Below are 47,471 nucleotides of genomic sequence, written 5' to 3'. Positions count from 1 at the left end.
GGCCGGAATCCAGGTGCCACCGAACTGGATACCGGCCTTCGCCGGTATGACGAGACAATAAAAGCTTGTTTTGCAACAGAGTATCTACAGGATGTCAGTACAATCAGGAAGAGGTTGCCGCCAGTTGCGGCGCGCCGCCGGCATCGACGAAGCCGTTCAGCAACTGCTGCCAGCGCCCCTGCAGCTGCGCGAACTTCTGCTCGCGCACGTGGCCATATCCGCGCAGCTGCAGCGGCAGCTGCAGCAGTTCCTGCGCGGCGGCATAGTTGTCGCCGTTCAACTGTGTGGCAACGGCGTTGACCGCCCTGTCCACCTGCCGCGCCCAGTCGCGCTCGGCGCGGCGTTCGCGGGTATAGCCGAACAGATCGAGAAGGGTACCGCGCAGCAACTTGCCTTTGGCCAGCAACGGCATCAGCCTGCCCATCCAGGGGCCGAACTGCATTTTCTTCACGCGGCCACTCGCATCCGGGCGCGCTATGACCGGCGGCGCCATATGGAATTTCAGCTTGTAGTCACCGGTGAAGGTTTCCTTCAGCTGGCGCTGGAAATCCTCGCCGCTGTAGAGGCGCGCCACCTCGTACTCGTCCTTGTAGGCCATGGCTTTGTAGAGGCTGTTGGCAGCGGCGCGGGTCAGGCTGCCGTCGCTATTCGGCAGGGCCTTTTCCGCGGCCTGCAGCCCCTCGATACTGCGGGTGAAGTGACGCGCATAGGCGGAGCTCTGATACTCGGTCAGCTCGGCGCCGAGACGCGCGACCAGCTGCTCGACGCTCTCCTGCGGCTCGACCAGTTTCACCGGCTGCGCCGGCACTGCCAGCTGTTCCACCGCTTTCGGGTTGACTGCCAGCAGGCGGCCGGCGCGAAACGCACGCAGGTTGTTTTCCACGGCGACGCCGTTCAGCTCAATGGCGCGCTCCAGCGCCGCCTCGCCGATCGGCAGCAGGCCCTTCTGGCAGGCGTAACCCATGATCATCAGGTTGCTGGCGACGGTGTCGCCGAACAGTGCCTGGGCGTATTTGTTCGCGTCGAAAGCGAAATACTCCGCGCACAGGGACTCGATGCTCTGCTGGGTCGCATCGGCAGGGAAGGCCAGTTCGTTGTCGCGGATAAATGCGGCCACCGGCACCTCGGCGGTGTTGACCAGCGCGCGCATCTTGCCCTCGGCGAATTTGGGTCTCTGGCTCGCCGCAGTCACCATGTCGCAGCCCAGCAGCAGCTCCGCGGCGCCGTCGCGTATACGTGCAGTGGTGATGCTTTCGGGACGCGCGCCGACTTTCACATGCGCCACTACGGCACCGTTCTTCTGCGACAGGCCGGTAAAGTACAAGGTGGTACTGCCCTTCTCTTCCAGATGCGCGGCCATACCCAGCAGCGCGGCCACGGTCAGTACACCGCTGCCACCGATACCGCCGACGAGAATGCTGAGCGGCTTGTCCAGCTTCGCCACGGGCGCGACCGGCAAGCCGGCGATGGCGACATCGAGTGAATCCGCCAGCGACTGTACCGGTGGCTTTTTCAGTTCGCCGCCCTCGACGCTGACGAAACTGGGGCAGAAGCCGTCGGCGCAACGCATGTCCTTGTTGCAGCTGGACTGGTTGACCTGGCGCTTGCGTCCAAACTGTGTTTCCAGCGGCTCCACGGCGATACAACTGGACTGCACGCTGCAGTCGCCACAGCCCTCACAGACGCGGTGATTGATCAGCAGCCGTTTGGGTGGATCCACCATCTGCTTTTTCTTGCGCCGGCGGCGCTTCTCCGCCGCACACACCTGCTCGTAGATAATTGCGGTCACGCCTTCGGTTTCGCGCAGGCGGCACTGCACCGAATCCATTTCCGAGCGCGGCAGTATCTCCACCGCGGCCGGCAATTGGCTGCGGTTTTTCAGCCAGTGATCCGGGTTTTCGCTCAGCAGGAAAACTTCGCGCACGCCCTCGGCCAGCAGCTGTGCGGCCAGGCTGGGCGCAGTGACCTCGCCGTCGGCGGGCTGGCCGCCAGTCATGGCCACGGCGTCGTTGAGCAGTATTTTGTAGGTGATGTTGACCTTGCTCGCCACCGCCTGGCGAATCGCCAGCAGGCCCGAGTGATTGTAGGTGCCGTCGCCCATATTCTGGAAAATATGGCCGGCACTGGAAAAACGGTGCAGGCCCACCCAGTGGGCACCCTCGCCGCCCATTTGGGAATAGGTGTCGGTGCGCAGCCCCTTGCCCAGCGCCATGATATGGCAGCCGATGCCGGCGCTGCCGAGGCTGCCCTCCGGCAGTTTGGTCGATGTATTGTGCGGGCAGCCCGCGCAGAAAATCGGCTCGCGCGCCAGCAAGCCCTTCGCCTTCACCGGTACATTGCCACCGAGCACTTCCGCCAGCGGCAGCAGTTTCTTGGCCAGCTCTGTATCCGCCAGCCAGCGCGCAATCGCCTTGGCCACCTGGTCCGGGCCGAAGCCCCAGATGGCCGGCAGCAGGTCGTCTCCGTTCAGATCTTTCTTGCCCACGACTTTCGGGCGAGCGCCGTCGCTCCAGCCGTAGAGCAGCCTTTTCAGCTGGTCTTCCACCAGCGGGCGCTTTTCCTCGACGACGAGCAGTCGCTCCATGCCGTCGGCGAATTCGCTCATGCCGCGCGGTTCCAGCGGCCAACTCATGGCCACCTTGTAGATGGAGATGCCGGCATCCTGCAGGTCGCGCTCGGAGAGATCCAGCAGCTCCAGTGCCTCGAGCAGATCGCCGTGGGCCTTGCCCACGGTGACTATGCCAAAGCGCTTCTTCGGCGCCTCGACGATGGTTCTGTCCAGCTTGTTGGCATAGGCAAACGCCTGCGCCGCCGGCAGCCGCTCCTCCAGCATGCGGCGCTCGTACTCCAGGCGCTCGGCGGGCCAGTTCAGGTGCGGGTCGTAGTTGAGGCCGTGGGCCGGAATCGGGAAGTCGGCCGGCACGACAAACTGCGGCAGCTGCGGTACAACAATGGAGGCCCCTGCCTCGACGGTCTCGGTAATCGTCTTGAAGCCGACCCAGAGACCGGAGAAGCGCGACAGGGCGATACCGGCCAGGCCCAGGGTCAGGTATTCGTCGATAGTGGCCGGGAACAGCAGCGGCATCATCACCGACTCGAAGATCTGGTCGGTGTTATGGGAGAACATCGAGGATTCGGCGGTGTGGTCATCGCCACACAGGGCCAGCACGCCACCCAGTTTTGAGGTGCCCTGCACGTTGGCCTGGCGGAAGACATCGGCGCTGCGGTCGACACCGTGGCCCTTGCCGTACCAGATGGAGAAAACGCCCTCCCTAGTAGCCTGGGCCCGGTAGTGGTCCAGCAGCTGGGTGCCCCAGATATTGGTCGCGCCCAGGTCCTCGTTGACGCCCGGCTCGAAGTGAATATCCCGCTCGGCCAGCAGCTTCTTGTGCCGCCACAGGGCCTGGTCGTAGCCGCCCAGGGGTGAACCACGATAGCCGGAGATAAAGCCGGCGGTATTGTGGCCATCCCGCTCGTCCGTGCGTTTCTGCATAATGGGCAGGCGCACCAGCGCATCAATGCCCGTCAGGAACACCTGGCCGGCATCGCGCGTAAATGCGGCCTTGAGGGAGTAGGAGCCATCAAAGCCCAACTCCTGATCGTTCTCGACCATCGCCATCGGTACCACCTCACCAGCTGAATCGTTTATTTGGTTTCTTATTGGCCGCTAAAATTAACACCGGGCAGTGAAGCAGGTCATACCAAAATAAGCGCTGATCAGGCATAATACCGGCACAAGTCACCAAAGACTGGCTGGTACTGGCAACGAATCACTCAATTGAGACCGTTTTGGGGAATGCAAGTCAAACTGCGACTGGCGGCAGTTTCCCCGTTCGGGCCAGTCGCCAGCAGCCCAGACTGCCGGAACCATAGTTAGCCGCAAGTGCGGTGCAATCACCTAAAGACGAGATACGGAATAGAACAATGGCCTACATACTAGACGCCATCGATAAAAAGATCCTGGAGATACTGCAGCAGGACGCCACCATTCCCAATATCGAACTAGCGGAGAAGGTCTGCCTCTCCCCCTCCCCCTGCTCCCGCCGGGTGAAGAACCTGCACGAACAGGGCTTTATCAAGCGCGCGGTGACACTGCTGGAGCCGGAAATGGTGGGCCTGCCGGTGAGCGTGTTTATCCAGGTGACCCTCAACCACCAGGTAAAGAAGGAGCTGCAGGATTTCGAGTCGGTGATCGGCCAGTGGCCCGAGGTGATGGAGTGCTACCTGATGACCGGCGACTTCGACTACCTGCTGCGGGTCGTGGTGCCAAACCTGCAGGCTTACCAGGAGTTCCTGGACAAGAAACTCACCGAGCTGCCGGGCATCGACCATATCAAGAGCAGCTTCTCGCTGAAGCAGGTGCGCTATCGCACCGAGCTGCCGCTGGATCAGCTGCTGGAAAAATAATCCCTGTAAGAGCGGCCCATGGCCGCGATCGATCTCAAGGCTTCCCCGGACATTGATCGCGGCCACGGGCGGACGGCCGCCCCACCGCTCCTACATTATCGGCCTATTCGGTTAGACCAGCAGATCCTGGGTATAAAACTGCTCGGCGGAGAAGATCGCATTGAGGACACGCTCTTCCGTCTGCGCTACGAGGTCATAAACCAGAGCATGGATCTTCCTGGGTTCATCGCTGCGCATAATTTCCAGCAAATTGCTGTGCTGTTCGTTCGAATAGGGGAATGCGTTCTTGGTCTTTATATACAGCCAGTAGACCCGCATTGCCGTGTATTCCAGTTGCGTGACCCATTCATTCATCAGCGGATAGCCGGCCGGCGAACAGAGGGCCAGGTTGATTTCCATATTGGTTTTCAGTAGCTCCAGCGCCGCTTCGTCGCCCTCGAACGACAGTAGTGACTGCACTTTTTTATTGAGCTCACCCACGCGCTCAAAGTCGACTTTCACCCCGGCCAGCGAGATCACTTCCGGCAACAGGATTTTACGCAGGGTAAAGTTCTGCCGAATCTCCAGCAGCGTGAGCGGCGCCACCTGGGTTACGCGCGGGGACAGGGATACCAGGAACTGCTGCGCGATCAGTCTCTCGATCAGGTTGCGCGCGATGGTGCGGCTGATTCCGAACATATCACTGAGGATATTCTCAGACACCTTCTGACCAGGCGGCAGACGCTGGGTCACAATAGCATCCATCAGAATCCCGTATGCCTCCGACATGTCGGCAATCTTGGCTCCGCTCATCGACTTGTTTCCCCCCTTCCCGTTCAGACTGACTAGCGGCAAACAATACAGCATTAACCTCCCCACTCAACCGAATTCTCAGCATTTTCAGTAGGTTACTGATCCTTGCCTACTTTAATACAGCCTTATTTTATATTAGAACTGTACAAATGGATCAATCTGCGGTTAATGTATGACAATTGTCGGGCGATCCGGGACCAGTGCGATCGACTGGTCCGGGTGGATTCCGATCTCCCAGCTGATGGTCACCTCAGGAGCAATCCATGGATTCAAACAATAAGACAGACAAGAACATAAGCCGGCGTTCCTTTCTGCGCTCGGGCCTGACCGCCGCGATCGCGGCACCGATGCTGAACTTCGGGGCCTTTAAGGTCTTTGCCGCCAGTGAAAAGCGCTATAGCGGCAAGGTGATCGAGCTGGTCAACGGCACCCAGGTCTTCGACATGCTCTCCCTGATCAACCCCCTGGGGAACATGATCGCGGCCGGCGTCAGCGATAAACCCAAGCTGATGGATGGCCACAAAATCAGTGAGGAGTACCTGTCATTTCTGCTCGCCTCCGGCACCGACGTATTCCATCCAGCCATCGATGTCCGGGCCGAACAGGGCCTGGCTTTCGTTGCGCGCCTGAATGCGCTTGTCGCCGAGCACCCGAACAGTCTGCAACGCATCGATGCCATCGAGGACCTTTCCAGGTTGAAGAAAGGCGAGCGCGTGGGCTTTATCGTCGGCACCCAGAACTCCGATCACTTCACCGAGCTGGACGACATCAATCACTTCTACACTTTGGGCCAGCGCATCAGCCAGCTGACCTACAACAGTCGCAACCTGATCGGCACCGGTTCAACCGACCGCAGCGACGGCGGCCTGAGCGACTACGGCGTGCAGGTGGTGGAGCGCATGAATCGGGTCGGGATGGCGGTGGACGTCTCCCACTGCGGCGACACAACCACACTCGACGCATTCGAGGTTTCCCAAAAGCCGGTGCTGATCACCCACTCCAATGTCCGCGCGCTGGCCGGCGGCCACGTGCGCTGCAAACCGGACGAAGCCATCCAGGCCATGGCCAGGTCCGGCAGCGTGATGGGAATTACCGGCGTACGCCAGTTTGTCAGCGACAAGGAGCCCACCAACGTAGAGCATATAGTGGACCATATCGACTATGTGGCGAAGCTGGTGGGCGTTGAGCATGCCGGCATAGGCTCCGACATGGATATGGATGGCTACGATGATATTCCCGAGCCCTACCTGTCGGCGATCAGGGCCAACTACAAGGACAGCTACGCCTTCCGCGAAAAGCTGGACACCGATGGCTTCGATCACCCCAAACGCATCTTCGACCTGACCGATGCAATGGTGCGCCGCGGCTACAGCGATGGCGATATCCGCCTGATCCTGGGCGGCAATTTCAAACGCGTGCTGGGTGAAATCTGGCACAGCGAAAGCGATCGATAGAAATCAGCGGAAAGTGAAAATGTGCAGTACCAATAATAATAAATCCATCGGTAAATTACTGGTTCTGGTTTCCGCCGCCCTGTTCGCAACAATTGCGAATTCAAGCCAGGCGGAAATTCCGGATGTGACCAACCCACAGGTGGTAGAGGCCTTTGTCGATGGCGTTGTCAAACCAACGATGACAAAAGCTCACAGCCCCTCCGGCGTCGTACTGGTGATGAAGGGCGACGATATCATCCTCGCCAAAGGATACGGCTATCGGGATTTGGCAAAGCGCATTCCGGTGGACCCCGAAACCACCCTCTTCCGCCCCGGCTCCATTTCCAAGCTGTTCACCTGGGTATCGGTAATGCAACTGGTGGAACAGGGCAAGCTGGACCTGGACGCCGATGTCAATCGATACCTGAAGACTTTCCAGGTCGAAGACACCTGGCCCGGACAACCGGTGACCCTGCGCCACATCATGACGCACACCGCCGGCTTCGAGGACGGGGGCTACGGTTACCTGATCGCCGATGACCCGGCGCGCGTGGTGCCACTGGCGGAATCCCTGGCCAGATATCAGCCGCAAAGAGTCAATCCGCCGGGTCGACACACCGCCTACTCCAACTGGGCCACGGCGCTGGCGGGGCTCGTGGTCGCCAATGTGTCGGGGACAGATTTCAATACCTATGTACAACAGAACATTTTCGATGTACTGGGAATGGAGCACTCCACTTTCGCAGAGCCGCTGCCGCCGGCGCTCCAAGCCAATATGGCCGTGGGCTACCACTATGTTCCGGATCGCTACGAGGCCATGGGCTATGAGTACATCTCCAACTTCGGTCCCGCCGGCGCCCTCGCCAGCACCGCACACGACATGGCCAGGTTCGGTCGCGCCCTGCTGAACGGCGGCAGCTATCGCGACAGAAGTATCCTGAAGGGGGAAACCCTGCAACAGATGCTGGACGAAGGTTTTACCCACGACGAGCGGGTGCGCGCCGTTGGCCTCGGCCTGCTCAAGCGCCACTTCGGCCCCGACGGCTTCGACAATTTCGGCCACGACGGGGCCACCACCCTCTTCCTGTCCCATCTCGGCCTGTCGAAGGCGCAAGACCTGGTGCTCTTTTCTTCCTTTAGCGGCGTCAACGGCGCGCGACAGGTACACGAGGCCTTCGTAAAGTCCTTCTATGATGAATTCTTTCCGCGCGACTTGCCGGCCGTGACGCCCCCTGCGGATTTCTCCGAGCGGGCGCAGCGCTACGCCGGCAATTACCTGGCCTGGCGCGGCAATTTCACCAAGGCCGAATCACTCGCACGCCTGCTCTCGGTCACCCAGGTGGAACCGCAAATCGACGGCACCCTGCTGGTGGGAAAGAAACGCTATGTGGAAGTGGGTGAGAATCTGTTCCGTGAAGTCAATGACTACGGCCGCATCGCCTTCCAGGAGAATGAACAGGGTGAGATCAGCGGTTTTGTCATCGACGGTAAGGGGGTCAACCAGATGTACCGGGCACCCTTGTACGAATCGCCGGGTTTTACCTTCGCGCTGACTGGACTGTCGCTGCTATTGTTTGCCGGTGTTTTCTTGCGGCTGGGCTATCAGTGGTCTGCATTCCGGGCACTGCACGGAATCGAGAGAAACGCCTTCAGCGCCTCCATTGCATTGGCGACTTTCAACTTCCTGTTCGTAATACTTTTCACCGTGGCAATCGCCAGCAGCACGACGGTACTCGCCTACGAATTGCCGACACTGATGAAAGTATCCCTGCTGTTTCCCCTGCTGGCAGCGGCGGCGGCACTGTATCACCTTTACTGCGCCGTGCAGCTGTGGCGACAGAAATGCCTCTCCGGCACCTGGGCGAGAGTCCGCTACAGCCTGGTGACCCTGTGTGGATTATTCATGCTCTGGTTTTACTGGTACTGGAACCTGCTGGGTTTCCAGTACCACTGACAGAACCCCACCTGCGATTGGGCATTAGCCAGGGGGCGCCCAATGGGCCCCCCTTTTTTTAATCAACCCGGGAAACTGTTTTGCAAATTACCAGCATTGAAATCGCCAACCTCAATGTTGCCCTAAAGCACCCTATCTCTACGCCACTGGGGGCACTCGATGCGGCCCGCAATGTCGTTGTAAAAATCATCACCGACAGCGGGATTTTCGGCTGGGGGGAAGCCAGCCCCTTTGCCCCCATCACCGGCGACAGCCAGGAGAGCAACCATATCGCCGCCCAGCAGCTGGCCAGGCTGCTGCTGGGCCGGGACCCACTGGCGATCGAGGTGAGAATGGCCGAGATCAACGCCTTTACCACCGGTGAGCCCTCTGTCCGCTCGGCATTCGATATGGCCCTGTACGATATCGCCGCCAAGGCGGCCGGTCTGCCGCTATACCGTTTCCTGGGCGGTGAGCGCCGGGAAATTCGCACCGACCTGACCATTGGCATACAGTCGCGGGTCGAGGACACCCTGGCATTGGCCGATAAAACCCTGGCAGCGGGCTTCAATGCCATCAAGCTCAAGGTAGGTCGCCCCGGACTCGTCGATGTCGATCATGTGGCCGCAGTGCGCGAGCTCGCCGGACCCGATGTTGCCATCAAGATCGACAGCAACCAGGGCTGGGATTTCCCCACCGCTGTGGCCAACCTCAGGGCCATGCAGGACCTGGGCGTCGAGTACTCGGAACAGCCGCTGGCGGCCTGGGATATTGGGGGGCTGGCGCGTCTCAGGGACAGGGTGAATCTGCCCATTTGCGCCGACGAGAGCCTGTTCACCCACTGCGATGCGTTGAAGTTGCTCGTAGCGGGTGCCGCGGACTACCTGAATATCAAGCTCGGCAAGGCCGGCGGTATTCACATGGGGCTCAGGATTAATGCCATCGCCGAGGCCGCCGGCGCCAGCTGTATGATCGGCTGCTTCGCCGAGAGCCGCCTCGGCATGTCCGCCGCTGCACACCTGGCCATGGCCAGGCCCAATATCCGTTTCCTGGACCTGGATACCGCCTATCAGTTTGCCGTGGATCCCGTCGGCGGCGGAGTCCGCTATGACGACACGATCGGCGGCCTGATGCACCTGCCAGATACGCCGGGTCATGGCGCCGAGATCGACGAGCGGCATTTACAACGTCTGTGCCGCATTGCGGTTTAACCCGCTCCTTCCCTCAAGTAAGCGCCGCTGGCCGCGGCGCGCATCCATTCTGTTGAATACTCCCATCCTGATCTCAAGAGCTGCAGGCACTTTTCCGGCGGCCCGATCAAATTTTCCCTCCCGGCACCGATGAACCCACCCCAGGCGTCCCTCCCATCTCAAAAACCGCCAAACATAAAATTAATTCAGCCTTATTTTCATAAACAGCTGTACAAATGAAATTTTGTGCGGGTAAACTGGATTCGAGCGGGCGGCACTGCCGGCTGTAGAGGTGCCCCTCAAGGGCAGCGCACCGACCAATAAAAATAATCTGACGGAGAAGACCATGACGAAGGACAAGCGTGATTTGCGCGGCTATCTGCTGCTGGCAGCCGTTTCGGCATCCAGCTGTTCACTCGCCGCTATGGCCCAGGCCAGCGAAGAGGCAGACAGCGGCATAATCGAGGAATATCCGGCCATGGAAGAGATCACCGTAACTGCATCGCGGCGATCCCAGAATATCCAGGACGTACCGGCCGCGGTCGCCGCGGTGGATCCGGAAACTTTCACCAAAAGCGGCCTGACCTCGATCAACGACCTACTCAGTTATACCCCGGGCTACTTTGCCACCAGCGGCAGTACCGGCGGCGCCGGTGCCGGCCAGCGCGGGCGTGGTTCCATTGGCGCCCGCGGCGTGGCCCAGCAGGGCAGTACCGCCGTGACCGCCGTCTATGTGGACGACGTGCCCATGACCAGTAACAGCGGCTTTTCCGACGGCGGCGCACTCTTCTTCGACGGGCTGCTGGGTGATATCGAAAGGGTCGAGATGATCAAGGGCCCGCAGGGCACCCTGTTCGGCGCCACCGCCATCAGCGGCGCGGTGCGCTATATCAGCCGCGAGCCGACCCTGCACAGCCAGCGCGCCAGCCTCACGGCGGACCTGTCCACGACCGCCGATGGTGAGCTCAACGAAATGTACCGGGGCTTCTATAGTGTGCCGCTGGTGGAGGACAAGCTCGGGCTCACGGTTTCCGGCTTCTCCGCCAAGGACGGCGGCTACGTGGATCAGGTAGACGCCGCCAGTGGCGAGGTCATACAGGAAAACGCCAACGACGGCGATGACTACGGCTATTCGGCGGATCTGTATTTCGAGCCCTCCGACCGGTTGAACCTGCGTCTCAAAGGCCTGAAGCAGGAAACTTCCTTCGGCATGGGTTCGGCCGTCAATATCGCTTCGCTGAAGGGTCGTGAAACCTACGGCGAGCTGACCTCCAACGCTGCCTTCGGCGAAAACGAAGCCGGCCACCAGGTGCTTTCCGGCAGCCTCAACTACGAATTCGACGGCGCCACCTTGAACATCACCAGCAGCCGTGTGGAGTACGATCTCTCGCTGGTGCAGGACTACCTGCAGTATGCATCCGCCATGGAACTGGTGTACGGACTGGCGCCCGGCACACTGACCGAGGCCACCTTTACCACGGCCAAGTCCTCCGAGAAGAATGTGCACGAAATGCGCCTGACCTCGACCGGAGAGGGGAAAATCGAGTGGATTACCGGGCTCTATCACGCGGATGAATCCACGGACAATTTCCAGCACCTGGTCGGCCGACCGGGCGAATACCTGGGTCTCTACGCGGATTTTCCGAGTGAATATAAAGAGCTGGCGGCCTTCGGCAACCTGACCTACTACATCACACCGGATTTCGACCTGACCGCCGGTATGCGCTACGCCCAGACCGAACTGGGGCTGACCACTTCCATTGACGGTGTCCTGGCCCTGCCCGGTTTCACGGAATACGAGCCGGCCGAGGCCAATATCCAGACCTACCTGTTTACCGCCCGCTACCGCCCCGGCGAAAACACCTCCCTGTACACCCGTGTCGCCAGCGGCTACCGACCGGCCACGGCTTCCATTCCGCTGATGCACCCACTGACGGGCGAACAACTGACGGAGACGAAGATCGACCAGGATGACCTGTGGAGCTACGAATTTGGTGCCAAGGGTGAATCGGCGGACGGCCTGTTCAGTTACGACACGGCACTCTGGTACCTGGACTGGAAAAATTTCCAGACCACCGTCACCTACTTCGGTGCCAACTCACAGGACAATGCCAACGACGGCGTCGAGGCCTACGGCTTCGAAGGCTCGTTCACGGTGCAACCGACGGCGGATTTCAATGTCGTCACCGCGATTGCCTACACCAACAGCACCCTGTCCGGAGACGAACCGGGTATCTTCGGCAGCGCCGGCGACCCGATTCCGCGCGTGCCCGAGTGGACCTTTTCCTCAATGGCCCGCTACGACTACGACCTCTCTTCGGAGATGTACGGCTGGCTGACTGGCGGTTTCCGCTATGTCGACAGCGCTCCGTCAGCATTTGAAAACGGCGACCCGCTCAATCCCGCAACCAATATGGAGAGCGACGCCCACTTTCTGGTTGACGTCAGCGCCGGCATCGAGTGGCGGGATACAGTATTCAACCTCTATGTAAACAACCTGTTCAACGAGAGGGCCTACTCCGCCTATTTTGCCCAGGACATTCCGGGTACCGATATCCTGAACATCACCGGCGTCCCGGTGAAGCCCAGAACCATCGGCCTTTCCGCCACCTATTCATTCGAATAGCCAGTTGCCGGAGCCCTGGGGCTCCGGCAATACAACTTCAAACTTGAAAATAAAACTTATCAGGCCAGGGATGAGGCCACCCTTTGCCGTGTAGAGAAGTCAGTCATGAATCAAACCATAAGCTTCCAGTTGAAATCGCCCTACTTGATTTTTCTGGGCGATGTTACCGAAATGATCTATGCCAAGACCGGCGCCGGTATCGCGGAGTGGTGTCCGGAGACGGTGGTGGGACAATTGCGTATGGAGGGGTGCAAACTCGATCTGGGACTGCCCGATATGGACATCGCCCAGGCAATAGAAGCCGGTGCGCGAAGTCTCGTAATCGGTGTGGCTCCCGCCGGCGGCTCCAGTGGGGATACCTGGGTTCCGCTTCTGAATCAGGCGGCGGCCATGGGGCTGGATATCGTCAGCGGACTGCACTCGGACCTGGCTGATATACCGGGCCTCACCGAGAACGCGAGGAAATCCGGTGCCGCCCTGATCAATGTGCGCCGGGCACCTGCCAATATTCCCGTTGCGACCGGCAGCAAACGTCGCGGGCGCCGCCTGCTTACCGTGGGCACCGACTGCGCTGTCGGCAAGAAGTACTCGGCGCTGGCGCTGACGGCGGCGATGAACGCAAGAGGCGTGAATGCGACCTTCCGGGCCACGGGCCAGACCGGCATCATGATCGCGGGCGGCGGTATTCCGGTGGATTCCGTCGTATCCGACTTTGTCTCCGGCGCGGCGGAAATGATTTCCCCTGAGAATCACCCGCAACACTGGGACATCATCGAAGGCCAGGGCTCCCTGTTCAACCCCTCCTTCTCCGGTGTCAGCCTCGGACTCCTGCACGGCTCGCAGCCGGATGCACTTGTCATCTGTCACGATCCTTTGAGAAGCCGCGTCAGCACCTGCCCCGATTACAGGCCGCCCTCTATTGGGGTATGTATGGAACTGAATCTGCGCTGTGCCCGCATCACCAATCCGGACGCCGTCTGTGTCGGTGTCTGTGTCAATACTTCGGGTTTACCCGTATCTGAACGACAGGAATACCTGCAGACGCTGTCCGCAGAAGTGAACCTGCCCTGTGTCGATCCTGTCCTGGACGGCTGTGACCCGATCGTGGACGAAATTCTCAAGCGCCTGGGCAACTGACCGGTGCAATGCCGAAGAAGCGCAGACTCAGTGAATGCTGTCACCGGCGGGTATACTCACCCGCAACGGACTGCAATTGAACGGTAAGGAGTCGTATTTTGTTCAAGATGGGAAATAATAATTCCAGGTTCGCGGGAATTTTTCGCAGTTACCTGCTGCCCGGCCTGGTATTTCAGTCCGTCATTATTGGCGGTGGTTATGGCACCGGACGGGAAATCGCCGAGTTCTTCCTGGTACACGGCCCGCTAGGTGGTCTGCTCGGTATGTTGCTGGCGTGCGCGGGCTGGTCGATTGTCCTGGCGATGGCTTTCGAATTTGCGAGATTGACACGCAGCTACGACTATCGGACTTTTTTCCGGAATCTGCTCGGGCCCGCCTGGCCCCTGTTTGAGATTCTCTACCTGCTGATCGCACTGCTGGTGCTTGCGGTACTGGGATCGGCGGCCGCGGAGATGGTTTCCAGCGCACTCGAGGTACCCGGTATACTTGGGACCCTGGCCCTGCTCGCAGCGGTGGGCGCACTGGCCTATTTCGGCAGCAGGGTCATAGAACGAGCGCTGGCTTTCTGGTCCCTACTGCTCTACGGGGTCTACGCAATGTTCCTGGTGTGGGTGCTGTCAAAGTTTGGCGAGCAGATCACCGGCGCGCTGCAGAGTCGGGAAGTCATCGGGAACTGGCACCTGGACGGCCTGCGCTACGCCGCCTACAACCTCAACGTACTGGCGGCGGTACTCTTCGTTATCCCCCATTTGCAGACTCGCCGCGAGGCGGTGGGCGCCGGCGCGCTGGCCGGTGTTATTGGCATAGTACCCGGGATCTTTGTGTTTATTGCCATGCTGGCCCAGTACCCGCAGATTATCGATATGCCGGTACCCATTACCTCCCTGTTGCAGGGACTGAACGCCGTCTGGTTCCTGCTGATTTTTCAGGTGGTGCTGTTCGGTTCCTTCATCGAGACGGGCGCCGGCATCATTCACGCTATCAACGAGCGGGTGGCCGGTGTGTTTGCCGAGCGGAAACTGCCCTTCCCGAATCGGCTCAGGCTGGGTATCGCGATCGTCTCCCTGGGTGGGGCCGTGTACCTGGCCGAGCAGTTCGGCATCGTCGAGCTGATCGCCAAAGGATACGGGTACCTGTCCTACGGCTATATCGCCGTAGTGATACTGCCGCTGCTTACCCTGGGGCTGTTCCATATTGTTCGCGACCGCCGGGGCAATTATCGATTGAGCGGCACCTGAAAATATTCTGCATGAACGACCAGCGTTTCAGGTTCTGGAAACGGGAGAAACCCGATGCTATTGAACGACTTTATCCTGATTGCGGCACTGCTCCTGTTTGTGATGGCCTGGTGGCTGCCGGCCCTGCCCCGCCGCGCCGCGATTCTGCTGGGTATGGCCGCAACCGCACTGGCCGCCGGTCTATACGGTGTCTGGACAGATCGCTGGCAGGCAGCTGTCGGTGCGGCCATTGCCGTGATTTTTCTTATTGCGCAAATCGCATCCCGCAAGAGCATCGACGGCGGTCGGCCAATACCCTTTATTTCCGGTAGCCTGTTTGCGCTGCTGGCCGCAATTGCCATCACCGCTCTATTCCTGTTTCCGGTTGGGAATCTGCCCGCACCCAGCGGCGACTATGCGGTGGGTGTACGGGAGTTTGAATTGCGGGATCACGATCGCCCGGGACTACTGTCGGCCGGCGACGGCGAACCGCGGCGCCTGCTGGTTCGCATATGGTATCCGGCCTCACCGTCCGAGGAGGCGGTGCCAGTTTCCTATTTCAGTGCCGGGGAAGCGGCCACAACGGCGACCGGCGTCGGCAGCCTGGCGGGCTTCCCGCCCTTTCTCACCTACCTGCGCCACGTGGGCACCAACGCCTACAAGGACGCCCCGTTGCATCGGGATTTTTCCGAACCCGGCAGCGGCAGATTACCGCCCATTTTCTACAGTCACGGCTATACCACCTTTGCCGGGCAGAACTCGGCACTGATGGAGGAACTCGCCAGCCACGGCTATGCGGTCTACGCCATCCAGCACAGCTATGATTCCTCCCCGACAGTTTTCCCGAACGGCGATATACTGCCGATGGATCCGGAGCTGGTCACTTTTATGGCCGGGATGTCGCTCTCCGAAGCCGCGGTGGCGGCACTGGCGGGAGCGACCCTCGACGAACAGCTCCAGGGGCAGATAGAAAATCGCAGGCAAATGCTGGCAAGCGGCGACCGGCTTGCCAGCGTCAGTGCCGGCATCTGGCTGCAGGACCGCCGCTTCGTGCTCGACCGGTTGCAGGCGGGCCAAACCCCGGAATCAGTCGCCGAAATTGCGGCCGCCAGCAATTTCACTCGCACCGGGCAGATGGGAATGTCCTTTGGCGGTTCGACTACCGGCGCCCTCTGTACCATAGACAGCCGCTGTGCCGCCGGTATCAATCTGGACGGTGCCGACTATCACCAGTCCGCCTTCAATACCACAGTGCCTGTGCCCTTCATAATGTTCCACTCAGACCTGGAAAACTTCTACCGCCAGGTGGGCGTCGCCGATCCACGGCAGCTGCGCAGTTACAACGCGCTGTCCTATGAAAGCTTTGACGATGCCGGTAGCCGTGACGATATTTACCGCCTGCAGCTGCGGGGGTCGACCCATATGGGCATTACGGATTTCAGCCTGTTTATGGGCTCGCCGATTCGCGAGCTGCTAACGGGCACGGCACCAGCGGAAATTCTTATCGGCAGCCAGAACGATTTTGTACGCGGCTTCTTCGACCGGCATCTGCGTGGCCTGGATAACGGATTTCCGCAGAAGCAATTAGAAGAGTACCGGGGCTGGGTAATGCCGGTGGACAACACGGAGGTGCGCAACTGGTGGTTGGCAAAACCTGCAGAGGAGCGCGAGGCTATCGAGCGTCGGATTGAGGCGTTGAAAGGCGCTGGGCCAACGAGTATCGCAGCCCAGTAGACCATTGTAGGAGCGGTCCGGCCGGGAGCGGCCCATGGCCGCGATCAATATTGGGGGCATCCCGGACATTGATCCCGGCCACGGGCGGACGGCCGCCCCACCGCTCCTATAGCGAAATCACGCAGCAACCGGCCGCCGCTCGGCCCAGTTGCTGGCAAAGCCGGCCAGTACTATCCCCAGCAACAGCAGCCACAGATAAATCTGCGAGTTGTCATCGCGGGGTGGCTTTTCCACCTGCTCCAGTTTCTGGCCGCTGACCTGCTGCGTCGGCGCCGCTGCTGCAGAAACATTGTCCGGCACCTGGCCACTGACCAGGGGGGCAAGACCGAAGCCCAGCGCCTGCTCGCTGACGAAATCCTTGAACTTCTCGTTGTCGGTGGCCACGTCGAATTCCTGCGCCAGTTCTGCGTAAGTCTCCACCATCTTCTTCAGGGTTTCTGCGTCCGCTTCCCAGTAGCCCTTGCGCACCGCCTCGAGCATGCGCTCCAGCATCTGCGCCAGCGCCTCGGCATTGTGCTCCTCGAAGAACTCGCGCATGGCCATCTGGTATTTATCGTCCACGTAGACTTCGAACATTTCCTGCCACTGGTCGTCGCGAATCGCCTCCGGGGTCATCACTTCCCAGCCCCACATATTGTTGACCCGGTCGAGAATCGCGGTGGCACCGGCATAGCCGGATTCCTGCATCGCCTGGATCCAGCGCGGGTGGAAGTAGCGGCTGCGCATCTCCTGATTGACGAACTCGTCCAGGGTTTGGGCCTTGATATTGTCCTTGCGGCGCAGGTTGGATACGTACATCTCCGGCGTCGCGCCGTCCAGGTTGCGCACTGCCAGGCCGATTCCGCCGAAATACTGGAAGGGATCGTCGTTGGTCATCAGCGCATAGAGGTTGGTGGAGCGCGAGAAGATAACGCCGTCGGTACCGGACAGGACTTTGCCATAGAGTCCGGACTCTCGCTGGTCTTCGCTCCAGCGCGACTCGTCCTTGCCGTAGGCGAAGCCCATGCGGCGCATATACAGGTCTGCCAGCTTGTCGTCGGTCTCCCAGCTGTCGGAGGCCAGGCTGGCGCCGTTCAGGCCGGTGCCGTAGTTGCCGGTTTCGTTGGAGAAGATGCGCACCGAGGACAGATACTGGGCCTCCTCCTCGCTCTTGCCTTCCTGCAACAACCCCTGCTTCAGGGCCTGCGCGTGGCGGTAGACGAAGTTGTTGTCCTCCTTCATCTGCGCCACCTTGTCGATGGCCTCGGCCAGCCACAGCATGACGTTGGGGAAGGCATCCCGGTAGAGACCGGTTGCGGAAATCACCACATCGACGCGCGGGCGCTTCAACTCCGAGTAGGGAATCACTTCGGTGCCGATCACATTGCCCTGCTGATTCCACTTCGGCTTCAGGCCCAGGGCGTGCAGTATCTGTGCCTCCAGCGCACCCTGGTGACGCATGGTTTCCAGGGACCAGAGGGAGAAGGCCAGCTTGTCCGGGAAGCGGCCGTGCTTGGCGTGGTAGTCGGCGATGGTTTGGTCCATCAGCTGCACACCGGCCTCATAGGCCTCTTTGGACGGCACCTTGGCCGGGTTGAAACCGATCAGGTTGCGGCCGGTGGGCACCGCCTGCGGATTGCGGATCGGATCGCCGCCGTGGCTGACCGGGATATAGCCGCCGTCCAGGGCCAGCATCAGGTTCTGCAGTTCGGCGATATTGGCAAAGTTGTCCGAGTATTCGCGCCCGGTCTGCAGCTGCCGTTGCAGACCTTGCGGCAGCTTGTCGGCGGCCAGCTTTCCGGACAGGTAGCCGTCCAGCAGCTGGTAACCCGGTTGGGCTTCCAGAGCCACCACATTGCGTTCATCGCGGATCTGTTCCTCGGGCAGGCTGAGACCGTTTTCCCGCTCGTAATCGCCGGCGGCCGTCATATAGCCCTCGCCCAGCATCTGCAGCATGGTGCTGGTCAGGTGCTCGGATTTGGGCAACTCGCCGAAACGGTGAATGCCGAGCGGCTGGCTCATATCCGCCAGCTGGGTCAGGTAATCCTGCAGCTTACTCAGCTGATTGTCGAAGTCCGCAATCAGAAATTCCTTCGTCAACTCCAGGTCCTTGAGCATATTCAGCTCTTCTGACATGGCGGCGATACGATCGCGGGTATTCTGCTTCGTCTGCCCCTCTTCCAGCAGCAGATAGTTGCCCATCAGTTCTGACAGCTCTGCAACACCCGCGTAGAGGCCGGCCTTGGCAAAGCCCGGGGTCAGGTGGCTGATCATGGTGGCGCGGCCGCGGCGCTTGGCCTGCATGGCCTCGCCGACATTGTCGATGATATAGGGGTAGAAAACCGGAATATTGCCAATGGCGAGGTTGGGCGCATCGTATACCGACAGGCCGCGCTCCTTGCCGGTCAGCCATTCCTGGGAGCCGTGGGTGCCCAGGTGGATATAAGCATCTGCGCCGAAGGTTTCACGGGCGTAGAGATAAACCGCCAGGTAAGCGTGATTCACCGGGGTTTTCATATCGTGGTACAGGGACGCGTGCTCCTTGGCGTTGTCCGCACGCACGCCCTGAGGCAGCACTATCAGGTTGCCGAGCGCCATGCGCGGAATCACGAAGGCCGGCTCGCCGTCGTGGTCCGCCAGCATGGCGTTGTCTTCGGGTGCACCCCAGCGCTCGACGATGGGATCGCGCACCGAAGCCGGCAGCGATTCGAACCACTGCTGGTAGGTGGACAGCGGCATCCAGTCCGCGAGGCCCTTGTCGATCAGCCTGGAGGCATCCTCGCGGCGGTAATAGGGGCGCAGCAGCTGGCCGGCCCAGTCGATCAGGGTTTCCGAGTCCTGCAGCGCAATCTGGTAACCGCGCGCCTTCATCTCCCTGGCGATGGATTCGATCGAGGACGGCACATCGAGGAATGCCGCACCGATATTTTTCTCCCCCGGCGGATAATTCCAGATAAAGGTGGCGACCTTTTTCTCCGTTTTCGGCTGGTAGGCCAGGCGGGCGTGGTTCCAGGCGCGCTCCACCAGCGCATTCATCTGTGCCGGCATCACCCGCTTGACGCCCTTGTCGCTGGCGGCGATCAGCACCGGATCGATGCTGCCGGTGTCCTCGGGCATGACCAGGAAGAAGGGGGTCAGGGACGGCGACACGCCGCTGTTGTCAACCATATAGGCGTCTTCGTCGCCCTCGGTATAGTTGAGTGCGTGAATCACCGGCACGCCCAGCTGTTCAAACTCGGCGCGGCGCTTGCTCACATAGTGCAGCGAGCGGTAATTGACGATCAGGTCTACGCGGGTCTGCCCGGCGCTGTCCTGCAGCAGTTCCGGATAGCTGAGCGGCAGATCCTCACCCTCGAAGAAAAAGCCGAAGGCCTTGGCCCCCTTGCCTTCCAGCCCCTCGATCAGGGTATCCACCACCTGCTGCTGCTCGTAATCGACCACAGAACGGTGAATAGCCACGGCAATGACCGGCTGTTCTTCCGCGGCCTTTAGCCAATCGAAAAACTCGTCTTCCCGGTCGGTGACCAGCTCAGCGTAATTCGGGTGGTAGAGGCCCACTTCCGGCACCCGGATTGGTGCATCGACGGATGCTTCTGCCAGACCGAACACCTGCGAAGTCAGGTAGCGCATCAAGTTGCGGTAGTTTTTGCGCCCGGCGTTATTGAAGTAGCTGCCGACGGCCTGGTGCTGCGCCTCGCCCAGGCCCTGATTCATGGATGCGTTGTCCAGGTCACCCAGTGCAATCACCGGCACCTGCGGGTACTTCGCCAGCAGCGGCTGGTACTTGGCGAACATAAACTGGGACAGGGCCGGGTTGATACCGTCCAGCATGATCAGCCCGGCGGAGGCCCAGGCCTGTTCTATCTGCTCTTCGCTCTTGCCCTTGCTGTTGAATACTTCCAGCGCAAACGGCTGGTCGGCAGCCAGTTCGGTCAGCAGGTCACCCTTGGCCGCGGCCGTGTGGCTGGACATCATCAGCAGTACTTTGGGCGCTTCTGCGGCCTGCGCAAAGGCGGACAACAACAGGCCGCACATCAGCCCCACAGAGCGGAGTAAGTTTCTTTTCATCGTTATTTGCCCCCGGCGCCCTGAGTCGCGCTTCCCTCGGCCACTGTAGTTTTGTCTTTGCCCTCTGCACCCTTGTTTTCCGGCACATACACCATGCTGCCGTCGGCCATCTGGTAGGCGACGCCGGCCCGGGTGCCCTCACCGGAACCTATTTCGCCGGTGGATTTGTACTGCTTGATTTCCTTGCCCTCTTTCACGATGACTTCCATATTCGGCTCGCCGGCATTCTTGATCACCGTGACCTTCTCACTGGCAAAGACGTTGAGCGGGTTCTGAGCAATGGCGATCAGCAGCGCGGCAATGATCACCAGGAAGACGTCGATCAGGTTGACCGCGCTCAGTATCGGGTTGAGCTCTTCATCCTCGTCGAGAAAGCGCATCAGGCCGCTCCCTTCAGCTTGCGGATATTGATCAACTCAGCCGCAAACCAGCGCTTTTTCACTGACGCCGGCCAGAAAGTCAGGGTGGAGATGGCCAGGCCCCAGATCACCGCGGCGAAGGCGATGATCAGGTTTTCGCTGATACCCTGGATATTGCCGTCCGCCAGGGCGCGCAGGGCCGGCCCCATGGGAATCATGGTGGCGATCAGGCCCAGCATCGGCGCTATGCGGGTGGTCATGCGCAGCAGTTCCAGCTTCTTCAGCGCGAAAACTTCCAGCTCGTCGTCACAGGCCTCGGGATTGCGCACATAGTAGTTGTGCACCTGGTAGCCGGGCAGCCACTGGGCCTCCTTCTGGCTCAGGGCGCGCTGGTAGGCAGTGGCATTCCTGCGCCGCAGCAGCCACAGGGACAGGAAGCGACCGCAGGCGTAGAGGGCGTAGGTAAACAGCACCAGGATGGCCAGCAGTACCGGGGCCATAAACAGGTCGGCCACACTGGCCATCAGGTTTTCAATCGTGGAGATAGTCAAGGCGCACCCCTTCTGCCGGCTTATTCGTATTCGTTGGTGTTTGTTGTACGGATGCGCAAATTAACCAAAAGCTCGGGCCTGGTCAATTTAAATCTTTTTGATAATTGTTCTCATTTCGCTTTACTTTCGGATAAGCACCCCTATAATTCGCCGCTATCGGGGCCACAGTTCGCCTCCGCTGCCAATCGATTCTGACGCCAAAACAAGCCGATAAGACTCAAAGGACATGACCATGAAACGTCACCCCCTTGCCGCGGCCCTGCTGGGCCTGTTGTCCGCTCCCAATCTCTACGCCGAAGACGGCACCACCAAAGCCGCCGATGACCTGGAGTTGATCGTCGTCAGCGGCCGCGCCGAGAAGCCACTGAAGGACGTGGCCGGCAGCGTATCGGTAGTCACCGGCGATGAGATCGAGAAGCTGCAGATCAACGATATGAACCAGCTGTTCCGGTACCAGCCGGGCGTAGAGGTTACCGGCCGGGCCGGTGGCGCCCAGAACATCCTGGTACGCGGCATGGGCGGCGACCGGGTGCTGATCGTCAAAGACGGCATGCGCATGAACGAGGGTTATGGCGCCAACGGCCTCAACGATGTGGTCGGCCGCGGCATGATCGAGACCGACACCCTGAAACAGGTGGAAGTGGCTAAGGGCGCCGCCTCCTCCCTCTACGGTTCCGACGCCCTCGCCGGTATCATCGTATTTACCACCAAGGATGCCAGCGACTTCCTGGCCGACGGAGAGCAGTTCGGCGGCGCCATCAAGTCCGGCTATGACGGCATTACCAGCCAGGCGCACCTATCCCCCACCCTGGCCTTCCGCGCCGGCAGTTTCGAGCAGCTGCTGCACCTGAGCTATCGCGACGGCGAGGAGGAGCAGAATTTTGAGGAGAGCCAGGATCCCTTCGATATTGAATCCGACAGCCTGCTGTACAAGGCCAAGTACAACCTGGGTGGCGAGGACTTTATCAGCTTCAGCGCCGACCACTGGAACCAGGATAGCCTCGGCAACGCGGCCGACGGCCTGCTGTATTACTTCCGCGGCCTGGCGGACTTCGGCTACAACATCGTCGACGAAAACTCCACGTCGGAAAAACAGACCCGCGCCTATCAGCTGCGCTACCACAGCGAAACAGCGACTCCCCTCTACGACCAGCTGAATGTCAGCCTGTACCAGAACAAGACGGAACAGACCGACGAGCAGTACGGCCAGCTGGATATCAACGCGCCCATGTTCGGTGTAATGGAACTGCGCGACATGTGGGAGACCGGCGTCTACAGCCAGAAGACCCAGGGCCTGCTGTCCAATGCCTTCAAGACACTGAACGACACCCACACCCTCGGCTACGGATTCGATCTGGAAACCACCGAGAGCAGCCGCTCAGTGCGCCAGTACCGCGAAAGGGTCCAGACCGGCTCAGCGAACACCGATGTGATCCTGGATGAGTCCACGGAAAAGTTCCCGCAAAATGATGTAACGCGCACCGGCGTTTTCGTCAATGACGAGATGACCTTTGCCGGCGGCGACCTGACCGTAACCCCGGGCCTGCGCTACGACTGGTATGAGATGGACCCGAATGGAGCACTCAAGTCCGACGGCACCGCCTTCGCCAGCATTGAGGAGAGCAATGTCTCTTTCAACCTGGGCACCCTCTACCGGATCAACCAGCGCCTGACCGCCTTTGCCCAGTACGGCCAGGGTTTCAAGGTGCCGGCCTACGACCTGGCCTACCTGGAGCACTACCTGCAGCCGACTTCCGCCTACGCCTACGAGGTGGTGCCGGCCGATGACCTGTCGCCGGAAACCAGCGACACCTTCGAGCTGGGCCTGCGCGGCCATGTAGGCGACTTCGCCTTCAGCACTGCGATCTTCCACACCAGTTACGACGACTTTCTCGAGACCCAGCTGATCGACAGCGAAGTCTTCTTCAACACCGACGGCAGCTTCTCCCACGTGTACGAGAAGTACCAGTACCAGAACATCGAATCGGTCACCATCAAGGGCATGGAGATCAGTGCCAACTGGTACCTGAACCCGAGCTTCGAGCTCTTCACCAACGCCAGCTACCAGCGCGGTGAAAACGATACCAGCGGCGAATACCTGCGCTCGGTCAGCCCCCTGTCCGGCGTAGTCGGCGCAGCCTACAGCGGTGAGCAGCTGTCCACCCAGCTGATGCTGCGCTGGGCCGACCGCATGGATAGAGTCAACGAAGGCGAGACAGAAGTGGCCGGATTCGGTGCCGTGGACTGGGTACTCGGCTACCAGGCACTGGAGCAACTGTCCTTCAACCTGGCGGTCAACAACCTGCTGGACAAGGAATATGTGCCCTATGTGAATGTGGCCGGACGCGATGCGGGCAGCGACCTGTCGGTGAGCTCGGCGGCGGGACGCACCTTCTCCGCCTCGGTAAAATACGAGTTCTGACGGAGTCCGACTAACGAATGTAGGAGCCTGCCTGCAGGCTCCTATAGAATACTTTCGTCATTCCGGCGCAGACCGGAGTCCAGGTGCCACCGAGCTGGATACCGGTACCGGATCAAGTCCGGCACAGGCTCTGCGCCGGTATGACGAGCCAGTGACAGATTGATTTGAAACAGAGTGCCTACAGGCAGTATTTGTAAAAAGGGCGCGCGGCCTTCTATCGCCGGAACAGATGGATAATCACGCTGAGTACAATGCTCAGTATCACCATAGAAGCAATCGGGAAATAGAAGCGACTGCGCTCGGACTCGATGCGGATATCTCCCGGCAGTCTCCCGAACCAGCTCAATGCCCCGGGGAAAAAGTGCAATAGCAACCCCACCGCGACCAGCACACAGCCGGCGACCATCAACCATTTCGACATCGTCTATGCCACCCCTTCTCCAGAAGTCTCCACCGATTGTAGGTTGAGGCGGATGGCCCTGCCCTGTTTGCCAGCCAATTCCACCCGCTGATACCATCGATATCAGCTGGTCAAAATAAGGTCAACAATCATGCAGCCGATTCGAACTCTCGCCTTGCTACTCTTTTCACTCGCCACCCTGTGCGCCCAGGCAGCGACACTGGTTCACAACTTCGACGGTTACCAGGCCACCGAGGAAAGCCTGGAGAAATTCAACGCCCTGGTATTCGAGCGCGGCAAAGTGCTCGCCAGCGGCGACTATGCCGACCTGCTGCAACGCTATCCGCAGGCGGAGAAGATCGACGCCGGCGGCAGGACATTGCTGCCGGGGCTCATCGATGCCCACGGCCATGTACTCGGGCTCGGCAGACTGCAACAGCAACTGGAGCTACGCGACCTGGATCTTACCCAGACACTGCAGGCCATAGAGCGCTTTTCAGAGAACCTGGATCCGGACCAGTGGCTGCTGGGGCGCGGCTGGAACCAGGTGCTCTGGCCCGGCAAGCAGTTCCCGACCCGCATCCAGCTGGATGCGCTGCAAATCGACGCTCCCATCTGGCTGCGCCGCATCGACGGCCACGCCGGCTGGGCCAACTCCGCTGCACTGAAGCGCGCCGGTATCGACAGGAATACAAAGTCCCCTGACGGCGGCGAGATACTGCGCGGGAAAAACGGCGAGCCCACCGGCGTACTGATCGACAACGCCATGGCACTACTGGAACAGGCCATTCCCGCGCCGAACCTGCAACAGGACAAGGAATCCCTGCGTACGGCGTTCAACCTGGCGCTATCCCTCGGGCTCACCGGCGTCCACGACGCCGGCATAGACGCGCAGACACTGCGCGCCTACCGGCAGCTGGCCGATGAGAAGGCCATACCACTGCGCGCCTACCCGATGGTCTCGGTCGACAACGACAATCTCGCGGAAACACTCGGGGCCGGCCATATCGGTTCCCCCGCGGAGCGCCTCTATGTGCGCAGTATCAAGCTGTCCGCCGACGGTGCCCTCGGCAGCCGCGGCGCCGCACTGCTGGAACCCTATCACGACGCCCCCGGTGAAAAAGGCCTGCTGCTCTACCCGGAAAGCAAAATCCTGTCGCTGCTGAAGCTCGCCATTGAGAATGACTTCCAGGTGAATGTGCACGCGATCGGAGACAGGGCCAACCATATAGTGCTGGATCACCTGCAAAGCCTGCAGGAGAAAAACGACCAGAAACCCTTGCGCCACCGGGTGGAGCACGCACAGGTACTGACGCCGAAAGATATTCCGCGCTTCGTCGAGCTGGACCTGATCGCATCGATGCAACCCACCCACGCCACCAGCGACAAGAATATGGCCGGCGATCGACTGGGTGAAAAGCGCCTGGCCGGCGCCTACGCCTGGCGGACTTTCCTGCAACAGGGCACGCGCATCGCCGGCGGCTCGGATTTCCCGGTGGAACCCGCCAATCCGCTGTTCGGGATTCACGCGGCGGTGACCCGCCGCGACCGCGCGGGAGTACCTAGCAAGGGCTGGCGCGTCGACGAGGCCATGACGCTGGAGCAGGCGCTGCGCGCCTTCACCCTCGACGCAGCCTATGCCAGTCACCAGGAAAAAGTGATCGGCAGCCTGGAGCCGGGGAAATTTGCCGATTTCATTCTGCTGGATAGGGATATTTTTGCGATGGATTCGCAGGAGATCTGGAAGGTCCAGGTGATGGAGACCTGGGTGGAGGGCGAAAAAGTTTACGTCCGATAAGAAACGATTGTAGGAGCGGCCCATGGCCGCGATCGATGTTGAGAGTATTCCCTAGACTGATCGCGGCAACCGGCCGCTCCTACAGGGGAGAAAAAAAACAGCACCACCTGCGTGGTGCGGCTTTTTTACTGCGCCGGAAGAAATTTAGTCCTTCACGGCAACCTTAGTGACCTTCTTCTCCGGCACCGGGAAACCGCGATCGCGCATCAGCGCATCGATCTTGGCATCGCGGCCGCGGAAGGCACGGTAGGCATCGGCCGGATCCACGGCGTTGCGCGGCGCAAAGAGGTGTTTCACCAGCTTACCGGCCACTTCCTCGTCGTAGAAACCGCCCTCAGATTCGGCAAAGGCCTCTGCCGCATCGGAGGTCAGCACATCCGCCCACAGGTAGCCGTAATAGGCGGTGGCGTAACCCTCACCGGAGAAGACATGGCCGAAGTGCGGGGTGCGGTGGCGCATCACAAGTTCTTTCGGCATGCCAAGACCGTTCAGGGTGTCGCGCTCGAAGGCATCCGGGTCGATACCTTCCGGGTCGGTGGTATGCAGCTTCATGTCGATCAGTGCGGAGGCCAGGTACTCGGTGGTGGCGAAACCCTGGTTGAAGGAAGCGGCCTTCTTGATCTTGGCCACCAGCGCCGCCGGAATCGGCTCGCCAGTCTTGTAGTGCACCAGGTAGTTGTCAATCACCGCATCGGTGGACAGCCAGTGCTCCAGCAGCTGGGACTGGAACTCGGTGTAGTCGCGCACGCCGTCGTTCAGGGTCGGATAGGACACATTGGAGGCCAGGAAGTGCAGCGCGTGGCCGAACTCATGGAAGAAGGTCTCCGCATCATCCCAGCTCACCAGTACCGGTTCACCCGGGGCACCCTTGATAAAGTTGGAATTGTTGGAGGACAGTACTGTCTTCTTGCCGTCGAAGGTGGTGTGGTCCCGGTACATGGTGGCCCAGGCACCGGAGCGCTTGCCGGCACGGGCGAAGGGATCCAGGTACCAGAGACCGATATGCGCGCCGCTGGTCTTGTCCTTCACTTCCCAGACCTTCACGTCTTCGTGGAAGACCGGCACACTGCCCGCCTTGACCGGTGTGAAAGTGAAATTGAACAGTTCACCGGCGACGAAGAACATGGCCTCGCGCAGCTTGTCCAGCTGCAGGTACTGCTTCACCTCGTCGGAGTTCAGGTCGTACTTGGCCTTGCGAACCTTTTCCGCGTAGTAGCGGTAGTCCCAGGGCTCAATGGTAATGTCGGCACCCTCGGCATCGGCCACCGCCTGCATATCCGCAACTTCTTCCTTCACGCGCGCGATAGCCGCGGGCCATACGGCCTCCATCAGTGCGGTGGCATTTTCCGGGGTCTTGGCCATGCGGTCCTGCAGGCGCCACTCGGCGTAGTTGTCGAAGCCGAGCAGGCCGACGCGCTCGTCGCGCAGCTTGAGGATTTCGGCAATCAGCGCGTTGTTGTCGTGCTCGTCGCCGTTGTCGCCGCGACTGTAGTAATTGGTCCAGACTTTTTCCCGTAGTACGCGGTTGTCGGAATAGGTCAGGAAGGGATCCATCGAAGAGCGGGTATTGGTAATCGCGTATTTACCCTTGTGGCCCTTCTCTTCCGCCAACGCCGCCGCCGCTGCGACGAAGGACTCCGGCAGACCGGCCAGCTGGTCCTTGCTCAGGAACAGATCGTAGCCCTCTTCGTCAGCCAGCACATTGTTGGAGAACTGGGTGTAGAGTTCCGCCAGGCGCTGGTTGATGGCCGCGTAACGCGCCTTGGCCTCACCCTGCAGAGTTGCGCCGTTGATCGCGAACTGGTCGTAGGTCAGCTCAACCAAACGCACCTGCTCGGCATTCAGGTCGGCATCGTTGCGCTGTTCATAGACCGCCTTGACGCGCTGGAACAGCTTGTCGTTCTGGATAATCTTGGACTCGAAGTCAGCGTATTTGGGCGCTATTTCCTGCTGGATGGCGCGGAACTCCGGCGAGGACATATTCGCACTCCAGATGCCGTAGTAGGCCAGGAGACGATCCAGCTCGGCGCCACTGCGCTCCAGTTCTTCAATAGTGTTGGCAAAAGTCGGGGCTGCCGGGTTGCTGGCGATTGCGTCAATCTCAGCCAGGTTCATGCCCATCGCAGCCACCATGGCAGGCTTTACATCTTCGACGCGCATCTTGTCGAATGCCGGTACACCGCCGTAGGGACCTGTCCACTCCGCCAGCAGGCTATTGCTGGCGAGCGTCTCGCTCGCTGCCTCGGCCACCGGATGAGCTTCGGTGACTCTCTTCGCGGCCTGGGCCTGCTCCGTCTCTTTGCTGCATCCGGCCGCGGCCGCCAGGACTGCGGCGACGGACAGCGCGATCAGTGTCTGACGCATTGACTCTCTCCTGTGTAATTACTTTCTTATGAAACCTTTAAACGCCAGAGTGTACCCCCAGTCACCCCGCCGCCGCCAATCCCCACCTTCGCAGCCCGCCTTCAACGGCGACGGATAGAGGGATTTTCGCGACAAACGCCCTGCCCTGATCAACCCTTGGATTGGCAGTGAATCTGGTTATCGGCTGTGATTGATTCATTTGATAACGACTTTTTAAGTGCATTCTTTTAATGATGTGCCTCTATGCCAGAACCGGAGCTGCCACGCGCTCAGATTGGGGATTGGGGCTATCGCGACAGGGATTCAGGCAGGAGACGACGACTGGCAGGCGAGTTGCAGGCGAGTTGCAGGCGAGTTGCAGGCGAGTTGCAGTAGCTAAGCATTGCCGGGGCCGGTGTGTCTGCAGCAGCCCCGGTATCCGGTGATATGAGTTACTGGCGCAGGTCTTCGACGATGGCGCCGGCGCTCTTCAGCTCTTCTTCGTGCCCGGGTTCGCGCCAGGGCTCCCTCAGGGCATCGGCAATCCATTCCTGCATCGGCGACAGCTCGAGCAGCTGCTCGACGTAGGCGCGCGCGGATTCGCTCAGCGGCAAGCCGTAGTTTTTGGCCCGAATGGCCACCGGCGCAAAGAAGGCGTCCACGGCCGTGAATTCGCCGCCGGCCAGGAAGGGGCCGCCGAAGCGCTGCAGACCGAGGCACCAGAGTTCGTCGATGCGGTCGATCTCTCTCTGCAGGTTGCGCGGTATCTTGGCCAACTCCACCTTTACGCCGCAGTTCATGGTGCAGATATTGCGCAGCGCGGAAAAGCCGGAATGCATCTCTGCCGCGGCACAACGGGCCCAGGCGCGGGCCTCCCTGTTCTCCGGCCACACTTGCGGAAAGCGCTCCGCCAGATACTCGGCGATGGCCAGGGAATCCCACACGGTGGTATCGCCATCGATCAGGCAGGGTACCTGTCCGTTGGGAGAAAAGCTGCGGAATTTCTCCCAGCTGCCGCCTTCCTCGAAGGTCACCAGCTGCTCCTCGAAAGAGATCTCCAACTGGCGCATCAGCACCCAGGGGCGCAGGGACCAGGAGGAGTAGTTTTTGTTGGCGATAAACAGCTCGTACATGATCACCATCCTTGATTAGGGGTTAGTCGAAAGGGAATATTTCCAGGGCTCAATAATCGCGACAGTCAGGAGGATTTCTGCCAGCTGGCCACGAATGCCATGGGTGGAACACACTCGGTTCTCTCGAGATCCGCACAGTAGTTGCCGACGTTTTTACCCAACTCCCTGAAACTGCACAGCGCCAGATCGGTGGAGATGGCCGCCGTCAGAATATCGGAGAGGGTGTGCTGGAAGTAATAATTTTCCCGGGCCTGATATTTCCTGCCGGTAAAGTAATCAAGCCCGCCGTCATCGCGATAGGGGCGCCGGTCAAAATAGGATTGGGCAATATGGGAGGGTTCCCCCTCCTCGTACATGTTCAGTACCGGGTGAATCTCTTCCATCAGCAGCCGGCCGCCAGGCTTCAGCAGCGAGGCACAGATCTGTATAAATCGGCACAGATCCGGCATCCAGTTCAGCACCCCCACGGTAATCACCGCGAAGTCGAAGGAACCCCGATACCGCTCCGGCAGCTGGTAGATATCGCAGCAGGCGAATTCCATTTGTGGATGCCCGGCAGCACTGGCCAGCTCCCTCGCCTGCTCGATAAACAGGCGAGACCCGTCGATGCCGAGGCAGCGCCCCGCGCCCTTTTTCCCGATTGAAAGAAGATCCTTGCCGTTGTTGCAGCAGACCTGCACGACGGACTTGCCCTGCAGATCAAATTCGCTGACCAGGGTATCGAAATCCGGTTCCAGCGCGTTGAATGCCGGCGAGGCGACCTTCGCAACCAGGTCGCTATTGATCTGGCGGTGGATCGGCGCCGCCTCGTCCCAGGACGCGATTGTACGCTCGGTATAGAAGCTCGGGTCACGATCCATACGACCTCCCAAATCTGCAGTTAGACGGCTTTGCTCAACCCGAACGCCCGTCGCGCAGCCATTCGGCCAGGTTGAAGGCCAGCTCCAGCACCTGGTCCGCATTCAGGCGCGGGTCGCACTGGGTGCGGTAGCAGCTGGCCAGGTCGGCCTCGGATATTTTCCAGGCACCGCCGGTGCACTCGGTGACATGCTGGCCGGTCATTTCCAGGTGGATACCGCCGGGATGGCTGCCCTCGGCGCGGTGCACGGCGAAGAAATCGCGGATCTCGCGCAGTATCTTGTCGAAGTCGCGGGTCTTGTAGCCGCTGCTGGCCTTGACGGTGTTACCGTGCATCGGGTCGGTACTCCAGACCACCGAGCGTCCTTCACTCTGCACCGCCTGTACCAGCGCCGGCAGCTTCTCGCCCAGGGTGTCGGCGCCCATGCGCGTGATCAGTGTCAGGCGGCCTGCCTCGTTGTTGGGGTTCAGCTTGTCGATCAAGCGCAGCAGCTCGTCCGGCTGCATATTGGGTCCGACTTTGACACCGATCGGGTTCCAGACACCGGACAGGAATTCCACATGGGCGCCGTCCAGCTGGCGGGTGCGCTCGCCAATCCACAGCATATGCGCCGAACAGTCATACCACTTGCCGGTCAGGCTGTCGGTGCGGGTCAGGGCCTGCTCGTAGCCGAGCAGCAGTGCTTCGTGGGATGTGTAGAGTACCGTCTCGCGAATCGCCGGCGTGTTGTCCGAAGTCACACCGCACACGGCCATAAACTCGAGCGCCTCCTGCAAGCGCTCCGCCAGTTGCGCGTACTTCTCACGCTGCGGATTGTTTTCCAGGTAGCTGAGGTTCCAGCCGTGCACCTGGTGCAGGTCGGCGAGGCCGCCCTGGGCAAAGGCGCGCAGCAGATTCAGGGTGGCCGCCGACTGGTTGTAGGCGGTCAGCATGCGCCGGGGATCCGGCACCCGCGCCTCCGCGGTGAAATCGATACCGTTGATGATATCGCCGCGATAGCTGGGCAGCTCGACACCGCCGATGGTCTCGGTATCCGCCGAGCGCGGCTTGGCGTACTGGCCGGCCATGCGCGCCACTTTTACCACCGGCAGGTTTCCGGCAAAGGTCAGCACCACCGCCATCTGCAGCAGTACCTTGAAAGTGTCGCGGATACGGTTGGCATTGAAGTCGGCAAAGGACTCGGCGCAGTCGCCCCCCTGCAGCAGGAATGCCCTGCCCTCGGCCACCTGCGCCAGCTGGCGGCGCAACTCGCGGGCCTCGGCGGCAAATACCAGCGGCGGATAGCCGGACAACTCCTTGGTTATATCCGCTACGCGTTCGGGCACCTGATAGGAGGGTTGCTGTTTCGCCTCGAAGTTGCGCCAGCTCTGTGGGGTCCAGGATTGAGAGGTGGTACCGGGCGCGGGAGATTCTGACACGGGGCTATCTACCTCAACTTCCATTTTCGGTTCTTACTTCGGGAATAATTCTGTGGGGGCGAACCTTGTGTTCGCCCCCACCGGAACGGGCTTTGGGAATTCTACAGGATGCTGGCCACGGCTTTGCAGAAGTATTCCATATTGTTCTGGCTCAGGCCGGCAATACTGATGCGGCTGGAATCGACCATATAGATGGAATACTCGCTCTGCAGGCGCTGTACCTGCTCGGGGGTAATGCCGAGGAAGGAGAACATACCCTTCTGGCGCTGGATAAAGCTGAAGTCGCCAGCGGCACCGGCGACGGCAAGACTCTCCACCACACCGGAACGCAGGCCGTTGATACGCTCGCGCATCTCGGTCAGCTCCGCCTCCCAATTGGCCCGCAGGCCGGCGTCGGTGAGGATGGACTCAACGATGGCAGCGCCGTGGGATGGCGGCATCGAATAGTTGCCGCGAATCGCGCTGAGCATCTGGGTCTGGCCCTTGTCCGCTTCATCACCGCCGTTGTAAATCACCATTGCCAGGCCGACGCGCTCGCGATAGAGGCCGAAGTTCTTCGAGCAGGAGGCCGCTACCAGCATCTCCGGAACCGACGCCGCCATCAGGCGCAGGCCCCAGGCATCGTCGTCCAGGCTGTCGCCGAAGCCCTGGTAGGCCATATCGATAAACGGTGTGAAGCCCTGCTTCTGCGCCATTTCCGCCAGCACTTTCCACTGTTCGCGGCTCAGGTCGGCGCCGCAGGGGTTGTGGCAACAGGCGTGGAAGAGCACCAGGTCGCCCTCTCCCACATTCTTCAGGGTTTCCACCATCTGCTCGAACTGCAGGCTGCTGGTCGCGCGATCGTAGTAGGGATAGCTTCTGATCTGCAGGCCGGCATTGCCCAGCAGCGGCACGTGGTTGGCCCAGGTCGGATCGCTGACCCAGATGGTGGCGCCGGCCTTGGCGCGGTTGGCGAATTCCGCCAGTACGCGCAGCGCGCCGCAGCCGCCCGGCGTCTGTGCCGAGCGAACGCGACCAGCCTTCAGTGCCGGGTGATCCGCCCCCAGGATCAGCTCCTGCATGGCGGTGTTGAAACCGGGGGTGCCGGCCGGGCCGATATAGGCCTTGGTTTCCTCGCTCTGCAACAGGCGGGTCTCCGCCTCCTTGACCGCCTGCAGCACTGCGGTGTGACCGGCCTCATCTTTATAGACACCGACACCCAGGTCGATCTTGTTGGGATTCTCATCGGCGCGGTAGCTGGCCAGCAGGCCCAGGATGGGGTCCGGCGGCAGGCTGCTCAGATGCTCAAACATCGGCTAACTCCTTCTGCAAAATTCAGTTGCTCGTTCAGGAACTTCGGAAAGTCGTTCTCCAGAAGCTCTTTAATCGATCAGGCCGCGCTCAGCCCAGGCCTGGGCGCGATCCATCAGCTTTTCGATGATGCTGTCCAGTTGCTGACGCTCCTCGCTGGAGAGGGATGCCATCAGGTCGTTCTCATACTGCTGCGCCAGCGGCACAATGCGCTCGTAGACGTCGCGCCCCAGCTCCGACAGGTTCAGCACCTGGCGGCGGCGGTCTGCCGGATCCTCGCTGCGGGTAATGTAGTCATTCTTCAGCAGTGACGACACGGCGCGACTGATGGCCACCTTGTCCATCGCCGTCTGTTCCACCAGCTCCGCGGCGGACAGGTCGGGAAAGCGGCCCAGGATCGCCATTACCCGCCAGGCGGGAATGGTCAGGTGAAAGCGCGCACCATAAGCTTGGGCGATGGCATTGCTCACCCGGTTGGACAATACCGACAGGCGGTAGGGCAAAAATTTTTCCAGGCGCAAGTCGTCGTGCGCCAAGGCCGCTCTATCCGCGTCGCCTCTCTCCCCGCTGAAAGGGGACGCGTTGTTATCGTTTGTCATGGCTGTTTACACACCTGTTGTACTCCGGTTGCTGTTTTCCGGAAATGGGACTCTGGGTTGTACCGGATTACAAATGTAACTAACATTGGTTTCAATTGTAACCACTTATGCCGCAAATTTTCCCAGAAGGGGCGCAGGTCGTCGGACAAAATCGGTCGCGCATTATACGGCTTTGCGCGCCATTTTTGGTATCAAAAACCCGTGGCCGCGCAAAATATTTGCGCGCGTAATCGGCAACTGCGGGTGACAAACTGCCCGACGAATATCGCCGCCTCCTCCAGATGCGAGATAGCCCGATGAAAAACTGGATCAACTTCCCCCGGGTTGAAGGGGAGACCAGCCGCCAGGCCCACGCGAATTTCCCCGCGAACACTTTCGAGCGGGAGATGGGCAAGGAAGGCTTCTTCGGCCCCGCCACCCACTTCTACCACCGCCACCCGCCCACCGGCTGGACCGATTTCGAGGGCCCGTTGCGGCCCCACGCCTTCGACAGCACCAGGATGGTCCACAGCGGCAACAGCCCCTGGGAATGCAAACCGATACTGCAGAACAGCGACAGCCTGGTGGCCCTGTGGACCTGCAATGTGGCCATGGACCACCTGGTGCGCAATGCGGACGGTGACCAGCTGCTGTTCGTACACAACGGCAGTGGCGACCTCTACTGCGATTTCGGCCACCTGCACATCCGCGACGGCGACTATATAGTGCTGCCCCGCGGCACCATGTGGCGGCTCGAGCCCTTCGACAGTGAACCGCTGGAACTGCTGATGGTGGAGGCCACCGGCGGCCACTTCCAGCTACCCGACAAGGGCATAGTCGGCCCCCACGCCATCTTCGACCAGGCCATGCTGGACGTGCCCACTATCGACGACCAATTCCGCACCCAGCAGAGCGAGGACGAGTGGCAGGTGAAGGTCAAGGTGCGCCAGCAGGTCTCCACCATCACCTTCCCGTTCAATCCGCTGGATGCGGTCGGCTGGAAGGGCGACAACCTGGCGGTGCGTATCAACTGGCGGGACATACGCCCGTTGATGAGCCATCGCTACCACCTGCCGCCATCGGCGCACACCACTTTCGTGGCAAGGGGCTTCGTGGTCTGTACTTTTACCCCTCGCCCGATCGAGAGCGACCCCGGCGCCCTCAAGGTGCCCTTCTTCCACAACAACGACGATTTCGACGAGCTGATCTTCTACCACCGCGGCGACTTCTTCAGCCGCGACAATATCCATCCCGGCATGCTGACCCTGCACCCGATGGGCTTCACCCACGGCCCCCATCCCAAGGCCTTTGCCGCTGGCGCCCAACACGCCAAGAAGGAAACCGACGAGGTGGCGGTGATGCTCGACAGCCGCACCCCCTGGGACATACTGCCGGATGCCATCGCGGTGGAGTTGCCGGAGTATGTGGACAGCTGGAAAGCGAAATAGATACCTCCTGTAGGAGCGGCGGGGCGGCCATCCGCCCATGGCCGCGATCGGACTCAGAGGTAACCTGATTAATCGATCGCGGCCATGGGCCGCTCCTACAAGAAAAGATTCGACAGAAGGAACGCAGAAAAATGAAACTAGCCTCACTGAACAGCGGCCGTGACGGTGAGCTGATCGTCGTCTCCCGCGACTTGAGCCGCTACTGCGGCGCTGCGGATATAGCGCCGACCCTGCAGGCGGCACTGGACGACTGGGAGACCATTGCCCCAATACTGCAGGCCCGATTCGATGCCCTGCAGGGCAGCGAAGTGACCAGCTTCCCCTTCGACGCCGGCGCCTGTCACAGTCCCCTGCCCCGCGCCTATCACTGGGCCGACGGCAGCGCCTATGTAAATCATGTGGAACTGGTGCGCAAGGCCCGCGGTGCCGAGATGCCGGACTCCTTCTGGACGGACCCGCTGATGTACCAGGGCGGCTCCGACACCTTCCTGCCCCCCAGCCAGGATATCGCCATGGCCAGCACCGATTGGGGTATCGACTTCGAGGCTGAAGTGGCGGTGATCACCGGCGATGTGCCCATGGGCAGCAGCGCGGAAAAAGCGGAGGACAGCATCCGACTGCTGATGCTGGTCAATGACGTCTCCCTGCGCAACCTGATCCCGGGCGAGCTGGCCAAGGGGTTCGGCTTCTATCAGTCCAAGCCCTCCAGCGCCTTCTCCCCGGTGGCAGTAACACCGGACGAGCTGGGCCACCACTGGCGCGATGGCAAGGTGCACCTGTCGCTGCACGCCGTATTGAACGGAGAGAAAGTCGGCTCGCCCAACGCCGGTGTGGATATGACCTTCAACTTCCCGCAGCTGATCGCCCACGCCGCCAGGAGCCGCCCCCTGGGCGCCGGCACCATTATCGGTTCCGGCACCGTGTCCAATGTGGATCGCGCCCAGGGCTCCTGTTGCCTGGCGGAAGTGCGCATGCTGGAAATCATCGCCGACGGCAGGCCGAGTACTCCCTTTCTGCAATTCGGCGACCGCATAGAAATTGCGATGTACGACGAAAATGATGCGAATATATTCGGCACCATCAATCAGCAGGTGATTGAATACGTAAACCCCAACTGATCCGGGAAACATCTCGTGGGAACGGCGGGGCGGCCATCCGCCCCTACGGAAAACAGTACACAAGGAAAAACGATGGAACTACACGGCTACTTCCGCTCCTCTGCCAGCTACCGCGTGCGTATCGGCCTCAACCTCAAAGGCCTGCAGTACGACTACAAGCCGGTCAACCTGCTGAAGGGCGAACAGCGCGAAAGCGAATACCGCAAACTCCAACCCCAGGGGCTGGTACCGGTACTCGTGGATGGCAACGCAGTCCTCACCCAGTCCCTGGCGATCCTGGAATGGCTGGACGAGAAGCACCCGGAACCTGCGCTATTGCCGGGCGATCGTCTGGGGCGGGCAAAAGTCCGCGCCCTGGCCTACAACGTCGCCTGTGATATCCAGCCCCTGCAGAACCTGCGAATACTCAAATACTTGCAGTCGGATCTCGGCGTCAGCGACGAGCAGAAACTCGGCTGGATACGCAAGTGGATTCATGAGGGCTTCAGCGCGCTGGAACAGCAGCTGGATCCGGCGCCCTTTGCCGCCGGAGACACCCCCGGGCTCTTCGAGTGCTGCCTGATACCGCAGATTTACAACGCGGAGCGTTTCGGTATGGATATCGCCGACTATCCGGCGATTCACCGGATAATGACCGCCTGCAATGAAATAGCGGCATTTGTCGATGCGCGGCCGGAGAAGCAACCGGACAGTACGCTTTGACCTATGCCCAGGCTGCCATGGTGATCCATAGCACTGTAGAGCGGCAGCTTCCTGTCGCTCGCAGCATGCCACCACTACTGGAAATTACTGCCGTTCCACTTCAGGCTGTGACGACTGGACTTCCCCGAGAAAACGATGCTGGGAGTTGCGCCTCCGCCAACTGAAACACCGCTGCCCAGCATCTGTTTCTTCTCCACAAGCAGATCCCCTTCGCGAACATAAATGTTCCAACTGCACATCGCAGCTCCGCACAACTGGCTGCGCGAGCGATTGTCGGCGCAAGTCAGGCCCTCGTGAGAAATAATCAGGTCCTTGCGACCATCCCCGGTCAAGTCTCTTTCGATCACGAACCCAGGACCAAAGCGCCCTTTCACACCCGGACCACAGCCCGCCTCAATTTGTTCGCTCACCAACCATTGCGCCGCCTTGGAATCCGCAAGGGCGGGGACAGCAAGAACTACCGACAGGGAAACCATCAGGCTTAGAGCGACTGCAAGGAATCTCGACTTCAGTGACATGGCATTCTCCACTCGGGGGGGCACTTTCGGTTCAGCTGGTTCAAAGCTAGTGATTCATGCGGCAAATTCTGTAACCGGTCACTTCGCCACAAGCTCCAGGGCAACGCTGAAGCCTGTGGCTGTGTGCTTTAATTGCCGCATGAACCACTAGCCCCTACTCGATCTTCTCGACTTTAGGTGGCTGCCATGACCCATCCAGAATTCCTGCCTTTCCCCAATAGGCGCGAATATAGAGTGAAAAGTCTCCATCTGGCGCGGGCAGCCAGTTGGGTTCCCTGTCCTTGCCGGGTGACTTTGCACCCGCGTAGAGTGTCAGGGAGCCATCCGGATTGTATTTCAGCATCTTGTTCTTGGTGCCCAGGGAAAAGCGCTCCAGATCATTCTGGTGGAACAGGTGTTTGTCGTTGTATAGCGTCAGAGACCAGAATCCCCTGACCGGTGGCAGCTGTCCCTTGGGAAAGGTCACCGCGTAAAGACTGTCGCCCTTGAGTTTGTTGCCTCCGGAATCGAAATCGGTATAGAAGTACTGTGTCTCCGCCGGGCGATTGTCGAGCAGGTTGGAGCGGGCTGTGCCGGTCCTGTCGAAATAATCTACGCCCCACTGGGCATTGTTCTTGGAGCGGTTCCAGCCATTGCCGGCGGGCACGCCATTGTGCTCCCACTGCAGGAACGGCCTGATCACAGACTTGTCGGTATCGATTGCTGCCTGCACCAGTGCTTTCTTGATCGCGGGATCCTTGTCGGCGATGGCCAGCAGCTGGCGGAACTGCGCGTACAGCGCCTCCTCTCCCGGCAGTGGCGGGATCCTGTCCAGCACATCGCCGAGCTGGTCGAAGAATTTCTCAGGGACCACCCATTGGGTTTCGCCTCCACTGGTATCTGCAGCATCTCCCAGGGAAGGCAGCTTGCTGTAGTCGACAGTTTTCATCTTGCCGTCAAATTCGGACAGTGGATAGGCCACTATCTGACTGATCAGGGGCTGGATGGCCGCACGGTCTTCATCGGTATCATCCATAAAGACCCTCGGCACCACATTTGCGAATTCGGTATTCGAGCGGATAACGCCGCTAATACCCTTTGGCGCGGTACCTTGCCAGCCGGGGCCCACCAGGAGATAGAATCCCGGCTTGGTGCCATAGGGCTTGCCCACCGTCCCGAACTGGTCGGTGCGCCCGTCGTACATCGCGTAGACCCAGAATCGATCGCCAAAGTCCGGCACCTGAATGACCGCCGGGTTCCCTTTCAAAGCAAAATAGCCCAGGCCGTAAGCGACATCCTGGTTCGGGCAGGCAATAAAGGTTTCCGTCGGCTTGATATAGCCGGTCAGCATGGCCAGGCGATTCATCGGGGCCACGGGTATGACACCGTGCATCAGAGAGGGCTGCGGGGCCTGGGTAATGGTCGCCCGGCGATTCTGCATATTCACCAGCGGCCAGCCCCAGATATATGCCATTCGGCCTATGGCCTGTGCGTAATCCGGGGTCATCTTGACGTCTGGAGAGGGCTGGGAGAGCTCGGAAAAGGTCTGGGGGGTGGAAGGCTGGATATCGTCGGCTGCCGCAATAGCCACTGATGACGGGACTACGACGGCTAAAGTACCGGCGAGCAGGCCCACCAGAATTGACCGATTCCTCTGGATACGCATCACTGTACCTCTACCGACCAGCTTTACCTTAAAGAAGCCTAGTCGATTCGGCGCCCATGTCATCCGTCGATGCTATAGCTCAACGCAGACATTCTCTTCACAAGAGATGGTGTTACTGACGACCTGAATCGCCAGCAGCCCTTCGAACCTTGAGCGAAGGTTTCACTTGCTACTCTCTTGCAACTGGAGCGGCTCTTTGAAGGTAAGTGTGCGATAGGGGAATGGAATCTCGATTCCCGCCTCATCCAGCGCTTTCTTCACTGCTGTGATTACTTCTCCTGTCGACTCGCGTACTGCAAAGGGGGTAGAGCCGGTCCACCAGGTGACTTCAATATCGATACTGCTGTCACCAAACGCCTGTGGAAACACCTGAATCGGCTCGTCATCGCGCACTGTCCTGCAGGAGGCCAGCGCTTTTTCGATCACCCCCACCGCCTCGGCGACATCCTCGCCATAGGCCACGCCGGCGGTAATACTTACCCTGCGTTTGTTGCGATTGGTGAGGATTTCACAGGGGTTCTTGAACAGGAAAAGGTTGGGCACCACCACCAGCTCGCCGGTCATCCTGCGGATATTGGTGTTGCGCACCTCCACCGCCTCCACCCTGCCGACGATGCCCTCGCACTCGATCACATCCCCCTCTTCAAAAGGAAAGCGCCACAAAATCAGGATACCGGCAAAGAAATTTTCGAAAATATCCTTGAATGCCAGGCCTATGGCCACGGACAGGAGTCCCACCGCACCCAGCGCCCTGGCCGGGGTCAGGCCGGGGAAGAGCACCATGGCCGCGAACAGCAGGCCGAGCAGCCACACGACAATGGTGAGCAGACGCACCAGCAGGTCCTGAAGGGATTTGCGCGAGGTGGTGCGCCGGAACAGCTTACTGCCGAAACGCCGCAACAGCGCCACCACCAGGCAGGTCACTGCCAGGACCATAATACTGGCAATAACGTAGGGAACATGCCCGAGGAAATTGTCCCAGATCCGTTCCAGGGACTCCATCACCGTCTGCGCCGCAGTTTCGACGGGCTCAGGTGTGATTTCCTCCAGGGCAGATTTCTCCTCGCCCTCCTGCCGGACCAACGGCAAAGCGACAGTCAACAGGTACTCTATGATTGGCAATCGGATGTCACTCACAATCCCTTCTCGGCCGTAGCCGGCTTTCGCTCACGCCCGGCTCAACCCGTGTAGTCGCCGAGTCGCAGCCACTTGGTGGCAATCCATTTTTCACCCGCCACAACCGGGCTGCCACCGTGCAGCGTCAACTCATCCAGGTTGCCCGCTGCGTCACAATAGGAGAAAAACAAACCGTGCCCCTTGCGCGGCAGAATATCCAGGCCAACTTCCGGAAAAGTAGTGGACCCGCCCGCTTGAACATCGTTCAGGTAGATAATCAGTGTGGCGAACCGCTGTCCGCCCTTTTTCAGCACTTTTTCAAAGCCGGGAGAATCGGGATCAAAATAGTCGTAGTGCGGCTTGTACTCGGCGCCCGGGAGATAGTTCAATACCTGCAGTCCCTCGCCCCGGCTGACCGGTACCGAAAGCAGGTCGCTTATGCGCCGTTCGATGCGCTGAATCAGGCTGGTGGCACCACAACGGAAATAGGCACCGGAACTGGTACGCTGCGGATGGATATCGCGACTGCCACTGTCCCTGTTGACGACCCTGGAAGGCTTTATGCGCGGCCGGCTCAATGCTATCAACTCGTCGCATTCCCGCTCGGACAGCAAATTGCCAAATAGCGCAACACGCGGCTTTCTCAGTTGCAACAGGATTTGCACTTCGCGGTCCGAAGTGGACAGGGTGCTGGCTTGCCACCTTGACAGGCTGCACCTCAAGGGAGGTGCCGCGCGGGATTCGCCCTGCCGCCCCAGGAAATACTGATCCACGGCGTCGGAAACCCTCTGGGGATAGCCCGCACTGAGCAGAGTGTCCACTATGGCTTGCGCCTGCAATCCCCGCCGCACTGCGTCGCGAATCCACTCCTGCAGATCCGGTTCCAGCTGCTCAAATTCCATTTGGATGCCCTCCCCGGCCCAGGCAGTCGGACACTTTCTCCCTCGGGCCTGCTCACACAGAAACCCAGCCGTCAGTATAGTCCCGGGCGGACGGCCGGGTTCAGGACTGCGGCAGCTGGGCGAGGAAGAAGTCGCGCAGGTTCTCCCCCATCACCTTGCGGATTTCGGCTTCGCTGAAGCCCTGCTTCAGCATTTCCCCGGTCAACTGACCCAAGCCTCCGGCATCAAACGCAACTTCCACGCTGCCGTCGAAGTCGGAGCCCAGTGCCACATGATCGACTCCCAACAGGTCAATCGCATAGCGCATTGTCCTGACGATATTCTGCGGGCTATTGTCGCAGACGGCACCGTCCCAGTAGCCGATACCAATCAGGCCGCCCGCGGCGGCGATCTGCTGCATCAGAGCATCGCTGATATTACGCGGCGAGTCACAGGCGGCCTTGACACCCGTGTGGGAGACAATGACGGGGCGCTCGACCAGTGCCAACACATCCCGCACCACCTGCTCCGAGGAATGCGCCACATCGATGACGATCGAGCGGCGCGCCATCTCCTGCACCGCCGCGCGACCAAAATCGCTCAGCCCGGCGCCGCTTTCGCCGTGCAGGGAGCCGCCGAGCGCATTGTCGAAGAAGTGCTGCAGGCCCATCACCCGATAGCCGGCGTCGTAGAGGCGATCGATATTCTCCAACTGTCCCTCCAGGGGATGGGCACCCTCGATGCCGAGGATGGCCGCCAGCGTCTCCCCGCCCCCCTGCCGCGCCTGCAGTATTTGGCGCAGGTCGCCAGAGGTCCGCACTATCCCTATCTGTTGCGGGGCGGCCCTCTGCAACTTCTCTACCCGTTCGGCATGGTAGAGGGCCCGCTCGAGCAGGCTGTTCCAGGTGCGCGGCGGCCAGGCCTGGGCCACCGCCAGCAGGGTGATATTGTCACCGGCCTCGCTGGAATTCTGCTGGTAGTTCTGGCCGCGGGGGGACTTGGTCACCGCGGTGAATACCTGCATGGCCAGGTTGCCGCGGCGCGCGCGGGGAAGGTCCACATGGCCGTAGTCGGCCTCATTCTGCAGGTCGCGGGCCCAGAGGAAACTGTCCGCATGCAGGTCGCCCACAAGCAGGGACTGGTGCAGCGCGGCGGCCTCAGCGGACAGCGGCGGATATTCGGGGCCGCTGTGCCTGTTCATACTGCGCTCGACGCCGGGGAGCAGCAGCCATTTCCAGCCGGCGAACAATACCAATACCAGAGTTGTCAAAGTCGCGAACAGTTTCTTCATCGCCAATCACCGCAAGTTATTATTGTCGGCCAAGAATTATCAACGCCGGAAAATTGAACACAATACCCGAACGGGATAACAACAAGGACTATTTGTGACAAGACTCTACCGCCTTTCCCTGTTGCTGATACTGGCCCTACTGGTCAGCGGCTGCGCGGCCCTCTCCCCCGACTTTCAGGAACCGCAAGTAGAAGTGACCGCGCTGGAGCCGATGCCCCCGGGTCCCGGCAACGACCTGCGCTTTCGCATCCACCTGCGGGTCTTCAACCCCAACGACAGCGAGCTGGCACTGTCCGGCCTCTACTACACACTGAGCCTGGCGGGCCACAAGGTGATTACCGGCACATCCAGCAACCTGCCGCCGATCGCCCCCTACGGGCAGGAAGATATAGTGGTGGATGCGACCGCGAGCCTGGTGGGTTCTATTTTTGCCGCGGCGGAACTGATCGGCAGCCGCCGGGAGACGGTGCCCTATGAGCTGGAAGCGAAGCTGGGGCTACGCAGGTCGATATTACCTTCGATCAGGGTACGCAGGAGTGGAGAGGTGCGGTTGAATAGGTAGGATGGGTAAAGGAGCGCAGCGACGTGCCCATCAAGAGCCGGGATGATGGGCACGCTGCGCTTCGCCCGGTCCGGCCGCTCTCGCGGCGCCTTCGGCCCCAGGGGGCCGTGCGGGAAGTTCGGCAACAAAAGAGCACAGCCAAAGCGTTTAGATCAAGCTTTCTCAACGCAGAGCTGGGCGCTTTGGCGACGCGAACTGTTACACAACTTTCCGCACGGCCCACTAGCGCCGCGCGGCGAGGATACCGCCGGTCATTGCCGCCAGTGAGGAGAGAATGCCCACACCCACCAGGCTGTAGAGGCTGATGGACTGCTGTACCGCTTCGCTCAGCACCTCCCCGAAAGGGAACTGCCAGGCGACGATGGCCGAGGCCGCCAGCACCGCGGCGTACTGGACCCGGGTGGCGCGGCGCTCGGCGCGCCTGGACGGCGCCGGCAGTTGCGCCATGACGCGCTCGCAGAAGCCGTCGTTGTCCAGGTAGGGCTCGTTAAACTGCAGCTGCTGGCCGAGCCAGGCGTCAAAGTCCGGATCTTTGCCCTGCAGCGTTGAATCGTTCAAGGTATTGGCCCCACCCTGCCACTGTTCAAACTTATCCATTGACTACCTCCTCGCGCCACGCCTGCAGCAGTGTCTGCAATTTGGCCCGCGCGCGATTGACGTGGGATTTTACCGTACCCAGCGGCAACTTCATAATGCTGGCCGCCTCCTCGTGGGAGAAGCCCCGCTGCATGCACAGGTGCACCGCCTGGCGCTGGGCCTCGCTGAGCTCTCCCATGGCGGCGTTCAGGTCCCGCGCCATGCCCAGCTGCTGGGATTCTTCCACACTCTCCTGGGCCTGGGCCCTGTCCACCGCTTCCTGGTCGACTTCCGGTGCATTCTTGCGCTTGTGGCTCATGACGAGATTGTAGGCGATGCGGTACAGCCAGGTGCTGAAACGCGCATCGCCCCGGAATGCCGGCAGCGCCTTGTAGGCCTTGATAAAGGCCTCCTGGGCCATGTCGTCGGCCAGGGCCTGGTCGCCATCGCACAGCTGGCGGAGCGAGAAACGCAGCTGTGACTGATAGCGCCGAACCAGCTGGGCATAAGCCCGCTGGTCCCCGTCTTCGACGACGCGCCGGATTAAATCCTCGTCATTGAGGTCCATAAACCGCTGTCCCCTATCCCCTTATGACTGGGCCTGTTTGCTATCCAGTTTCCAGTTGACAAAGCGGGCGACACCGATGAAGAGCGGTATCAGGCCGAGACTGCCGACCCCGGGACCAGCGGCGGCGGTGAGCCAGATGAATATGGCCAGGCCGACCGCAATGAGGGTGAATCCGCGATCCTTCATATTGCTCGGTGATTCGCCCTCCATTGCATCCAGCAGCTCCGGCGGGATATCGCGGCCCTCGGCCACCATGCGATTGATGTTGTCCATCAGCAGCTGCTTCTTGCGGTAGCTGTTGCGGGTCACCAGCCACACGATCAGTATCGGGGTGCCGAACACGGCCAGGATCGAGATGATCGGGATCAACACCGCCGCATCGCCCTTGAAGGGGAAATCATCGTGGTCGTGGTGGCGACTGTGGCCGCGGTGGTGATCGATATCGGCCGACATGCCGATACTGATGTTCTTCGGCACGCTGTCCATCGCCTCTTCGACGATCAGGCCCTTCTCGTCGAGAATCCCCTTGCTCTCGAGCTTCTCGATGATACGCCGGCTCAGGGCACCGCCGAACTCCTCGCCCAGGTCCACCTGAACCTCGCTGCGCTCGCCGTTCTCATCCCGGGTCCTGATACGCAGATTGCCGTTGGCGTCGCGGGTGATCCGCACCTGCTTCTCTACCTGCTCCGCCTCAGGCGCCTCCGCGGCGGCCGGCGGCTGCGGGGGATCCGGCATCACCCGATCCTCGGTGGGCGTTTCCTGGGCCCAGCTGCCGGCGACACAGAGTGTCGCCACCAGGGCCAGCAGCCAGCGGGCGCCGGCCCGCATTGGTTGAATGTCTCTCGCTCTCATTTTTTGCTCTCGATTAGTGCTTTGTTCCAAAGATCCCGGATCTACGGGAAAAACTTACATCACCGTCAGGCGCGCCGCGGCAAAGGGGTTCGCGGCTCCTCCGCGCGCCGGCTTATCCTCCGCAATGCGCACCGGGTAGCTGGGACCTATGTATTCCTCTGCGGCCCTGTCCCGACACTCCTCCAGCTTGCGCGAAAAGGCCTCGTCGGTCTTCTCCGTCAGCTGTTGCTGCACCTCCGCAAGGGGGAGATTCAGCTCCGTCGCGCCGGCCTGCATTGCGCCCAGCACCAGTGCCAGGGCGGTATAGAATTGTACCTTTTTCAGTGTTCCTGCGGTTACCATGGTTTCCTCCAGGGTGAATTTCCTTGTACACCCTAAAGACATCGCCAGTGCGGTATTTGGATGCAGCGCTGCAGAAAAATTTGTTCCAATGTGAGCGCGCCTGCGCCGCCAATAGTGGATTGACGGGGCCAAACTGGACCTGTGAGCCGGAAAGTCGCAATAATCCGCTCACCTGGAGAGGGAATATCAGAAGATGCCAGAACCCAAAGAGATACTGACTTTCTGGTTCGGCCGGCCGCAGCTGGACGCCGTACCGGACGACCTGCACCGGCAGCGCTGGTTCGCCGGCGGCGAGGAGTTCGACCACAGGATCGACGATTACTTCAGCGATACGGTGGAGGCGGCCCTGGACGGCGAGCTGGCGTCGTGGCGCCAGACTCTGGAGGGGGAAGTGGCCCTGGTATTGGCCTGCGACCAGTTCACCCGCAATATCTACCGCGGCACCAGCCGCGCCTTTGCCGGCGACCCGCTGGCGCTCGAGACTGCCCTGGCGATCATCGAGAGGGGCGACGATCGCCAAATGGGGCTCTACCAGCGCGCCTTCCTAGGCATGCCGCTGGAGCACAGCGAGCTGCCGGAGATGCAGCAGAGATCGGTGGACTACTTCAACCGGCTGCGCCTGGACTACCTGAACGGCGCCGACGGCGCGGCCCAGGCCGAGAGTTTTTACCAGTATGCACTGGCGCACCGGGAGGTGATCGACAAGTTCGGCCGCTACCCGCACCGCAACCAGGCCCTGGGGCGCGAGTCCACGTCGGCAGAGCAGAAGTGGCTGGAACAGGGAGGCGGTTTCTGATGGATCTGCTGAACTGGCTGTCCCTGGCCGGCATCTGCGCCCTGGGCGCCATGTCCCCGGGCCCCAGCCTGCTGATAGTCCTGCGCAGCGCCGCCTCCGGCTTGCGCCAGGGTCTGGCCAGCGCGCTGGCGCACGGCGCCGGTGTGGCCATCTACGCCGGCATCACCGCCTTCGGCCTGGCAGTACTGATCACCCGCTCGCCCGTGTTGTTCGGCGTATTGCAGTGGGCCGGGGCGGCGATGCTGGTGTACCTGGGCTGGAAGGCATTGCGCGCACCGGCACCCAACGCCGGTGCGGCGGAGGTCCCGGCACCGCAACAGTCAGTCGGGCGCTCGGCGGTACAGGGGTTCGGCATCGCCTTCTTCAACCCGAAGATTGCCGTTTTCTTCACTGCCCTGTTCAGCCAGTTTGTGGCCGAGCAGCAGGCCCTCTCCACCAAACTGGGTATGGCCGCCCTGGCCGCGGGCATCGATGCCGGCTGGTACTGCCTGATAGCCCTGGTCGTCTATGCCGGTCGAAATCGTCAATGGGTAAGCAAATCTGTCGGTCACCGGATGCAACAGCTGTTTGGCGTACTGCTGATCGGGCTGGCGGCGAGACTGCTGCTCACGCTTTGATTCTCCAGCCAGTCGAATTTCCACTGCGCAAAAAAAAGCCCGCTGAGCGGGCTTTAAACGTCTTACTGCGGGGTCGGAGCTAACTGTCCATTGGGGGGGGTAGGGAGACAGTCAACTGCCACAAGTATTATGGCACCCCCTGCCACTCAGCGCAGGCCAACCACCGCACCGCCGACTCCACTTATCGCAATCCCATCTCAAAGTCGCATCGATTTTCATCTCACCCGCAGTTGACACTGACTATTTATACAGTTACTGTAAATTCATACATAATCATCAAACGCCGAAAAAATAACCGGAGGCACAATATGGCTGTAGTAGCCGTTTGGAAATGCGATAGAGACGGAGCAATGTTCGACAACAAAAAAGACGCAGAAGAACACGACAAGATGCTGGAACTGGCCGCCAATATCACCTCGCTGATCGAGCGCCATATTGACGGCATCTCTGAACAGGCCGGCGAAGAAATCGGCCTGCTGCTGGCCAAGCGCCGCGAAGACCTGGCCAAGGCCTGCAAGGGCAAGCCGGAAGTCCTGCTGACCGAGGAAGAAGAGATGAAGGAGCAGCAGGCAGAGGACGACCGCGTCACGCCGCTGGTCGCCAACCAGTAGTTTCCAGTTTTTTTAGATTTCCATCCCTGTACTTTGCGCCCGGCTTTCTGCCGGGCTTTTTTTTGGGCCCCTGTCCCGTCCTGAAATAGGTTGATACATTGAGGACCTATTGATGGATACCCCTTCACCACCCCGTTCAAAACGCACACAGTGTGATTACA

The 47,471-nt window shown here is 60.5% G+C and carries 38 protein-coding genes; 17 read left to right on the top strand and 21 right to left on the bottom strand.

The window, feature by feature from the left end:
• Nucleotides 1-103: 103 nt before the first annotated feature.
• Complete coding sequence (locus IG627_RS18490; protein WP_193194396.1) at nucleotides 104-3,619, bottom strand: indolepyruvate ferredoxin oxidoreductase family protein; 3,516 nt, start codon at nucleotides 3,617-3,619, stop codon at nucleotides 104-106.
• 305 nt (nucleotides 3,620-3,924) lie between these two features.
• Between IG627_RS18490 and IG627_RS18485 the strand changes: the two genes are divergently transcribed.
• A complete protein-coding gene (locus tag IG627_RS18485; RefSeq protein WP_193194394.1) occupies nucleotides 3,925-4,407 on the top strand; it encodes an Lrp/AsnC family transcriptional regulator in 483 nt (160 codons plus the stop codon).
• Nucleotides 4,408-4,518: 111 nt separating this feature from the next.
• Here IG627_RS18485 and IG627_RS18480 read toward each other — a convergent pair whose 3' ends face one another.
• Nucleotides 4,519-5,199: a GntR family transcriptional regulator gene (locus tag IG627_RS18480; protein WP_193194392.1), complete on the bottom strand. Its 681-nt coding sequence runs from the start codon at nucleotides 5,197-5,199 to the stop codon at nucleotides 4,519-4,521.
• A 263-nt stretch (nucleotides 5,200-5,462) separates the two neighbouring features.
• Here IG627_RS18480 and IG627_RS18475 point away from each other — a divergent pair, with 263 nt between their 5' ends.
• The 7 genes from IG627_RS18475 (at nucleotide 5,463) to IG627_RS18445 (ending at nucleotide 16,469) form a co-directional block, all read left to right on the top strand.
• Nucleotides 5,463-6,653 carry a dipeptidase gene (locus IG627_RS18475; protein ID WP_193194390.1) on the top strand — a complete coding sequence of 397 codons (1,191 nt, stop codon included), beginning with the start codon at nucleotides 5,463-5,465 and terminating at the stop codon, nucleotides 6,651-6,653.
• Between the two features lie 19 nt (nucleotides 6,654-6,672).
• A complete protein-coding gene (locus tag IG627_RS18470) occupies nucleotides 6,673-8,586 on the top strand; it encodes a serine hydrolase domain-containing protein (protein WP_193194388.1) in 1,914 nt (637 codons plus the stop codon).
• Nucleotides 8,587-8,666: 80 nt separating this feature from the next.
• Nucleotides 8,667-9,776 (top strand): mandelate racemase/muconate lactonizing enzyme family protein, encoded by a 1,110-nt coding sequence (locus IG627_RS18465; protein WP_193194386.1) that lies wholly within the window; start codon nucleotides 8,667-8,669, stop codon nucleotides 9,774-9,776.
• Between the two features lie 325 nt (nucleotides 9,777-10,101).
• Nucleotides 10,102-12,381 carry a TonB-dependent receptor gene (locus IG627_RS18460; protein WP_193194384.1) on the top strand — a complete coding sequence of 760 codons (2,280 nt, stop codon included), beginning with the start codon at nucleotides 10,102-10,104 and terminating at the stop codon, nucleotides 12,379-12,381.
• Nucleotides 12,382-12,486: 105 nt separating this feature from the next.
• Nucleotides 12,487-13,518, top strand: a complete 1,032-nt coding sequence (locus tag IG627_RS18455; protein WP_193194383.1) for a DUF1611 domain-containing protein — start codon at nucleotides 12,487-12,489, stop codon at nucleotides 13,516-13,518.
• Nucleotides 13,519-13,616: 98 nt separating this feature from the next.
• Nucleotides 13,617-14,756 (top strand): hypothetical protein, encoded by a 1,140-nt coding sequence (locus IG627_RS18450; RefSeq protein ID WP_193194381.1) that lies wholly within the window; start codon nucleotides 13,617-13,619, stop codon nucleotides 14,754-14,756.
• Between the two features lie 54 nt (nucleotides 14,757-14,810).
• Complete coding sequence (locus IG627_RS18445) at nucleotides 14,811-16,469, top strand: alpha/beta hydrolase (protein WP_193194379.1); 1,659 nt, start codon at nucleotides 14,811-14,813, stop codon at nucleotides 16,467-16,469.
• 117 nt (nucleotides 16,470-16,586) lie between these two features.
• Here IG627_RS18445 and cobN read toward each other — a convergent pair whose 3' ends face one another.
• The 3 genes from cobN to IG627_RS18430 are packed head-to-tail and all read right to left on the bottom strand — an operon-like array spanning nucleotide 16,587 to nucleotide 21,426.
• On the bottom strand, nucleotides 16,587-20,516 hold the full coding sequence (gene cobN, locus IG627_RS18440) for a cobaltochelatase subunit CobN (protein ID WP_226865420.1): 3,930 nt from the start codon (nucleotides 20,514-20,516) through the stop codon (nucleotides 16,587-16,589).
• Between the two features lie 2 nt (nucleotides 20,517-20,518).
• Nucleotides 20,519-20,896, bottom strand: a complete 378-nt coding sequence (locus IG627_RS18435; protein WP_193194377.1) for a DUF2149 domain-containing protein — start codon at nucleotides 20,894-20,896, stop codon at nucleotides 20,519-20,521.
• Nucleotides 20,896-21,426: a MotA/TolQ/ExbB proton channel family protein gene (locus IG627_RS18430; protein WP_193194375.1), complete on the bottom strand. Its 531-nt coding sequence runs from the start codon at nucleotides 21,424-21,426 to the stop codon at nucleotides 20,896-20,898. Before IG627_RS18430 ends, IG627_RS18435 begins: the two co-directional genes overlap by 1 nt.
• Nucleotides 21,427-21,658: 232 nt before the next feature.
• Between IG627_RS18430 and IG627_RS18425 the strand changes: the two genes are divergently transcribed.
• A complete protein-coding gene (locus IG627_RS18425; protein WP_226865418.1) occupies nucleotides 21,659-23,848 on the top strand; it encodes a TonB-dependent hemoglobin/transferrin/lactoferrin family receptor in 2,190 nt (729 codons plus the stop codon).
• 214 nt (nucleotides 23,849-24,062) lie between these two features.
• Here IG627_RS18425 and IG627_RS18420 read toward each other — a convergent pair whose 3' ends face one another.
• Nucleotides 24,063-24,269 (bottom strand): DUF2905 domain-containing protein, encoded by a 207-nt coding sequence (locus IG627_RS18420; RefSeq protein WP_193194372.1) that lies wholly within the window; start codon nucleotides 24,267-24,269, stop codon nucleotides 24,063-24,065.
• Between the two features lie 130 nt (nucleotides 24,270-24,399).
• Here IG627_RS18420 and IG627_RS18415 point away from each other — a divergent pair, with 130 nt between their 5' ends.
• Complete coding sequence (locus IG627_RS18415; RefSeq protein ID WP_193194371.1) at nucleotides 24,400-26,046, top strand: amidohydrolase; 1,647 nt, start codon at nucleotides 24,400-24,402, stop codon at nucleotides 26,044-26,046.
• Nucleotides 26,047-26,190: 144 nt separating this feature from the next.
• On the opposite strand, the gene IG627_RS18410 is transcribed toward IG627_RS18415, so the two are convergent.
• The 6 genes from IG627_RS18410 to IG627_RS18385 all read right to left on the bottom strand — a co-directional run bounded on the left by IG627_RS18410 (nucleotide 26,191) and on the right by IG627_RS18385 (nucleotide 33,688).
• A complete protein-coding gene (locus tag IG627_RS18410; RefSeq protein ID WP_193194370.1) occupies nucleotides 26,191-28,410 on the bottom strand; it encodes a M3 family metallopeptidase in 2,220 nt (739 codons plus the stop codon).
• Between the two features lie 431 nt (nucleotides 28,411-28,841).
• Nucleotides 28,842-29,522, bottom strand: a complete 681-nt coding sequence (locus tag IG627_RS18405; protein ID WP_193194369.1) for a glutathione S-transferase family protein — start codon at nucleotides 29,520-29,522, stop codon at nucleotides 28,842-28,844.
• 65 nt (nucleotides 29,523-29,587) lie between these two features.
• Complete coding sequence (locus IG627_RS18400) at nucleotides 29,588-30,382, bottom strand: class I SAM-dependent methyltransferase (protein ID WP_193194368.1); 795 nt, start codon at nucleotides 30,380-30,382, stop codon at nucleotides 29,588-29,590.
• A gap of 34 nt (nucleotides 30,383-30,416) precedes the next feature.
• Nucleotides 30,417-31,799 (bottom strand): class II 3-deoxy-7-phosphoheptulonate synthase, encoded by a 1,383-nt coding sequence (locus tag IG627_RS18395; protein ID WP_455429758.1) that lies wholly within the window; start codon nucleotides 31,797-31,799, stop codon nucleotides 30,417-30,419.
• Between the two features lie 101 nt (nucleotides 31,800-31,900).
• The gene (locus tag IG627_RS18390; protein ID WP_193194366.1) at nucleotides 31,901-33,091 is read right to left on the bottom strand and encodes an amino acid aminotransferase; all 1,191 of its coding nucleotides are present in this window, start codon (nucleotides 33,089-33,091) and stop codon (nucleotides 31,901-31,903) included.
• Nucleotides 33,092-33,160: 69 nt separating this feature from the next.
• Complete coding sequence (locus tag IG627_RS18385; protein ID WP_226865416.1) at nucleotides 33,161-33,688, bottom strand: MarR family winged helix-turn-helix transcriptional regulator; 528 nt, start codon at nucleotides 33,686-33,688, stop codon at nucleotides 33,161-33,163.
• 296 nt (nucleotides 33,689-33,984) lie between these two features.
• Between IG627_RS18385 and IG627_RS18380 the strand changes: the two genes are divergently transcribed.
• The 3 genes from IG627_RS18380 (at nucleotide 33,985) to maiA (ending at nucleotide 36,935) form a co-directional block, all read left to right on the top strand.
• Nucleotides 33,985-35,115, top strand: a complete 1,131-nt coding sequence (locus IG627_RS18380; RefSeq protein ID WP_193194365.1) for a homogentisate 1,2-dioxygenase — start codon at nucleotides 33,985-33,987, stop codon at nucleotides 35,113-35,115.
• Nucleotides 35,116-35,246: 131 nt separating this feature from the next.
• Nucleotides 35,247-36,233, top strand: a complete 987-nt coding sequence (locus IG627_RS18375; RefSeq protein ID WP_193194363.1) for a fumarylacetoacetate hydrolase family protein — start codon at nucleotides 35,247-35,249, stop codon at nucleotides 36,231-36,233.
• Nucleotides 36,234-36,305: 72 nt separating this feature from the next.
• Nucleotides 36,306-36,935 (top strand): maleylacetoacetate isomerase, encoded by a 630-nt coding sequence (gene maiA / locus IG627_RS18370; protein ID WP_193194361.1) that lies wholly within the window; start codon nucleotides 36,306-36,308, stop codon nucleotides 36,933-36,935.
• A 74-nt stretch (nucleotides 36,936-37,009) separates the two neighbouring features.
• Here maiA and IG627_RS18365 read toward each other — a convergent pair whose 3' ends face one another.
• From IG627_RS18365 to IG627_RS18345, 5 genes are all read right to left on the bottom strand, one after another.
• The gene (locus IG627_RS18365) at nucleotides 37,010-37,453 is read right to left on the bottom strand and encodes a hypothetical protein (protein ID WP_193194359.1); all 444 of its coding nucleotides are present in this window, start codon (nucleotides 37,451-37,453) and stop codon (nucleotides 37,010-37,012) included.
• 154 nt (nucleotides 37,454-37,607) lie between these two features.
• Entirely contained in the window at nucleotides 37,608-39,098 is a 1,491-nt protein-coding gene (locus IG627_RS18360; RefSeq protein WP_193194357.1) for a DUF1254 domain-containing protein, read from the bottom strand.
• Nucleotides 39,099-39,260: 162 nt separating this feature from the next.
• Nucleotides 39,261-40,235 (bottom strand): mechanosensitive ion channel family protein, encoded by a 975-nt coding sequence (locus tag IG627_RS18355; protein WP_319024609.1) that lies wholly within the window; start codon nucleotides 40,233-40,235, stop codon nucleotides 39,261-39,263.
• A 41-nt stretch (nucleotides 40,236-40,276) separates the two neighbouring features.
• A complete protein-coding gene (locus IG627_RS18350; RefSeq protein WP_193194355.1) occupies nucleotides 40,277-41,116 on the bottom strand; it encodes a 2OG-Fe(II) oxygenase in 840 nt (279 codons plus the stop codon).
• Between the two features lie 100 nt (nucleotides 41,117-41,216).
• The gene (locus IG627_RS18345; RefSeq protein ID WP_193194353.1) at nucleotides 41,217-42,386 is read right to left on the bottom strand and encodes a dipeptidase; all 1,170 of its coding nucleotides are present in this window, start codon (nucleotides 42,384-42,386) and stop codon (nucleotides 41,217-41,219) included.
• Nucleotides 42,387-42,480: 94 nt separating this feature from the next.
• On the opposite strand from IG627_RS18345, the gene IG627_RS18340 reads away from it, so the two are divergent.
• Nucleotides 42,481-42,948, top strand: coding sequence for an LEA type 2 family protein (locus IG627_RS18340; RefSeq protein WP_193194351.1), 468 nt, complete (start codon nucleotides 42,481-42,483; stop codon nucleotides 42,946-42,948).
• A 222-nt stretch (nucleotides 42,949-43,170) separates the two neighbouring features.
• Here the strand turns inward: IG627_RS18340 and IG627_RS18335 are convergent, their stop codons facing one another.
• Genes IG627_RS18335 through IG627_RS18320 form a run of 4 tightly spaced genes read right to left on the bottom strand, consistent with a single transcriptional unit; the run spans nucleotide 43,171 to nucleotide 45,286 of the window.
• Nucleotides 43,171-43,545 (bottom strand): hypothetical protein, encoded by a 375-nt coding sequence (locus IG627_RS18335; RefSeq protein WP_193194349.1) that lies wholly within the window; start codon nucleotides 43,543-43,545, stop codon nucleotides 43,171-43,173.
• A complete protein-coding gene (locus IG627_RS18330) occupies nucleotides 43,538-44,092 on the bottom strand; it encodes a sigma-70 family RNA polymerase sigma factor (protein ID WP_193194347.1) in 555 nt (184 codons plus the stop codon). The genes IG627_RS18335 and IG627_RS18330 overlap by 8 nt, the downstream gene beginning before the upstream one ends.
• A gap of 21 nt (nucleotides 44,093-44,113) precedes the next feature.
• Nucleotides 44,114-44,944: a DUF6249 domain-containing protein gene (locus tag IG627_RS18325; RefSeq protein WP_226865414.1), complete on the bottom strand. Its 831-nt coding sequence runs from the start codon at nucleotides 44,942-44,944 to the stop codon at nucleotides 44,114-44,116.
• Between the two features lie 54 nt (nucleotides 44,945-44,998).
• Nucleotides 44,999-45,286 carry a hypothetical protein gene (locus tag IG627_RS18320; RefSeq protein ID WP_193194345.1) on the bottom strand — a complete coding sequence of 96 codons (288 nt, stop codon included), beginning with the start codon at nucleotides 45,284-45,286 and terminating at the stop codon, nucleotides 44,999-45,001.
• A 193-nt stretch (nucleotides 45,287-45,479) separates the two neighbouring features.
• Between IG627_RS18320 and IG627_RS18315 the strand changes: the two genes are divergently transcribed.
• The 3 genes from IG627_RS18315 to IG627_RS18305 all read left to right on the top strand — a co-directional run bounded on the left by IG627_RS18315 (nucleotide 45,480) and on the right by IG627_RS18305 (nucleotide 47,310).
• A complete protein-coding gene (locus tag IG627_RS18315) occupies nucleotides 45,480-46,082 on the top strand; it encodes a DUF924 family protein (RefSeq protein WP_193194343.1) in 603 nt (200 codons plus the stop codon).
• A complete protein-coding gene (locus IG627_RS18310) occupies nucleotides 46,082-46,699 on the top strand; it encodes a LysE family translocator (protein WP_193194341.1) in 618 nt (205 codons plus the stop codon). Before IG627_RS18315 ends, IG627_RS18310 begins: the two co-directional genes overlap by 1 nt.
• A 308-nt stretch (nucleotides 46,700-47,007) precedes the next feature.
• A complete protein-coding gene (locus IG627_RS18305; protein WP_193194339.1) occupies nucleotides 47,008-47,310 on the top strand; it encodes a YebG family protein in 303 nt (100 codons plus the stop codon).
• Nucleotides 47,311-47,471 lie beyond the last annotated feature (161 nt).

The sequence above is a fragment of the Microbulbifer taiwanensis genome, assembly GCF_014904815.1.
GTDB classification, from domain to species: Bacteria; Pseudomonadota; Gammaproteobacteria; order Pseudomonadales; family Cellvibrionaceae; genus Microbulbifer; species Microbulbifer taiwanensis.
The sequence above is the reverse complement of the archived record's forward strand: the minus strand, read 5'-3'. Positions and strand labels throughout refer to the sequence as shown.

Excerpts from the sequence above, each read along its gene's own strand:
- IG627_RS18415 (WP_193194371.1), top strand. The coding sequence starts at position 24,400 with ATGCAGCCGATTCGAACTCTCGCCTTGCTACTCTTTTCACTCGCCACC.
- IG627_RS18380 (WP_193194365.1), top strand. The coding sequence starts at position 33,985 with ATGAAAAACTGGATCAACTTCCCCCGGGTTGAAGGGGAGACCAGCCGC.
- IG627_RS18335 (WP_193194349.1), bottom strand. The coding sequence starts at position 43,545 with ATGGATAAGTTTGAACAGTGGCAGGGTGGGGCCAATACCTTGAACGAT.
- IG627_RS18445 (WP_193194379.1), top strand. The coding sequence starts at position 14,811 with ATGCTATTGAACGACTTTATCCTGATTGCGGCACTGCTCCTGTTTGTG.
- IG627_RS18480 (WP_193194392.1), bottom strand. The coding sequence starts at position 5,199 with ATGAGCGGAGCCAAGATTGCCGACATGTCGGAGGCATACGGGATTCTG.
- IG627_RS18490 (WP_193194396.1), bottom strand. The coding sequence starts at position 3,619 with ATGGCGATGGTCGAGAACGATCAGGAGTTGGGCTTTGATGGCTCCTAC.
- IG627_RS18320 (WP_193194345.1), bottom strand. The coding sequence starts at position 45,286 with ATGGTAACCGCAGGAACACTGAAAAAGGTACAATTCTATACCGCCCTG.
- IG627_RS18405 (WP_193194369.1), bottom strand. The coding sequence starts at position 29,522 with ATGTACGAGCTGTTTATCGCCAACAAAAACTACTCCTCCTGGTCCCTG.
- IG627_RS18345 (WP_193194353.1), bottom strand. The coding sequence starts at position 42,386 with ATGAAGAAACTGTTCGCGACTTTGACAACTCTGGTATTGGTATTGTTC.
- IG627_RS18435 (WP_193194377.1), bottom strand. The coding sequence starts at position 20,896 with ATGCGCTTTCTCGACGAGGATGAAGAGCTCAACCCGATACTGAGCGCG.
- IG627_RS18460 (WP_193194384.1), top strand. The coding sequence starts at position 10,102 with ATGACGAAGGACAAGCGTGATTTGCGCGGCTATCTGCTGCTGGCAGCC.
- IG627_RS18410 (WP_193194370.1), bottom strand. The coding sequence starts at position 28,410 with ATGCGTCAGACACTGATCGCGCTGTCCGTCGCCGCAGTCCTGGCGGCC.
- IG627_RS18325 (WP_226865414.1), bottom strand. The coding sequence starts at position 44,944 with ATGAGAGCGAGAGACATTCAACCAATGCGGGCCGGCGCCCGCTGGCTG.
- IG627_RS18310 (WP_193194341.1), top strand. The coding sequence starts at position 46,082 with ATGGATCTGCTGAACTGGCTGTCCCTGGCCGGCATCTGCGCCCTGGGC.
- IG627_RS18425 (WP_226865418.1), top strand. The coding sequence starts at position 21,659 with ATGAAACGTCACCCCCTTGCCGCGGCCCTGCTGGGCCTGTTGTCCGCT.
- IG627_RS18375 (WP_193194363.1), top strand. The coding sequence starts at position 35,247 with ATGAAACTAGCCTCACTGAACAGCGGCCGTGACGGTGAGCTGATCGTC.
- IG627_RS18475 (WP_193194390.1), top strand. The coding sequence starts at position 5,463 with ATGGATTCAAACAATAAGACAGACAAGAACATAAGCCGGCGTTCCTTT.
- IG627_RS18420 (WP_193194372.1), bottom strand. The coding sequence starts at position 24,269 with ATGTCGAAATGGTTGATGGTCGCCGGCTGTGTGCTGGTCGCGGTGGGG.
- IG627_RS18385 (WP_226865416.1), bottom strand. The coding sequence starts at position 33,688 with ATGACAAACGATAACAACGCGTCCCCTTTCAGCGGGGAGAGAGGCGAC.
- IG627_RS18390 (WP_193194366.1), bottom strand. The coding sequence starts at position 33,091 with ATGTTTGAGCATCTGAGCAGCCTGCCGCCGGACCCCATCCTGGGCCTG.
- IG627_RS18470 (WP_193194388.1), top strand. The coding sequence starts at position 6,673 with ATGTGCAGTACCAATAATAATAAATCCATCGGTAAATTACTGGTTCTG.
- IG627_RS18400 (WP_193194368.1), bottom strand. The coding sequence starts at position 30,382 with ATGGATCGTGACCCGAGCTTCTATACCGAGCGTACAATCGCGTCCTGG.
- maiA (WP_193194361.1), top strand. The coding sequence starts at position 36,306 with ATGGAACTACACGGCTACTTCCGCTCCTCTGCCAGCTACCGCGTGCGT.
- IG627_RS18305 (WP_193194339.1), top strand. The coding sequence starts at position 47,008 with ATGGCTGTAGTAGCCGTTTGGAAATGCGATAGAGACGGAGCAATGTTC.
- IG627_RS18485 (WP_193194394.1), top strand. The coding sequence starts at position 3,925 with ATGGCCTACATACTAGACGCCATCGATAAAAAGATCCTGGAGATACTG.
- IG627_RS18360 (WP_193194357.1), bottom strand. The coding sequence starts at position 39,098 with ATGCGTATCCAGAGGAATCGGTCAATTCTGGTGGGCCTGCTCGCCGGT.
- IG627_RS18330 (WP_193194347.1), bottom strand. The coding sequence starts at position 44,092 with ATGGACCTCAATGACGAGGATTTAATCCGGCGCGTCGTCGAAGACGGG.
- IG627_RS18365 (WP_193194359.1), bottom strand. The coding sequence starts at position 37,453 with ATGTCACTGAAGTCGAGATTCCTTGCAGTCGCTCTAAGCCTGATGGTT.
- IG627_RS18455 (WP_193194383.1), top strand. The coding sequence starts at position 12,487 with ATGAATCAAACCATAAGCTTCCAGTTGAAATCGCCCTACTTGATTTTT.
- IG627_RS18315 (WP_193194343.1), top strand. The coding sequence starts at position 45,480 with ATGCCAGAACCCAAAGAGATACTGACTTTCTGGTTCGGCCGGCCGCAG.
- cobN (WP_226865420.1), bottom strand. The coding sequence starts at position 20,516 with ATGAAAAGAAACTTACTCCGCTCTGTGGGGCTGATGTGCGGCCTGTTG.
- IG627_RS18350 (WP_193194355.1), bottom strand. The coding sequence starts at position 41,116 with ATGGAATTTGAGCAGCTGGAACCGGATCTGCAGGAGTGGATTCGCGAC.